The following is a 56,916-nucleotide window of genomic DNA, read 5'->3' as shown; positions in this document are numbered from 1 at the left end:
TCGGCCGTCACTTCCTTTTGCGCGGCAATGGCCTGCTGCCTCAGGAAACCATAGGCATCAGCCGTAGACGAAAACGACGAGAAGCGCTCGTCGAAGGCAGGCGATGGAGTCAGGCCGATTGCTTTCATCGCTTGGTGAGCCAATCGAAAACGCGTGAGAGGAACGGTTCCAGAACCTTGAGGAACTTGCCGTATCGGCCGGCCCGCATGCGTTCGGCGAACAGCCCGGCAACCTCACCGTCGCCCATTGCGCCGGAGCCCACCGGGCGAACCGGAGCGTTCTTCTCGCGGCGCTGTCCGCCAAGCCCCACTTCCAGGCGCAGCCGTTCGTATTCGGCATGGTCGGTCTTCAGAACGAAGGGGCGATAGGATCTGGACGTCGCCGCCTTGTCCGCCGACGCTGCCGGTGTGGCGCGCGCCATCAACTCTTCCCAGAGTTCCTCGCATTGTCGGCGCAAGGGGGGGCTGATAACCGGGGGGTGACGCATCGTCGCCTTGAAATGAGACTGGTCGAAGACACGACCGAATTCGATATCCTCCAGATCGAGTTCGAAGCGCTCGTTCACTTCGCGCACCGGCCGGCTTTCCTTGTTCAGCTGGTGCATGTCGACGACGAAGGACCGCTCGGGCGACTTCGATACGCATTCCAGGACGCGAGCCATGTGCAGCAGCCAGGAAGAGGCGCTGAGGTCGGGATTGTTGGCGATGCGCAGGTTGTGCTGACGGCCGACCTGTTTTGTGTCGGCATCGCGAAAGGCGCGCCGTTGCAGACTGTCGACGCAGAATTCGTAGTGGCGCAGCGGAACCACATAGACCGGGTTGCTGGCATGGGTGTCCCACAGATCCCAGAACAGGCAGGTGCGCGGATCCTTGAAGCCCCAGAGGCTGTTCTGCGCATCGCGATTGGCCAGGAGCCGCAGGACTTCCTTGTGATCCGGCGGCAGGTAGACCGGAAAGTACGGCGCGCTCGCCAGCCAGTTCACGCCCGCGCGCTGCAGCATCGAGGTGTGGAAGTTGACGATACCGCGATCCTCGAAATGCCCGCGATGGTTTGTCGGCGTCGCGCCCAGGAGATCGGAACCGACGAAAAGGCCGGCCTGGTTGAGGTAATCGGTGAATAGCGACGTGCCACTGCGATGAAAGCCGAGGATGATGATCTGCGTGTTCATTAAAATACGACCGATCCCAATGTTTCTTCCTCAACATGCAAATGTCTGACGTATTGGCAGACGATATGGGCCAGCATCTGGTGCGCATCCTCGACAAGGCCGTAGTTTTCCGCCGGAACGTGAAGCGAATGGGTCGCGAGCTCCTTCGCCTTGCCGCCGGAAAAACCGGTGAAGGCGATCGTCTCGAGGCCTTTCGCGCTCGCTGTCTCCAGCGCCTTCACGATGTTCGCAGAACTGCCGGAGGAGGAAATGGTCCAGAGGACGTCGCCCGGCCGTCCGCGCTGGGCGATGTGGAACGAAAACACCTCTTCGAACGCGATATCGTTGGCGATGGCGAAATTGAGCTCACCGTAGGAATTGAGCGAAGACAGCCGCACGGGCTTGCCGGTCGCAAGCCCCAGCAGCTTCACGTAATCGCAGGTCACGTGATTGGCGATCGCCGACGATCCGCCGTTCCCGCAGACAAAGATCTCGCGCCCCGCGTCGATGGCCGCCGTCAGACATGCGGCAACACCATCGATCTCGGCGCGATCCACGGCGGCGAGCGCCTCGGCGAACTGACGGGCATAGTCGCCCGCATAGTCGCCCGCGGACGCGTATCTTCTATCGGGGAAGCAATACCGCGTCATTCTCGACGACCTCCGCTCCGTCTGGCCAGAATCGGTATTCCAATGTGGGCAAGCCTACCTCTTTCAACCGTTCCTTGAAATTCTCATCGTGGAAGACGGCGACGAACCCGCCATTGCCGGCACCCAGAACCTTGCCGCCATAGGCGCCCATCGACAGGAGCTTGCTATAAAGCTCGTCGATCGAGTCCTCGCCGACATTGCTCGACAGCCGCTTTTTCAGTTCCCAATTGTGGTGAAGCAGCCGACCGCATTCCTTCGGGTCGCGCATGGTGACCGCCTCAAGCATGGCATCCACCATGGAGACGATCTCGCGTTGATTGTCCACGACGGCCTGATCGTCACGCAGGTTCCGGTTCTGCTCCTCCAAAGTGGAGTTCGCTCGCCGGGTGATCCCCGTGAAAACCAGCGATAGGTGCTTTTCGAGAAAGCGCCCGACCCGCACGCCGGAATGGCGTTTTGCGGAAACCGTGCCATCTGGATTGAAGTGGAGCGTGTTGTAGCCGCCAAGACAGACGGCATACTGGTCCTGCTTGCCGATCGGCTCGCCCAGTCGCTCGATCTCGATCCTGCAGCTGTAGTCAGCCAGATCCTCCGCGCCGATGGTCACCTCGTTGTAGGAGGCGAGGTTCAACGCGGTGGCCGCGGTGAAGGCGGATGACGAGCCGAGTCCGGTGCCGGCCGGAACGTCGGCAAAGGATGCGAAATCGATGAAGGGAACCGGATAGTCGCGCGCGATCTCGCGGATCAGCGGATGTTCGACCTGGTCAAGCGACGTCACTTCCTCCACGCGGCTGTAGACGAACCGATAGCGCTTGTGAAAGCTCGGATTGGTCGCCACGTAAACGAACTTGTTGATCGTGAAAGACAGGGTCTTGCCCGAAAAGCGTTCGTAGTAGGCAGGAAGGTCGCTTCCGCCGCCCATAAGGCTGATGCGGAACGGCGCTCGCGAAATGATCATGGTCGTCGCCCTTTCACGTCAGCGCGCAGATGTGGCGGGCGGCTGCCGGCAAATCGTCGAATAACGGAATATCCCCGACGGCACAGATGCCGTCGCGACCACCGAACCCGGTACGGACCATCAGCGGCGTGCAGCCCGCGGCGATCGCGGCAGCGGCATCAACGCTGCGGTCGCCCACCATAAAGGAGCGCTCAAGGTCGATATTGTAGTGGTCGCGCGCACGCAACAGCAGCCCCGGCAGGGGTTTGCGGCAATCGCATGCGACCTTCAGTTCCGCACGTTCCCCGGGGAACCCGGCATGAGGATGATGCGGACATACATATTTGTCTGTCAGGAACGCCCCTGAACGGGCGAGACGGTCGTCAATTTCTGCATGCACGGCGTTTACGTCGTCCCAATCGATGAAGCCTTTGGCGATACCCGGCTGATTTGTTGCCATGATCACCAGATAACCGGCCTGCTGAAGCAGCCTGACCGCCTCCCCCACGCCCGGCAAAAGAGCGAGATCGTGCGCGGTGAGCGCATCCCCCGCCTCCTCGATCAGCACCCCGTCACGGTCGATGAAAACCACAAGTTGGGCATTTTCACGATTTCGCGATCGAACTTCGCCGCTCACGATTTTCGCCTCGGTCTCCCTCAGGCGTTGCAGCGTGCCGACGTCCTTGATGAATTCCGCGGTCCGGTAGGCCTGGAGATGGCCGCCGCCGGCGATGATGCGCGGGAAAACGGCAAGTCCGAAATCTTCGGGTTCATCCGAAATATGGTCGAGGATATCGCGGCTGAGGCAGTAGGCCGCGGCGTTCACGTAATTCTCGTGCCGATCATCGGCGGGACGGTTCTTGGAATGAAACGCCGTTATCCGGTCCGCCTGATCAAAGGAGACAAGATCGCTGTCGAAGGGATGATCGTTGGGATGCACGGCCAGGGTACCGACCGCGCCGCCTTGCCGATGTACACGCGCGAAATGGTCGAGCTGCATGTCAAGCACGACATCGCCGTAAAACACCACAAACGTGTCGGCAAGCTCCGATGCGATGGCTTTCACCGCACCGGCGGTGCCAAGCGGGCGATCTTCCGCATGGTAGCGGATTTCCAGACCGTACCGGCTCCCGTCGCCCAGCGTTTCGGGGAACATGTGTCCGAGATAACCGGTGAGGATGTGCACGTCGCGAATGCCGTAGCGCGCCAACAGCTCGAGCTGATGGGCGATCATCGGCTTGCCCGCGATCTCGACCAATGGCTTTGGCCGGTCAAGCGTCAGCGGTGCCAGTCTAGTCCCCTTGCCGCCCGCAAGAATGATAGCCTGCATGCCCAAGTATGACCGCCTGTAAGATTTCGCGCGCTTCGTTCCCGAGCAAGATTACGGGCCGGAACGCATTTCGGCTGAATTCCCCAGACTTCCGGCACTTCCGATTTCACCGGAAATCTCCGGATCGCATCAGAAGAGCGCAGACATGCGGGACATTTAATCCAATTGATACGGGCACTTGAGCCACAAATTCCCGATCGGCATGGCGGATGTTCAATATCTTACACTATACGGGATGTAAACCCTGCCGGCGGCTTGCTCACCGGTTTCGCCCCAAAGCACCACAGGCGCCTGCCGCTCTGGCAAGGTCAGGAGATTTTAATTGTATTTTTCATAAACTTATATGGAAATACTAGGACATCCGGCGCGTCCGGTGACGCACCGAAGACCGCTGCGAAATTACTTAACGGCATATTGCAGCACACGGCCTGTCAGGCGACCAGGAACACGTCATCCTGGAGCTGGACCTGCGTTGCATTGGCGATGGTCACATAACCGTCCGCGCCGAAGTCGAAGATATAGCTGCCGCTGTCCTCATGACCGAAACTGGAGAACAAGTCCCCCACCGAGGCCACTCCAAGATCGGATGAAAACCAGATTTGATCCAGTCCATCAGCAAAATCGGTGACGATGTCGGTACCGAAGCCTGCGGCGAAGACGAAAGTGTCGGCGCCGGCATCGCCTTGCAGGACGTCATTGCCGCCCTTGCCTTCGAGCGTGTCGTTGCCGCCGTGACCGCGCAGATAGTTGTTGCCGGCATCGCCCGTCAGGGTGTCGGCGTGGTTCGAGCCATAAACGGCCTCGATGTTTACAAGCGTATCGCCTTCCGCCTCGCCGCCGCTTTCGGCAAGCCCGTCGGAAAGATCGACGATCACGCCAGAGGTGGAGGCCATGTAGAAGGCCCAGTCGAAGCCAACGCCGCCGTCCAGCGCGTCGGCGCCCTGACCGCCTCTCAGCATGTCATTTCCGTCACCGCCGAAAAGCTGGTCGTCGCCGAGATAGCCGCGCAGGTAGTTGTTGCCGGCGTCGCCGACGATCATGTCGTCATGGGCGGAGCCGAGCACGTATTCGATATCGGTGAGCCTGTCGCCCGCCGCATCGCCGCCGCTTTCCGCCAGACCGTCGGAAAGATCGACGTTCACCGCGGAAGCCGAGCCGGAGTAGTCGGCCCAGTCGATACCCGCACCGCCTTGCAGCTGATCCGCGCCAGCGCCGCCATTGAGGACGTCATTGCCCCCCTCGCCGCGCAGGATATCGTTGCCGCCATTGCCGAACAGGCGGTCGTTGCCGTCGTGGCCACGCAGATAGTTGGCCGTACTGTCGCCAGCGATGACGTCGTCGTGGGCGGAGCCGAGAACGTATTCTATGCCGGAAAGCCGGTCGCCCGCCGCATCGCCACCGCTCTCGGCAGTCCCATCCGCCAGTGTCACGATCACGCCGGAAGCGGAAGTGGAGTAGTCGACCCAGTCGATCCCGTCGCCACCATCGAGAATGTCGCCACCGGTTCCCCCGCGCAGTACGTCGTTGCCGCCTTCACCACGCAGGATATCGCTGCCGCCGTTGCCGAACAGGCGATCGCTGCCGTCGTAGCCCCGCAGGTAATTGTTGTTGCCGTCGCCGACGATCACGTCGTCGTGGGCGGAGCCCAGAATGTATTCGATGCCGGAGAGGACATCGCCTTGCGCGTCTCCCCCCGTCTCGGCCGCAGCGTCGGCGATGTTGACGTGAACGCCGGCAGCCGAACCGGAATAGTCGGCCCAGTCGATGCCGGCGCCGCCTTGCAGGTTGTCCGCACCGGCTCCGCCGCGCAGGACATCGTTGCCATCTTCGCCGCGCAGGGTATCGGAGCCACCATTGCCGACAAGCCGGTCGTTGCCGTCGTAGCCGCGCAGGATGTTGCCCGCGCCGTCGCCCACGATCACGTCCGCATGCGCTGAGCCGAGCACGTATTCGATATCGACGAGGGTGTCCCCCTGGGCCTCGCCGCCACTCTCGCTCGCACCGTCACCGAGATTGACCGTCACGCCCGATGACGACGTCGAATAGTCAACCCAGTCATTGCCGGCACCGCCGTCGAGAGTGTCCGCGCCAGTACCGCCACGAAGCACGTCATTGCCGGCCGCCCCGCGCAGGGTGTCGGCGCCCGCATTGCCGATGAGGCGGTTGTTCGCATCGTTGCCGGTCATGTCGTCGGAACCAGATCCGCCGGCGGCATTCTCGATGGTTACGTTGAAGGCGATCGCGAGATTGTCCGTCATGCCGAGCACGTCGGAGAACGTGCCCGCCGTCAGATTGATGACCTGGCTGTAGCCGGTGCCCGAGAGATCGAGCGTGTCGATGCCGCCGGCATCCCAGATCGCGACGACGGGAGCCGTGTTGATCGTGAAGTCGAAGGCATCGCGGCCGGCATTGGAATTGAAGCCGTAGGTGGTGTTGCCCGTGCGCGTCGTCATGTTCGCGCCGTAGACATCCTGGATGGCGGTAATGTCGTGCAGCAGGGGCGTGGCCGCGTAGGAGGTGCCCTGCCCCGGGGGCGAATGGTCGGCGCCGGTGTAGGAGGCGGAGAAATAGGACATGACCGTGTACTGGCGCGTGTCCTGCTGATAGTCGGCCGAGGTATAGTAGCTCGGCGAACCGCCGTTGTAGTCGCCGGGATGAGCCAGGCCGATGGCGTGGCCGATCTCGTGAACAAGCGTGTGATAGCCGTATTCGCCGTAGTTGAGACGACTGTTGTAGCTGTAGTCCGGATTGACCCAGACGTCACCGCCCGAACTGCTCGAGGACGGGTAGTAGGCCCAGGCGACCTGCGGCCCCGTCGTGGTGTTGGCGAACTGGATCTGGGCGCTGGAGGAGGCGCTTTCCACGAAATTCACGGCGATGAGATCGCCCCACGACTCGATGGCATCGCGCGCAGCCGCCTTCTGGGCGGCCGCGAAGACCGAATAACCGTAGCCTTCGTCGTTATTGCTGAAGGAATAGGACGGCGCGGAGGTCGAGAACCCGTAGGTAACGGTCGTGCCCGACCATTCGGCATTGAAGCGCGACAGTTGGTCCGAGATCTGCGACAGGGTCCAGACGTCGGTATAGCTCTCCTGCGGCGTTACCGCCTCTGCCTGAAACTGGCTTCCGCCCGCGCAGGCGGGACAGGCGCAAAGTCCGGAAAGGGTGTGATCGACAGTCATTCTCTCATGCCGCAGGCTGTTGATACTGGCGCCATCATGCGTCACCGCCCCTAGCGAAACATGAATACGGCATCGGAATTCATCGACGTCATCGGGAAATACTGGGACACATTTGTCATTTTGCCAAGTCCGCGGCGGCAGGCAATAGTGTCGCCCCACGGGCAACCGACGTCGCCTCCATCGTCAAGTCATTGCAGCGGTTCAAATTCCGGCACCACGCGCAAAGATTGCAAGGCGCGCCGGAAACCGGCGCAGCTGTGCCCGCACCCAACATGCGTTGTTGACTGACGTGGCAGCATTGCCGATACGAATCGTGACGGTTGCGCATGATTGCGGACACGATCAGGTCGCGCGGACGGGAAATCGCCCTTTTTGTCGGGCTCATGATGGGACGCGATTCCCAAAGGTATCGGTTCCATTCGCGAAATCGGGGGTATTCGGCGGTCGCCGGAGTAAAACGACATGAAGGGCATCATTCTCGCCGGCGGCCTGGGCACGCGCCTGCATCCCGTCACCCAGATCATCTCCAAGCAGCTTCTGCCGGTCTACGACAAGCCGATGATCTACTATCCGTTGTCGACGCTGATGCTGGCGGGCATCCGGGAGATCCTGATCATCTCCTCGCCGCAGGCGTTGCCGATGTATCGCGATCTGCTGGGCAGCGGCGCCTGCTGGGGCATCTCCATCGACTATGCCGAACAGCCGGAGCCTGACGGCCTCGCGCAGGCCTTCCTGATCGGCGAGGATTTCATCGACGGCTCGCCCTGCGCGCTGGCTCTGGGCGACAACATCTTCCACGCCGCCGGCTTCACCCAGGTGCTGCAACAGGCGGCCGGGCTGACGAAGGGTGCCAGCGTCTTCGCCTATCCGGTCGTCAACCCGCGCGCCTTCGGCGTGGTGGAGATGGATGCCTCCGGCAAGGCCGTGTCGCTTGAGGAGAAGCCAAAAAACCCGCGCTCGAACCTCGCCGTGACCGGGCTCTATTTCTACGATCGAGATGTGGTGGAGATCGCCCGCAACGTCACGCCCTCGCCGCGCGGCGAGTTGGAGATCACGTCCGTCAACGAGGCCTACATGCGGCGCGGCGACCTCAACGTCGTACGCCTTCAGCGCGGCACGGCGTGGCTCGACACCGGCACGGTGGACAGCCTGCTTGCGGCGGCCAACTACGTCCAGACGGTGGAGCTGCGCCAGGGCTACAAGATCGCGTGTCCCGAGGAGATCGCCTGGCGGCTCGGCTTCATCGGTCGCGAGCAGGTGCTCGCGCTTGCCGCCGGCTACAACAACAACTATGGCGACTATCTGACCACCGTGGTCGAGCAGAATTTTCCCTCGACCGACACAGGCCTTTGACAATACAAGAAAAACCGCGAGAAGAGAGCGAGGTACGGCGTGCAGGTCGAGACATTCGATATCATGGGACCGATGGTTCTGACCCCGAAGAAATTCGGCGACCAGCGCGGCTTCTTCTCCGAGGTCTACAACAAGGCGGCATTTGCCGAGGCCGGGCTTGAGGCCGATTTCGTGCAGGACAACCATTCCTTTTCCGCCACGCGCGGCGTCATCCGTGGCCTTCACTTCCAGACCCCGCCGCATGCGCAGGGAAAGCTCGTGCGGGTCACGCGCGGCGCGGTGCTCGATGTCATCGTCGATATCCGCCACGGCTCGCCGAGTTTCGGCCAGCACCTCGCGGTGGAGCTCAGCGCGGAAAACTGGCGCCAGTTCTGGGTGCCGCCGGGCTTTGCCCATGCCTTCTGCACCCTTACCGAGAACGTGGAGTTCCTTTACAAGGTGACGGACGTCTACGCGCCCGATTGCGACAAGGGGCTCGCCTTCGACGATCCCGATCTCGGCATTTCCTGGCCCGTGGATCCGGCCGAGGCAACGCTGTCGGACAAGGACCGCAAGCATCCGCGCCTGAAGGACCTGCCGGTCTGGTTCAGCTATTCCTGACGTTCATTGCCCGGAAAATCGATTAGAGCGCGAAGACAGCCATTTCACCCGGACCTTCGAAACACGCGGAGACGGCCTTTTGACAAGCACCATGAAGATACTGGTCACCGGCGGCGCGGGCTTTATCGGGTCTGCGGTGTGCCGGCATCTGGTCGGTGACCTCGGCGTTTCCGTCGTCAATGTCGACAAGCTCACCTACGCCGCCAATCTCGCCTCCCTTGCCTCCATAGCAGACAGCCCGCTCTATGCCTTCGAGAAGGCCGACATCTGTGACGCGGACGCGCTGAAGCGCATCTTCGCCGCCCACGCGCCCGACGCGGTGATGCACCTGGCGGCGGAAAGCCATGTCGACCGTTCCATCACGGGGGCGGCCGATTTCATCGACACCAACATCGTCGGCACCTTCCGCCTGCTGGAGGCCGCGCGCGATTACCGCGACAGCCTGCCCGCCGCGCGCCGCGACGCCTTCCGCTTCCTTCATGTCTCCACCGACGAGGTCTACGGCTCGCTTGGCGACGACGGGCTCTTTCGCGAGGAAACGCCCTACGATCCCTCATCGCCCTACTCGGCCTCCAAGGCAGCCTCCGACCATCTGGCGACGGCCTGGGGCCGCACCTATGGCCTGCCGGTGGTAATCTCCAACTGTTCCAACAACTACGGCCCCTACCATTTCCCGGAAAAGCTGATCCCGCTGGTGATCCTCAACGCGCTCGAAGGCAAACCCCTGCCCGTCTACGGCACGGGTGCCAATATCCGCGACTGGCTCTTTGTGGAGGACCACGCCCGCGCGCTGTTCGAGATCCTCACCAAGGGCCGGCTCGGCGAGAAATACAATGTCGGCGGGCGCAACGAGCGCACCAATCTCGACGTGGTGGAGCGCATCTGCAGCTGCCTCGATGACATGGCGCCGAAGAACCACCGCCACGGCGAGCTGATCACCTTCGTCGCCGACCGGCCGGGCCATGACGCGCGCTATGCGATCGACGCGACGAAGCTTGAGGGCGAACTCGGCTGGCGGGCACGCGAAACCTTCGAGACAGGACTGGAGAAGACGGTGCGCTGGTATCTGGATAACGAGGCCTGGTGGCGGCCCTTGCGCGAGAAGACCTATTCCGGCGAGCGGCTGGGGCTTTTGAAGGCATGATCGAGGGTCCGCGTCTTCTCGTCATCGGCCGCAACGGCCAGGTCGCCCGTGCGCTTGCAGAACGGGCGGGAGAACGCCGTGTGCCGCTGCTGGCGCTGGGGCGGGAGGAATGCGACCTCGCCGCCTTCACCGACCTGCCGGACGCGGCCGATGATTTTGAGCCGACCGCGATCATCAACGCCGCCGCCTACACCGCCGTCGACAAGGCGGAAGACGAGCGCGAGGCGGCCTTCGCGGTCAATGCGGCGGGGCCGGGAAAGCTCGCGGAAGCCGCCGCCCGGCGCGGCCTGCCGCTCCTGCATATCTCCACCGACTACGTTTATGACGGCGCCAAGCCCGCGCCTTACGTGGAAAGCGATGCGACCGCACCACTCGGCGTCTACGGCGCCTCCAAGCTTGCGGGCGAGCGGGCCGTGCGCGTCGCCCTGCCGGACGCGCTGATCTTCCGCACAGCCTGGGTCTACAGCCCGTTTGGCGGCAATTTCGTCAAGACCATGCTGCGGCTCGGCGCGGAGCGCGACGGCTTGAAGGTGGTGGACGACCAGATTGGCTCGCCGACCTCGGCGCTCGACATCGCGGATGCGCTGATCACGGTCGCCGCAGACCTTTATGAAAACGACCTCGGCAACCGGGGAGGCGTCTACCATCTGGCCGGTTCGGGCGAGACCTCGTGGTGCGGGTTTGCGCGAACGATCTTCGAGATCGCAGGCGCGCGCGGCGGGCCAAGCATTCCCATTGAGGCCATCCCGACCTCGGACTACCCGACGCAGGCCAAGCGCCCCGCCAATTCGCGGCTCGACTGCACGAAGCTGGAAAAGGCCTTCGGCATCCGCCTGCCCGGGTGGCAGGCAAGCCTGGAGACGGTGGTGACGCGGCTTCTCGCCAAAGGGTGAGGCGGAGGCGGGGAGCAAGCGGGAGCGGGAAGCAAGCGCCCCATCCTTCGAGACGCGCTCTTGCGAGCGCTCCTCAGTGTCTGGCCCGAAATGCGTGCGGCTTGCTCCTGACTGTCATCCCCGCGCAGGCGGGGATGACAATGGTGCCTGTGGCTCTCTACAGGGACAACCGCCGATATTGCAGCACGCATGTACCATAACACCATTTCCGGGCCAGACACTGAGGAGGCGCGTCAGCGCCGTCTCGAAGGATAGGCTGCACCCTGACCCCATGCCGTTTGCGGGCGAGCCTCCCCGGAAAAACCGAGAGGCCTCAGGCCTCAAACCTCCGCCATCCCTCCAGCCCCAGCCGCTCGCCCCAGAACAGACGCTGCGGCGTGGGATCGTTGAGCACTTGCGCCGCCGCGCGGGCCTTTGCCTGCATCGCCCTGAGCCCGGCCGGGTCGTCCATCGCGGAGAGGATCGCGGCCACCCATGCGCTTTCCTCGTTGGGTGCCAGGAATCCGGTCTCGCCGTCGCGGATCCGGTCGGCAAAAACCCAATCGGCGCTGTAGAGCCCGACCGCGCCCAGCACGGCATGCTCGATCACCTTGTTGATCGAGCGCCCCCGGTTGAAGGGCGTATCCAGCATCGGATAGAGCGCGAGATGAAAGCGCAAGCGGGCGTGACGGGCGCGGTGCAGCGCCCACGGAAGCGGCCGGCGCAGGCGCAGGCGCGGGTGCCCGTCGAGCGAACAGCCGAGCTTGCCGCGCGCGATCATCGTCACCGCCGCATCTGGACGGGCGGCCAGCACAGCCTCCAGCACCTTGATGACGAAGGCGCGGTCCGCGCCGTGGGTGACCGAGCCCAGATAGGCGATCTGGAAGGCCTTGCCGCGCGCCAGTCGATCGAAATGACTGTCGTCGGCGAGCGGACCCGCCCACACCGGGCCGAGTTGGCGAACGTCATGGGTCGCGGCGAACTTGGCCGCAAGGTGATCGGTGGGTACGACAATGGTCTGCGCGCGCTCGACCAGCGCCCGGTATTGCCCCTCGCGCAATCTGGCGAGACGGGAGCGGTAGTCGGCCGGCAGGCTCTCGTCGTCATGGGCGGCATCGAGATCGTCGTCGATCACGTAGGTGAGTTGCAGCGCGGGATCTGAGAGGATCGCATCGACCACGCCGGACGCATCGCGGCGGCAGACGACGGCCTGATCGCCAGCGAGGAAACTGTTGGCGCCGATGCGGCGGATGAGCGGCTCACGATGACGCCTGAGCTCCCCCGCGCCCGACCGGACCGCCGGTTTCAGCCAGTCGCGGCAGGCATTGGCGAAATAGAGATCCGTCGTCGGGATGGACCGGCTCGCCCGGGCGATCCGGCTCAGGTGCTGCCATGCGCTCAGCAAGCGGAAGCCCTCCTTGAGGCGCCGCGTCCATCCGGCGCGACCGCTGCCCGACAATGGAAAGACGCCAAAGCTCGCGGGCATCGGCCAGCCGCCGTCTCCAAACCCGCATCCGTCTGTAGAGGGTCGTACAATCGCCCGCAAGGCTTGAGCGGGGCGGGAGGCACGCAAAAGCCGGCCTAGACCACCACGATGCCCTGGTGCTTGGCCTTTTCCTCCGGCTCCACGTGGATGGTGATGATGGAGCCGGGAACCTCGGCGCGCAGGGCTTCCTCGATGCGGTCGCAGATCTCGTGGGAATCGGCCACCGTCATGGAGCCGGGCACGACGAGATGGAAATCGATGAAGGTCTTCTGCGCCGCGCGCCGCGTCCTCAGATCATGCGCCTCCAGCGCCCCTTCGGCGCGCTGGGAGATGATGGAGCGGATGTGGTCGCGGATGTGGGGTTCGGGGGCCTCGTCCATCAGCCCGCCGACGGACTGGCGCACCAGCCCCCAGCCGGACCACAGGACGTTGAGCGCGACGACGCCGGCAAGCAGCGGATCGAGGATCAGCCAGCCTGTCCAGGCAGCGAGCGCGACACCGCCGATGACGCCGACCGAGGACCAGACGTCGGTCATCAGATGCCGGCCGTCGGCATCGAGCGCGGGCGAGCGGAAGCGCTTGCCCGAGACGATCAGGTAGCGCGCCCAGACGAGATTGATGAGCCCGGCGACGCCGTTGACGGCAAGGCCCAGCGTCGGCTGATCCAGAAAGCGCGGCGTGCGGAAGGCTTCCCAGGCCTGATAGAAGATCGCGACCGCGGCCAGCACGATCATCACGCCTTCGAGCACGGCGGCCAGGTATTCGGCCTTGTGGTGGCCATAAGGGTGATTCTGATCGGCCGGCTTGGAGGCGTAGCGCGCCGCGATGAAGGCGGCGAACGCCGAGGCCACGTTGACGATCGACTCCATCGCGTCGGAATAGAGCGCGACCGAACCCGTCAGCCAGTAGGCGACGAATTTCAACGCCAGCACGGCGATGCCGACGAAGACGCTGCCGAGCGCAATTTTGGAGACCCTGTTCATGGCGCCATGCGATAGGCCCCCGGACACAGAAGGTCAATGCGGAGGATACACCATGGCAGTGGACGAGCCCGGCGATTTCCTCGAAAATCTCCTAATGCACTGTAATTTCGTACTTTTTTGTAACCACAGTTGTCCTGGCCGACCAGGGTTGCGGCATGTAGCGGAACTTGATGGAAAAGGTGTCGGCACCGTGGTAACCGCGTTTGGCCGTGTAGTGGACCTCGCTTCCGGTAACCGCGAGACCGGCGCAGCGGTGTCCGGTACCGACCCGCATACGGGCTTTGCGTATGGTAACCGTGCCGTGAGCAGGCTGGCGCGCAACCTTGAGGTTGGGTACGATGCTCGCTTGGCAATTGGTGATGTTGTAGACAAAATGGCCCCCGACCCGGGTCGTTCGGCCCGAGCGGGCATCGGCCTTGAGCGTTTCGGCGTTACCTGCCGCTACAGTAAGCGCGAGAGCCGACGCGACGAGTAAAATGCGACGAAACATATTGATTTTCCTAATTATTCAAAATGCCCTGAGCTTTTAAACCTATCAGAGCTGCGCATGCAACAGCTTCGTCTGGCGATCGGCAGAACGACGATTGCGTCACCTGCCGACTGACAGCCTGCTCATGTTGCGCGTATCCGGGACAGGCCATCCCACGGGGCCGCTCCCGGCACCATTGATCCCGGCCGCAAGAGGGCCGGCCGTTGGGAACCGAGGCAGAAAAACCATGCGCGAGGCTCGCACCGCGACCTTGCCGATGCCGCACGGCATTGGCCAACCGCTTTACGCGGCCGTCTGGATGTCATTGGCGATATTGTCTTTTTCGGCAATGGCCGTGGGCGGGCGCGAGTTGATCGGCCAGCTCGACACATTCTCGATCATGTTCTACCGATCGCTGATCGGCTTTGCCGTGGTCACCTCTATTCTGGTCGCCACGGGCCGTTTCGCGGTGATCCGGACGCGGCGTCCGGGGACGCATCTGGGGCGCAATCTGGCTCATTTTTCGGGCCAGAGCCTGTGGTTCTATGCGGTCGGGCAGACGACATTGGCGCAGGTCTTCGCGCTGGAGTTCACGGCCCCCATCTGGGTGGCGCTGCTGGCCCCGGTTTTCTTGAGCGAACGGTTCACCGGATGGCGGATCGCGACGACGGCGGCGGGCTTTGCGGGCGTGCTGGTGGTGGTCCGGCCGGGGGTGCTCGCGGTCGATACCGGCGAGGTCGCGGCACTCGCCGCCGCCATCTGTCTTTCCGCCAACATCATGATGACAAAGTCACTTTCGCGCACGGAGCCGACGCTTTGCATCATGTTCTGGATGACGGCGATCCAGCTCGTGCTGGGCGCGATCATGGTCGGCGGGCAACCGATGCTACTGGACTTTTCCCATCTGCCATGGGTGCTGGTCGTGGGCGTGAGCGGGCTTCTGGCGCAGGTCGGACTGGCGCGCGCATTCCGCCATGCGGACGCCTCGGTTGCGGCGCCGATGGACTTCCTGCGGCTGCCGCTGATCGCCGTCGTCGGCATGCTGGCCTATGCCGAACCGCTTGATCCGTATGTGTTTCTGGGCGGCGCGATCGTGTTCCTGGCGAACTATGTCAATGTCTGGCGGTCGCGACAGAAGGCGGGCTAGCCTTGCCCTTTCCGGTCCCTCCGGCGTCATTGCCCAGTACCCGCTTTCGCGGGCACAGGCTCCGTCCGGGCAATCCAACAAGGTCCGCGACGGGATCGAAGCGGCTGTGGATCACCCGGATTGCGCCGGGTGATGACGGCGGAGAGTTCAGAGGCCAACTAGTTGAAATATATACGTTTTTCGCCCCGTTTTATCGACGGTTAGAATTTCTTTCGCAGTCAATGAAACCAGCATTGATTTCATTGAACATTCTTTTGAATCCGAAGCAAACCGCGAACCGTCGCGACTAGCGTTTTGGGCCGCGCTTCATCGCCTCGGCGAGCGCGGCCGCAAGGGCGTTGTTGCCGGTGTCGCCCGAACCGCCCGAACCGCCGCGCGCGGACTTGTCCCCGCCCCCGTTGCGGCGTTTATCCCCGCCGTTCCCGTGCGGCTTATCCCCGCCGGCACGCCCCGGAGCCTCGCCGCGATCGGGGCGGGCGTCGCGGGCGTCGCGGGCGGCGCCGATGTCCTTTTTCATGGTGAGCGCGATGCGCTTTCGGGGAATGTCGACTTCGAGCACCGTGACGCGGACGATGTCGCCCGCCTTGACGATGGTGTGCGGGTCCTGGACGAACTTGTCGGCAAGCTGGGAGACATGGACGAGGCCGTCCTGATGGACGCCGACATCGACGAAGGCACCGAAATTCGTGACGTTGGTGACCGTGCCCTCCAGCGCCATGCCGGGCTTGAGGTCGGACAGCGTCTCGACGCCTTCCTGGAAGGTGGCGGTCTTGAACTCGGGACGCGGATCGCGGCCGGGCTTTTCCAGCTCCTTGAAGATGTCGCGAACCGTCGGCAGGCCGAACGTCTCGTCGGTGAATTCGGCCGGGTCGAGCTGCTTCAGGCTGCCTGGCTCGCGCATCAGGGTGCGGATATCGTGGCCGCACGCCTTCACGATGCGTTCGGCCACCGGATAGGCCTCGGGGTGCACCGAGGAGGCATCGAGCGGATTGTCGCCATCGGTGATGCGCAGGAAGCCCGCGCACTGTTCGAAGGCCTTGGGGCCGAGGCGGGAAACCTTCAGCAGTTGCTTGCGGTTCCTGAAGGCACCGGTGGCGTTGCGCTGGTCGACGATGGCGTTGGCGAGGCTCTCGGTCAGGCCCGAAATGCGTGACAGCAGCGCCGGCGAGGCGGTGTTGAGATCGACGCCGACGGCGTTCACCGCGTCTTCCACCACCGCATCGAGCATGCGGGCGAGCTTCGTCTGGTTGACGTCGTGCTGGTATTGGCCGACGCCGATGGCCTTGGGCTCGATCTTGACGAGTTCCGCCAGCGGATCCTGCAGGCGGCGCGCGATGGAGGCGGCACCGCGAAGCGAGACGTCGATGTCCGGCATTTCGCGCGCGGCGAGCGCGGAGGCGGAATAAACGGACGCGCCGGCCTCCGACACGGTGACCTTGGTCGGCTTCTTGCCCGGAAGCCGCTTGATCAGTTCGGCGGCCAGCTTGTCGGTCTCGCGGCTGGCGGTGCCGTTGCCGATGGCGATCAGATCGACCTTGTGGCGCATGCAGAGCGCGCCGAGCACGGCGAGTGCGCCCTCAACGTCGTTCCTCGGTTGAAAGGGATAGACGGTGGCGGTGTCGACCAGCTTGCCCGTCTCGTCGATGACCGCGACCTTGACGCCGGTGCGGATGCCGGGATCGAGGCCAAGCGTGGCGCGGGCGCCGGCGGGGGCCGCCAGCAACAGGTCCTTCAGGTTGCGGGCAAAGACGCGGATCGCCTCTTCCTCCGCACGCTCGCGCAAGCTCCCCATCAGGTCGAGATCAAGGTGCAGGGCTATCTTGACCCGCCAGGCCCAGCGCGCCGTCTCGATCAGCCATCCATCGCCCGGCCGGCCCTTGTCAGCGATGCCGAAGGCCGACGCCACCATGGTTTCGGCCGGCGAAAGCCCCTGCCCTTCCGCGGGTTCCGTATTGAGATCGAGCGAGAGGATGCCTTCGTTGCGGCCGCGGAACAGCGCCAGCGCGCGGTGGCTCGGGATATCGGCCCATTTTTCGGAATAATCGAAATAATCGGAAAACTTGGCGCCCTCCGCCTGCTTGCCGTCAACGACGCGGGAGGCGACGGTGCCGGTGCGGGCGACGTAGTCGCGAAGCTTGCCCACGAGGCTGGCGTCTTCGGAAAAACGCTCGGTCAGGATCTGGCGGGCGCCATCGAGCGCCGCCTTCACGTCCGCCACGCCCTTTTCGGCATCGACGAATTTCGCGGCCTCTGCCTGCGGATCGCGCATCGGATCGGCGAGCAGATCGTCGGCCAGCGGTTCCAGACCCGCCTCGCGGGCGATCTGCGCCTTGGTGCGGCGCTTGGGACGATAGGGCAGATAGAGATCTTCCAGCGTCGACTTGGTGTCGGCGGCGCGGATCTGGCCGGACAGTTCGGCGGTCAGCTTGCCCTGTTCATCGACCGATTTCAGGATCGCGGCGCGCCGGTCTTCCAGTTCGCGCAGGTAGACCAGCCGTTCCTCCAGCGTGCGCAACTGACCGTCATCGAGCCCGCCGGTCGCTTCCTTGCGGTAGCGCGCGACGAAGGGAACGGTGGCGCCGCCATCCAGAAGTTCCACGGAGGCCTGGACCTGTTCCGGTCTTGCTCCAATCTCGCCCGCGATACGCCGGGCGATGGTTGCGGCAATGGCGGCGGGAGCAAGGGCGGGAGCGGAATGGCTGGCGGGAGAAGCGTCGGTCATGGAGACAACAAGGACTTTCTTTCAGGGCCACGCGGAAGGCCGGCTTGAAACGGAGTGCGAAAATAGGCGCAACGGCCAGCGGTTTCCAGCGCCTCACGCGAAATGCACACAAGTGCGTGGCGATGCGATGGCAACGGCGGGGCCCGCTTCGGCGGGACGAAAGCCGCGGCGCGGCACGAGGGGTGAAGGAACGACCCTGACGCAGGGTTTTCAACTTTTTATCGTCTTCCCCCCCATTTGGGGGGTGGTCTGTTTTCACAGGAACAGTTTAGGCTCACTCATCTTCCTCCCGATTACGTGATCTGTGGCGGAAGACGACGGTCGGAAGAAAACGCGAGGCGGCCTGCACTGGCGGCCTTCGTTCATCGCTCTTCCGGCGCCTTTTGAATGGAGGTTCGACGGGTCCATCCAATCCACCCGTTATTTTCAGAACCTCTGTATCGAGAGTGTCTTCGTACTCACGCGACTTGCGACTTGAGGCCGCTGGGGGAAACCGCAGCGGCCTTCTTTACGAAAGCGCACACAACCTAGCGCAGCCGCAGGAAGCAGAAGCGTTCCACGAGCCGGACCAGCATCTTCTGGCTTCGACAGCCGGTCTTGAAGAGGACCGATTTCAGATGCTTGCGCGCGGTATCGAGGGCGATGCCGCGCCGGGCCGCATGTTCGGCGAGTTCGGTGCCTTCAATCACGGCGGCGACCACCGCCTGCTCGCTTGCCGACAGCGAGAAGAGCCCCGCGAACTGGGCGATCTCGGACTCGGCGAACGAGGGTTCGCGAGCCAGCGGCACGAAGACAACGACCAGAACGGACCCGCCCACCCCCGCGCCCTTGAGCACCGGCAGGAAGCGCACGCCGGTCTGCTCGCCATCGGGCAGGGTCAGGATGGCGGAATGATCGCCCATAAAGCCGGTCGCGTCGGGGATCTGCGGGGCGGGAGCACACAGCGCCTCCAGCGCGGAGGCAAGGCCGGCATTGAGGGCAGCGGTGGCAAAGACGAGCCGGCCGGCGACGAGCCGGAAGAGCCCCGCTCGGCTCATCGCTTCGGCCGCCTCGTTTCGGTGCACGACGCCACCGCCCGGCGAAAGAACCACAACCCCGCGACCTGAACGGCTCCACAGATCGGCGAGAGTGCGGGTCCTCAACTGTTCGTGATGAAAGGCGAGCGCGATGCGCAGGGCCTGGCGAATATTCGGGATAACGCGCCGGACAATGGCGACCTCATCCGCATCGAAAGGGTCCTCATGCCGCCGCCCGACCCCGAACCAGCTCAGGTGCCCCTCCATGCCCAATTGTGCGCCGGTGATTTCGAAGAGACGGTTGGGCTTCTGGAACTCGTTGTAGATGACACTCGACAGCCGCTCATCGTGCGTCCAGATATCCTGGTTTCTCAACAATTTGCCAACAGGAGCGGCGAGCAGGCGCGGGACGCGCAGATCATGGGGGAGAAAATCGTCCAGATATCCCTGATAGGCCTCGGGTTCGATGCCTTCGAGAAAGCCAATGGTCTCGGTACCGGCAGCCATATCGAAGGCCATCACATGGGTGGAATGGGCGCCGATCAGTTCCGCCAGGCGATTGACAGCCGGCCGCCAGAGATCCGGCTCGATCGCCGCCTCGTAAAAACCTGTCACGACCCTGTCGAGCCGCTCGGAATCAATGCCCATTTTGCCCCGCCCCGCCTCGCATTGTCCCAGCCCCAAGCCGTCCCAGCCCCAAGCCGTCCGGGCCACGAGTCGTCCGGGGCCACAAGGTGTTCCGGTCCGGAAATCGCTCACCCCTCGCGCGCATCGCCCGCCGAGCGAAACGGGAGAGAACCGCCGAAACGCCTTACGTAATCTTACCCGGGTCCGCACAAGAACGTAATCGTATTTGTCCGTAGAAGCGCCAGGCGCCTGCCCCGGAGAGGAACCGAACGCCGGCATCGCGCGTTGAAATCCCGCCGCATGCACAGCTATATCGGTTGCGCGTTGCCACTGTCTTCGGGGTCGGCGGACGTTTCCCGGGCGCACAGGTTGCGGCCTCAGGTTTCAGGCAAGCCTGGGCAGGCAAGGGTCATACGGAAAGACAATCGGAAAAGGACTGTCGCGATGATGCGGATGTCCATGAACAAAAACTGGACCATAGTGAGCGCGTAAGCAGGACACCGACATGATTCGCAAGACGTTTTTCTCCGGAACCGGCCCGAATGCCGGGGCGGACGCCTGCGAGGGCGCGCCGGATTCGCAGGGACACCCGGATTCGCAGGGACACGATGAACGCGCAACGGGCGCGGTTGTGATGAGCAGAAGGGCGCTCGTCGCCGGTCTGGCGCTGTCGCTGGCCGGCTGCGCGTCTTCGCAGCGCATTCGGCAGTCGCCGCCGCAGATCGGCGATCCCAGGTTCAATGCCGCGCATGACCCCGGCTACCGTCAGATGTACGGCGCCATGTACGATGAGGGCTTTCCCGTGCCCCCCATCGACTTGCGGGTGATCCCGTCGCAGTACCTGCGCCAGTTCGTGGACTATCCCGTGGCGCAGCACGCCGGCACGATCATCGTCGATCCGCAGGCGCGCTTTCTCTATCTGGTCTACGGCAACGGCAAGGCGATGCGCTATGGCGTGGGTGTCGGCCGGGAGGGCTTCGGCTGGGCTGGCACGGCCGAGATCAAGCGCAAGGAGAAGTGGCCGACCTGGACGCCGCCCAAGGAGATGGTGGAACGCGACCCGAAGGTGGCGCCCTACAAGAACGGCATGCCCGGCGGGCTCGGCAATCCGCTTGGTGCCCGCGCGCTCTATCTCTTCCAGGGCAACAAGGACACGCTCTATCGCATCCACGGCACGAACGAGCCCAGAAGCATCGGCAAGGCGGTGTCTTCGGGCTGCATCCGGCTGCTGAACCAGGACATCATCGATCTCTACGACCGGGTGCCGCTGGGCTCGCCCGTGGTGGTGCTGAACGACGCCAATGCGGCGATCGCGATGTAGGAACATGCGGGCGCGACGGCGGCCCCCCGCAGGCGGACGCCGTCATACCTTCTGTCATCCCGCGGATTCACCCAAGACAATTTTTATTTCTATTGAATAGTTTCATTTTATTCGGTCATTCAGACCACAGCACCGATAATACCCAAATAATTTTCACCCACTGGCATCGACTATCATTTCGGATATATTACTTCTATACAACGTAGCATCATGTGAGGCTGCGCGGTTCAAACCGAACGAAAACTGTGATATCAGCCTGCGAAGGCTTGCTACACGGAGCTTCACCTCGGCCGCCTTCGCGCCGGAGGATTGAAGTTCTTTGACCCTGCACGCGGATATCGCCGTGCGGGACTTCCCGTGCCGTCCTGAAAAGCCATGGATGCCCGGCGCGCCATTGCGGCCCGCACCGCCGGGTATCGGCCGCCTTCGCGCGCAACGATCGCCCGTGACCGGCACATGCGCAGACAGGCGCGAGAGAGGAAGTCCCTCGACGAGGAGGACATTCGGCGCGGGCTCGCCGGCCGCGCGCCATCGCAATGTCGTCAAACACAAGGCAAACAAACAACAAGGGATCCGATCATGCGCGACGTCGTCATCGAAGACATCAACGAGACCAGAGCCAATCTGGATCACATCAACAACCACGAGGACCCGCGGGAATTCTTCCGCGTGCTCCAGCCGCTGGGCTATCGCCTGCCCGATGCCGCCAAGCCCGTGTTCGACAAGGTGATCGACCGGCTGGCCGCGCGCCGGGGCACACCGGTGAACCTGCTGGACCTGGGCGCCTCCTACGGTATCGATGCCGCGATCCTGAAGTACGATCTCTCGGTGGGCGAGCTTTACAGCCACTGGTCGCAGAGCCATCTGGAACGCACCGAACCGGCCGAGATCATCAGTCTCGACCACCGCTTCTTCGCGGCGCTGCGCAAGAAGCGCGACATCACGGTGACCGGCATCGACATGGCGCCCAAGGCGATCGAGTTCGCGCTGAAGGCCGGCCTGCTGGATGCGGGCTTCGCGGCGAACCTGGAAGCCGAAGCCCTGCCGGCGGCGGGGCGCGAGGCGCTGGCCGATATCGATCTGGTGATCACCACGGGCTGCGTCGGCAAGGTGACGGCACGCAGCTTCGAGCGCCTGCTGCCGGCCATGACCAAGGCGGAAAAGCCCTGGTTCGCCAACTTCGTGCTGCGCACCGTCGCCTTCGACGATGTGGCCGCGAAGCTCGCCGAGCACGGCTATGTGACGGAAAAGCTGGAGGACACCTCGTTCATCCAGCGCCGCTTCGCCGATCGCGGCGAACGCGAAGAGGTGATGGCCGCGCTGGAGGCCCGCGCCCTGAATCCGCTGCCGCTTGAGGAAAAGGGGCTGATGGTGGCCGAGTTCTTCCTTTCCCGCCCGCGCGATGAGGCAGAGGCGATGCCGCTCGAAACGCTCATGGCCCGCTGAGGCCCGTCGGCGTCATACAGGCCGAACAGACAAGGGCCGCGCCCCGGTGTCGGGACGCGGCCCTCTTGTTGCGCCGGCAGAACTTGCCGCAAGGGGAACAAGCGCCGCGCGGCCGCGTTGGCTTTTCGTGAAAGCGCGAAAAGGAGGAACGACATGGCCGAGCGCAACGACGACCGGCAGATCGACAAACGTCCGCAGGATGCCCGGCAGGGTGAAAAGGGCCGCCCGATGCTGCTGGTGCTGACCATCGGCATCGTCGGACTGGTCATCGCCTACGCCCTCGTCGGCTGGATCAACAGCGACAACGACACCGTTTCGCTTTCCGTGATCGACGAGAAGGCGCAGAGCACCCCACAGCCCGCTCCGGCGGATCAGACGTCCGACCAGACCACCGGCACGGCGGGCGGGAAACGGGACGAATGACGCAGGGTCCTTGCCGGGATCCGTCCAAGGCGGACGCCCGCCGGCCGAGATCATTCGCGCAACGTCGCGACCTTGCCCGGCCGACTGGCGTTTGCAGACCAGGATGCACCAAACGCGCGGGCGCCCAGCGTGCGCGACAAGAGCTTTCAGCAATTTGGCCTTCGTGGAAGAACCGTACGATCAGGAACGGACCGGGCGCTCCGCGCGTTGACGACACATAGCCAGAACAGCACAAGGGAGACGCCGGCATGGCCACGAAACCGCAACGCGCCCGGGACATTACCGAGGACGACCTCGCCCAGGACCGCATGGGTCGCAACAGTCTTCAGGGCAACGATCAGCAGAATGTGCGCAACCAGCGCCAGGACCAGCCCGACGCCCGGCAGGAAACGGATGGCGTGGTGGAGAGCTTTGAAAAGCTGGACAAGGACGTGCGCGCCCGGCGCGACCTGAACAAGGGCATCAAGGACGGCAAGTCGTAACGCCTCGCGCGGGGCGCGACCGCCTCTGCCGCACTCATGTCAGCTTGAGGCAACAACCCGCCAGCATTGAGGCGGGTTGTTGCGTTTCACGGCGTGCTATTTCGGATTGCCGGGCAGGGTCTTCGGCTTGATGACGGGCGTGCGTCCGACCTTGGGAGCCGGCTGGACGAGACCATCCGCAGTGCGCGGCGCCGGTTTCAGCACGCCGTCGCAATCGTCCAGGGTCGTGGAAAGCGAGCGATCGTTCGCCGCGCCCTTGTCGGCGTGCGGGCTGACCGTGCAGGGGCTCTCGGCGTTCGGCTTTTCCGTCTTTTGCGGCCGCTCGGTCGGCGTGGGCTGCGCTGAGGCGGCAAAGACGGCGACCACAAGCGGCATCGCGAGGAGAAAAACGGCGCCCGCACGCTTTCCTCTCTCCCCTCGCCTTTCAACCATGCCGTTTCGACTGGAGCACAAGCGTTGCATCGTTCCTCCTTTTCGCCGCCCGCAGGGTCCGCGAGCCGGGTCGCACCCGTGCGGATCGGCTCAGGCAGTGGCGGCAATCGCACTAATGACGATGGCGAGAGTCATCACGATCAAGGCCCCGACGAGGCTCACTGTTTTCCACTCGTCCCAATGGCGGGCCTTGCGGTGCCACGCCCGCCCGCGCCTATCGGGGCCGTTGCGGGTGGCGAACTTTTCAAGGCACGGCTCCTCGCCAACGGACCCGGTGTTTTCTGCTCCGGCCGGCTGCGAACCGCGACCATGCGGCTTGTGTGTCCTCTCACCTGCCATCAAGGTAGAACGCGACATCCGGACATACGTTCCGTGCAACGACAGAAGGAACCGGCGCGCAGGCTTCGGTTCGCCTGAACGTTCGGACAACATGTCTGCTTTTCAAGGGATAAACGAAGCAGCCGCGCGTTGCGTCCGCCCGGGCGCGAGGTGCCCGGGCCCGCCTGCATCCGGCGTTAATCAGCGTCGGCGCCGGGGCGCCGGGGCCACCGTCACATCGAGCAGACGGCTGCAACGCCCATATCGGTGATGGCGATGCTGCCATCCTTCATTTCCAGGAATTGCAACGAGCACAGATCCTCGACCGCGCTCTTGAGCGAATCCTCGTCATAAGCGGGAAGCGCCGCCTTCAGCGCGGCCATCGGCACGAATTCGCAGCCAGAAGGCAGTTCGTGACGCGAAATCTTCTCCAGAAGTTCAAATTCGCAATCGGTCATCATCATCGGCACACTCCATATGCTCATCATGATCAATGGCGACCGCGGGACGCGGGCCACAGGTCCGCTCGTCCGCCTTGCCAAGGTTTTCCGGCTCCGGCTTCGTCGCCCACAATTCAGGACGGCCAGTCAGCCTGTGCGCCAACATCTTGCGGTCAGGACCGTTCGGTCCCGGCCTTTTCGTCCTCCGCCTTTTTCCAGGAAGTGCCGCAGAACGGGACCCCTGGCGGGAAGGCTGCGTTGGTCGCGGTTAACACAATGGCAAGAATGAGGCGCGTGGCGAAGAGGCCATCCGGCCACGGTGTCCTTTTGTCGCGGATCGCAGGATTGCGCGCCTTTTGCGCATATGGGCGGACGCACAACAGAGCTCAGAGGGTGCTGCGCAGACCGGGAGCGGGATGCGATGCGGGGGCCGGCGGAGCACGCAGAGGACGAACGGGGAGAACGGTCGCGGCCATGAGATCGCGTCGCACGAAACCGGACGCGAGCTGGCGGCTGGCGACATCCACGCTGCCGGCGAAGCACTGGTAGCGAATTTTTCCCATCGGATAGAAGATCGCGCCGCAATCGACACCCACAGGCCCCACCAGGCGCTGGAGAGCGGTCCGTGCCATCTGCGTGCAGCGCCCCCGATTGAGGAAGCTGTCGAGGCAGAAATCACCGCGCGGCCTCGGCCGGATGAAGGCAAGGGCCAGCGCCCCCCCGGCACCGCGCAGGGTGTCGCCATCGTCCGCTTCCACCGGCGCGGCGAGCGTGACGTTCGCCACGAAGCGCGAAAAGGGCGGCGTGGCCGGCGCGAACGCAGACGCCGTGCCCCACCCCGTGCCCTGCCCCGCAACATCGGCCCGCCGGCCGGCACTCCGCGCCACGGGGGGAGAACTGGCGGACGCTCGCACGGCGGCAGGCGCCGTCTCTCCTTCCCCGCCAAGAAACGCCGAGACCTTGTCGTGAAACAGCAGCGACCCGCCGACGAACACGCCCATGGTCACGACCAGCAGCGCATAGACGACGATCGCCCGATCCACGCCCCCGGCCCGGGCGCGGGAAACAGCCCGGCCGATGGCACGATGTGCGAGAAGGCGAACGCGGCGCGGGTTGAAATCGAAGCGGAGTGGGGGCACGAACAGGGTACTTCGGGCGCGATGGATCGAGCGCGGCGGCGCTGGCTGGTTGCGGAGAGACGGACGAGCCTCTACAGCATCAAGGCTGCGAGGGCGTCCGCACACGACGATTTCGAATCGGTTCCTTCCGGCACGACCGACAGACACATGCGTAGAGGGTTTTTCGAGCCATGATCCATCCTTGCATCCTGTCCGGCGGATCCGGGTCGCGACTGTGGCCGCTTTCGCGCAAGGCGTACCCGAAACAGTTCCTGAAAATCTTCGGCGACGAAAGCCTCTTTCAAAAGACCTGCCGCCGGGTGGCGGCGGAGGGTTTTTCCGCGCCGCTCGTCATTTCCAACCAGGACCATCGGTTTCTTTGCGGCGAACAGATGGCGGAGGCCGGCCTTGCCGGTGGCCGTATCGTGCTCGAGCCGCAGGGCCGCAATACCGCGGCACCGGCGGCCGTCGCAACGCTTCTGGTGGAGGAGAACGACCCGGACGGGCTGATCCTGATGCTGCCGTCGGACCATCTCATCACCGACGAGGCGGCTTTTCTGGCCGCGGTGAAGGCGGGCGAGACCGCCGCCGCGCAAGGGCGGATCGTCACCTTCGGCATTCGCCCCAGCGAGCCCAATACCGGTTACGGCTATATCCATCTGGGCGAGGCCGGCGCGGAGGCGGTGCGCGACGTGCGGGCATTCGTGGAAAAGCCCGACCTGGACCGCGCGCAAGGCTATCTCGCCGATGGTGGCTATGTCTGGAACGCGGGGATATTCCTGTTTTCCGCGCGAACCATGAAGGCCGCCTTCGAGGCGCACGCGCCGGACATCCTCAAGGGCGCACGCGCCGCGCTTGACGGGGCCGCCGCCGATCTCGATTTCCTGCGGCTGGAGGCTACGGCCTTTGCCGAGATCGAGAACATCTCCTTCGACTACGCGATCATGGAGCGGGCGGCGAACGTCGCCTGCGTGCCGATGGATCCGGGCTGGAGCGATCTGGGCTCGTGGTCGGCGGTGCGCGAGGTGTTTCCCGCCGATGAGAACGGCAACGCGGCTCTGGGCGATGCGCTGTTTTTCGACACACGCGACAGCTTCGTCTATTCGGCCGACGCGAGCGTGGCCGTGCTCGGGCTTTCCGACGTGCTCGTCGTCAACACCCGCGATGCGCTGCTGGTCGCGCACAAGGACAAGGCGCAGGACGTCAAGAAGATCGTGGAACGGCTGGAGGCGGAAAACCGCAGAGAGGCGATCGAGCACAAGCGGGTCTACCGGCCGTGGGGCTGGTATGAGGGCCTGAGCGACGGCGCGCGCTTCCAGGTCAAGTGCATCATGGTGAAGCCGGGCGCGCAGCTTTCGCTGCAAAGCCATGTGCACAGGGCCGAGCACTGGGTGGTGGTTTCAGGCACGGCGGAGGTGACCATCGACGGCGAGGTGCGGCTCGTTTCGGAAAACCAGTCCGCCTACATCCCGCTCGCCGCCCGCCACCGGCTCGCCAACCCCGGCAAGATCCCGACCACGCTGATCGAAGTGCAGTCCGGCTCCTATCTCGGAGAGGACGACATCATCCGCTACGAGGACATCTACGGCCGCGAGGGCACGAACTAGGGCGCTTCCCCGAGGGCACGAACCAGGGCACGGCCCGACCTGAAATTCTCCAGGCCGGGACGGCAGGGAACGCGGGCCGGGTCGCCTTCAGGCCCACGCCGAGCGGTGACGCCCTTTCGCACAGGCGCGAACGGCGAACGCCGCCGTTCTCCGGCACGTTCGCGCATCGTGCGAGCGGACGCCGCGACGAGGGTCACGCAACGGAGGCGGAGGCCTCGCGCACTTTCCGCGTCGCGTCGTCGATCTCGGCGGTGGCGTTCGAAATCGCGCGCATGTTGCTCGTCAGCGTCTCCACGCCTTCGGAGGCGCTTTGCATGTTTCGCGAGATCTCGCTGGTCACGGCGGACTGTTCTTCCACTCCGGAGGAGATCGCGGTCGAGATGTCGCTGATCTGAGCGATGATCGACATGATCGCCTCGATGGCGAGAACCGCCTCCTCGGTGGTCGACTGGACCGACTCAATCTGCTTGGAAATATCCTCCGTCGCCTTGCTGGTCTGCGAGGCGAGGCTCTTCACCTCGGAGGCGACGACGGCGAAGCCCTTGCCGGCCTCGCCCGCGCGCGCCGCCTCGATGGTCGCGTTCAGCGCCAGAAGGTTGGTCTGGTTGGCGATGTTGTCGATCAGCTCGATGACATTTCCGATCGTCTTGGCATCCTCGGAAAGGCCGGACATGATCCGGCTCGACTTGCCAGCCTCATCGACCGCGCGCTGCGAGATATCCAGAGCGGTTTTCACCTGGCGGCTGATTTCCTGGATGGAGGCGACCAGTTCCTCGGTGGCGGCCGCCACGGTCTGGACGTTGTCGGCCGTCTGCGAGGAGGTTTCGGCCGAACTCGTCGCCTGGTCCGCCGTACGCGATACGGCCCCGGCGATCTCGTTCAGATCCACGTCGATGCCGCGCTGGACGTCGAGCCGCCGGTGGCGCTCGGTCACCCGCACGGTGATGTCGGTGGCGAATTTCACAACCTTGTAGGGGTGCCCGTCGGCATCGAAGATCGGGTTGTAGGATGCCTGGATCCAGACATCGTTGCCGGCCTTGCCGATGCGGCGATATTCGGCGGTCTGGAACTTGCCCTGGCGCAAGTCGTTCCAGAAGCGGCGATATTCCTCGCTTGCGCGGTATTCCGCGTCCACGAACATGCTGTGATCGCGGCCCTTCACCTCTTCCAGGGTGTAGCCGAGTGCCTTGAGGAAGTTCTCGTTCGCCGTGATGATGGTGCCGTCGGTCTCGAACTCGATCATCGCCTGCGAGCGGTCGAGCGCATCGAGCTTCGCCTTGTATTCGTGATTGAGCAGCCGGGTGGTCGCGTCCTGCCATTCGACGACGGTGCCCAGGCGCTTTCCGTTCCGGACAAGGGGATTGAGGGTCAGATCGTACGCATGCTGCTCGATCCTGATCGTCACGCGTTGCGTCTGGTTCAGCTTGGCCAGCATGTCGCCCTTGAGCGCCGGATCGGCGTGCAGACAATCGAGTGAACGACCGACAAGCTTGTCCGCATTGAACCCCGGATCGGTCGCGCGGATTTCGTCCTGCACCGCGTGCAGGAGCTTTCTCGCCGACGGATTGAGATGCGCAATCTTGTGACTGGTATCGGTTATCATGACCGGTGCGGACAACATATCGACCGCGCAGGTCAGCAGGCTTTCATTCGACGGTTTCAAGAAGTTCGCCATTCAGCTCACCTAAACTCCAAGCTGCGATTCCGACTTTCTGTCTATATGGGCTAAATATTAATATTTCTCTTAATACGTACTAATATATACGACTACATGTTCGTTATTACATAGCAACATACATGAATAACTTCTTATTTTTACTTATATATTAAGATCTGTTATGCAAATTACATATTCTATTTACGATATCGGCCATCCAGAAGCACAAATTCATATTTGAATTCGTCTTGCACGCCGATGGAAATGGGGGGGGCGTTCCTGGAACGGATCAATCCGGCCCCTGGAGCGACGATAGCGCCCGGCGTCTTGCGGGCCGGTTTCGGAGGGCGCGTCAGGGAAGAGGGAACTGTTGAAAAAGAAGGATGGCTGGGGCGGCAGGATTCGAACCTGCGAATGGCGGCACCAAAAGCCGCTGCCTTACCACTTGGCGACGCCCCAACATGCGGCCGCCGGCCGCGGCCCTTCGTATAGCGACTCGCCGTGCCCCCCGCAAGCCGATGAAGCCGCCCCGGTACGCACGACGCAACTTGTCCCCCGTTGCATCCGGCAAGACCGCCGTCGTGAGGGCACAAACCGCAGCCACGCCGGCCCCGGTGCGCACAGGGCGCGCGAAGCGCGGCGCCGAACGGCGCAAAGCCATTCTGCCGACGGCATTTTTCGCGGTTGCGCGAGGGTACGAAGGAAACAGTGGAAAAAGGCATAACTCGTCGCTTGCGGGGGCGGTACGAGGACGCTATAAGACCGCGTCTGACAGGGGACGTGGCCGCGCCGGTTTCTACCGCAAGTGGTCGATCTCTCTGGAACAAGGCATGTCGGAGTGTAGCGCAGCCTGGTAGCGCACCTCGTTCGGGACGAGGGGGTCGCAGGTTCAAATCCTGCCACTCCGACCAATATTTTCAATGGCTTACCAGGGCCATTTCGGGCGACGACCAGAACGTCCGACAGTTTACCCGACAGATAACAGAAAGCGCTGGGAACCGCTGGTTTACGGTCGCGAGGTGACTTTGGGACCAACGTCTCGGACATCAGTCGGGCCATCCCCTTGTTTTTGACCAAATGCCTTTGGCACCTTCTTTTCGCCCCGTCATATCCGACAGGGCGTTGCAGGCCTGTCGGTCCCGACGGGTAGGCGGGCAACGCATCTTGGTTAGACTACGCGATCTTTGCGATACATCACGTAGCCGGTCGCGCCTTTCGCGTCGGCAAGCGGGTGAAAACCAGGCTGCGGACTCAACTTGGCATCCACCTTTCGACAACTGTCGCATAGACATTCCACGCTCATGATCGGGCTACCGTGAACCCTCGGGCGAGCATGTCCACAAGCAAGTGTTCGCCAGTTCCGCAAATGACATAGAAGCGTTCGGAAGCGGTCATGGAGAACGGCGCGCTCAATGGCAGCGGTTTCATCATAGCCCTCCAAAACCGGACAGTCCGCTTGCGACGGCCATTACGGACGCTTGAAGGTTATTCAAATGTGCCATAAAGCGGTCGCGCTACGAGCGTGTCAGAGAAACGCGCGATGACACCGTTGGTTTCCGATCAGTCTGGAACGCAGGAAATTGAGCAGTTGAAAACGATCCAAACTGACCGTCTGGCTATCAGGAATTTCCGTGCAGGTGATGCGGAGGCCTTGTTCGCTTATCTGCGGGAGCCTACCGCGAGTTGCTTCTTCTCGCTAAAACTCGCCGATCTGGCGGCAGCCGAAAGTGAGGTCTTGAAACGCGCTGGCGACGACGAGTATGTCGCCGTCTGTCTGCAAGAATCAGGTCAGCTCATAGGCGACCTGTTCATCCATCCGGATGCCGCTTGGCCAGATGATCCAGAAAAACCTCAACAGCCTGACACGGTTTCTGTGGGCTGGAATTTCAATCCACTGTTCAGTGGCAAGGGCTATGCGTTCGAAGCGGCACAGGCCTTGTGTTCCGAGTTATTCACTCATCAAAGTAAAAGGCGCATCTACGCGTATGTTGAGGACCACAACGCCTCGTCGCGCCGGCTTTGCGAAAAGCTTGGCATGCGAGTGGAAGGCCTATTCCTGGAATATGTGGCGTTCCAAAACGACAGCGCCGGGAATCCAATCTACGAAAACACCATGCAGTACGCCATTCTGCAGCATGAATGGAATCGACGTTAAACCACCCGCGGCGGCTGTTTCAGCGTGATCGCAGGCAAAAGCCGGCAGTCCGCTTTCCACCCCGGACCGGACATCCTATCTGATTTGGGAGGGTGACAGCTTCTGGAGAATTCATGCGCAGCCCGAACGACCGAAATGAGGGCGCGAAGCGGTCATTACCTCAATGCCTTGTGAATGACCGCTCCGGGCCGAAACCTACCACCGCCCGGATCTGCATGAATGTCCGCTTCGGCGATATGTTGCTTGAAAGCCGACAGCCCCCTCCCTGCCCCGAAGCATAACGGCAGCTCAGCGCCGCCATTTCAGCCATATAGCGGCTCGTGCCCAGATTTCGGAACCGGACATCTGCTCGTTGCCGGACAAACGACCGAGGTGCGGACAAAGCCGGATTTCGTCGCGCCCGCGTTCCGCTGTCGCGACGCCGGATCGAGGGCCCCGAGCTCATGGCGCGCTCAATCCTGGGCCGTGGGCCGGATGACGATGCTGCCGACCTCCACGTCCGAAGGTTGCTCGATCGCATAGAGGATGCCGCGCGCGACCGCCTCGGGCGAAATCGCGATATCCCCCAGCCGCTCCGCGATCGACTGCCTCGTCGACGGCTCGGTGATACTGTCTGCGAAATTGGTGGAGATCATCCCCGGCGATATTTCGGTCACCCGCAGGTTCGCTCCCGCTTCCTGCCTCAGTGCCTCCGTCGCCGTTCGGACCGCGTTCTTGGTGGCGGCGTAGACCCCCATCGTCGGCACGATCTTGATGCCGGCCGTCGAGACGACGTTGATGACGTGTCCATGTTTCTGGCGCGCAAAGACCGGCAGCGCGGCGGCGATGCCGTAGAGCGTGCCACGCAGATTGACGTCGATCATCGCATCCCAATCCTCGACGCGCAGCGCATCGAAGCGGGAGATCGGACCGATCCCCGCATTGTTGATGATGACGTCGAGACGGTCGAAGCGTTCGGTGGCGGTGGACACAAGCGCCTCCAGATCGCCCCGCCGGCGTACGTCCGTGGCCTTGAAGGCGGCTCGGCCGCCGGCGGCGGCAATTTCCTCCGCCAGCGCTTCGAGCACCGGCTCTCTGCGGGCGCCGAGCACGACAAGCGCCCCGCGTTCGGCAAGCAGTTTCGCCGTCGCCCGGCCGATGCCGCTGCTTGCGCCGGTTATGGCGACAACCTTTCCTTCGATCGTCATGAAACCTCTCCCTCATCGATGGTTGTTTCCCGTGAGACGGACATATACGAGGAAGGGGAGATGAACGACGCTAGGGAGTCTCTAAAATTGTCGCGATCGTCCAGCTCCCCACTCGACCCCCTGTCGAATGTGCTCGATGTCCTTGGCGCGCGGGTAACGCGGCAAACCCGGATAGAGGCGGCAGGCCAATGGGCACTGTCCTTTCCCGGTATTGACCGCCTCAAGTTCGTGGCACTGTTGCGGGGTGAATCGTGGTTGCTGATCCCGGGACATGCGCCGCAGCCGATGCAGGCGGGGGATGTCTGTCTGATCGGGCGCACGGAATACGCCGTAGCGAGCGACCCGGCGCTGACCCCCATCGATGGTCGCAGCCTCTATGACGGCCCCGGCCGCGATGTCGCCCGTATAAACGGGGATGAAACGATCGGGATCGGCGGGACCGTCTCCTTCTCAGGGGCGAACGCCGATTTTCTTCTGGGCATGCTGCCGGATTGCATGATCGTGCCGCGGCGCTCCTCGACATCCGGCGCGATTGCGACGGTACTCACGCTCATGTCGAACGAGATCGAGCGTGACACGATAGGGCATGAAATCGTGAGCGCTCGCCTTGCCGATGTTCTGCTGGTGGAGGCAATCCGCGCCTATGTCAGCCATGTCGGGCCCACCGAGATGGGGTGGCTCGGCGCGCTGCTCGACCCTCGGATCGGACGCGCCCTGCGCGCCCTGCACGGAGACGTCGCCCATCCGTGGACCGTGGCCGAGCTGGCAGGCGTCGCCGGTATGTCGCGGGCAGCCTTTGCAGCGGAATTCACTCACCGCATCGGCCTGCCCCCCCTTTCGTATCTGCGCTCGTGGCGTCTCACCATCGCGCGAACGGCTCTCATGCACGGAGATGCGACCGTGGCCGACATCGCAAACACGGTCGGCTACCGATCGCAAAGCGCTTTCAGCCAAGCGTTCCGTCGCACTTTCGGGACATCTCCGAAAGACGATGCAGGATCGAAGACCGGTGTCACATCATCATGGCAATTTGAGGCGCGATAGGCTCCGTTCACCTGGAGAGCGGCTGCCAAGGGCCCGGAGCCGACCGTCGCCGCCATTTCTCACCAAAGCCTGCGGTGTGCGCCCGCGGCCCGCTCAACCGGAAAGCCGTGTGCAGATGAGAGACAGCCGCGCGCTCCAAAGCAAAAAACCCCGGCGCCATCAGCACCGGGGTTCCTTGTCTGCTTCAGGAATCACTCGAATAGATGATATGTCAGCCGACTTTTATTAAATAATATTATAAATCTCGTCAAAATGACGCACGCTTCTCAAGATATATATATATCTTGTTATCGTTATTTGTGGAAGGTGCAGAATTTATATTTATGAAATCGCTAATATCATTTAGATAATTGGTATAATCATTTGTTCATGTCTAAATTTATCTCTCTTTTCTGAATATTTCCGAATGCGATGATCTGATTTTTACTATTTCTTGCGCGACCACCGGAAGCACGACCATTCACTGATCGGTAGATCGACGAATGACAGCCTCAAACAACTTTCATGATCACCCGGTGCCATGATCGGAAATCGCTCATTTCAATTCCCGATACGGTTTCCGCCCCTTGCAGCAAGCGAGTACAGGACAACGCCGGAAAAAACAGGCGCATTGTCTCATTTTTTCCGCCAACCGTGGCTTTTCCGCACCACGCGGCATTCGCGTCCGCCTCCAAATTCGCGATGCCTCAATGTTCCTATCCTCGTGCCACGTGCGCCGGTCATCCGCGCGCCTGGCTCTGTCACGCGCGTGGCAAAGAGGCCTGCACCGCTGCCAGCAGGAATTCGTCCTGATAGTGTCCGGCAGCAAAGGAGAGGCCGACCGGGCATTCCTCGACTGTCAGCAAGGGGGCCGAGATTTCCGGCAGGCGCCCGACCCCGGAGAACGCGGTGAGGGTCATTGTGGGATCGTAGAACGCCATCACCGCTTCGAGCGTGTTCAGCGAACCTTTCAGCGGTGCGATGACCGGGGTGGTCGGGAAGCAAATGACCGTGCCGGGCGGCAGCGCCGCGTTGATCCGCTCGAAAAGCCGTTCGCAGCGCACCACGCTCTCAAGTGCCGCGATCCGGTCGAAATCGCGCACGTTGCCGTAGGCCATGGAGAAGGTGAAGCCGAGTTCGGGCTGGACGGTCTCGATCCAGTTGCCGACCGTGCTCTGGAATTCCGCCGTTTGCAGATCGCGAAGCGCCTTCAGGTTGCAATCGCTCAGCGGTATGTCCTCCCCGATGAGCTGCGCGAAGCGGATCGGTTCCGGCACGAGGCCCGATCGCGACGCAATGGCTTTCAGCGCCGCGTGAACCTGCTCCTGTACCGCCATATCGGAGATCTCCACCGCGTCGCTCAGCACCAGCAGTCGCTGCAACGCTACGGCCGGTCTGGGGCCGCTGCGCAGCAACACGCGCGCCGCCGCATCGAGATGCTCAAACCGCGCCGCCAGAACGCCGACTGTGCTGACACCGGGCATGAAGGGCAGCACTCCGGCTTCGGAGATCCGGTGCAGGGACGGGCGCATCCCCCAGATCCCGCACAGGCTCGCAGGAACGCGCACGGAGCCGCCTGAATCGGTACCGATCGAGAAATCCGCCAACCCGTTGGCAACGGAGGCAGCGGAACCACTCGACGAGCCGCCGGGGATGCGGTCCGGTGCCCTGGCGTTGCAGGGCGTGCCGAAAAACTGGCTTTCGCCGTCGAGGCTGTAAGTGAACTCGTCCGCGATGGCCTTGCCCACGCAGCGTGCCCCTGCCGCGAGCAACTGATCGACACAAAGCGCATTGTGTGTGGGGGCGGGGTGAGCATCCCGCCACGCGGGGCTGCCGTAGGAGGTACGGTGGCCGGCGATGTCGATGTTGTCCTTGACCGTGAACCGCGTCCCGTCGAGCGGGCCGTTCTTCACAGGGGGAATGTCAAGGTATTCAACGAGCGCGCCGAAAGGATCGGGAGAAGAGCTTTGGGTCATGACGCACTGGGATACTCCCGCAGATCCAACGTGCCAAGCCGCGGCGGTTGTGCGGCGCACCCAGCCGGACAGACAGGCCACTTCCTGTCATTTATGACAGGGCACGGAAATCGCGTGACCAATCCCGGTGAAGCCCGCGCTGTCGCGTTGGCCGCGGCTCTGGCGGTCGATGAAATGCTGGTCGTCGAGCTGCACGCTTGGAAGACCGGATCTAAGACGAAGAGCGGCATCCGAAAATTGATGATCTTTCGCATACGGCAGCCCCCTCACCCCGCTCTCGGTGGCAGCCCCCCTGCCCCGGTCTTTTGGTCGGGACCCGAAGCGCGACAACCTGGTCAGCAGGTGCAAAGAGCAGCTTTAATTGCGCAGATTCTGTCCAACGGACACAAGAGCACCTCAGCGCTTTGTGCTCTGCCGGTAGCGAGCGGGAGACGTGCCGACAAGCTTTGAAAAGACCCTTGTGAAATGGCTTTGGTCCGAAAAACCGCAAGCCAGGGCGATTTCGGAAATCGGCATGCTCATCTGAAGCAGTTCACGCGCACGCTTGACCCGATACTCGGTCAGCCATTGATGCGGCGTGCGGCCGAAACTGCGCTGAAAGGCCTTGATGAAATAGCTGCGGGACAAGCCACATGCCTCCGCCAGCGATGAAATGGAAAAGGGCTCGTCGAGGTGTTCGACGATATAGTCGATGACGCGCTTTTCCTGCCAGCCCGCAAGAGACCCCTTCGCCTGCGAACTGAAGCTCAGTTCCCCGTATTCCTGAACGAGGTGCGTGAAGATCGCCAGCTTCATCTGCTCGAGAAACAGGGGATGGGCGTCTTGCGGGTTTTCCAGGGCGGGCAGCAATGCCTGGCACAGGCCCAGCATGACCTGGTCGCACGTGCCTTGCTGAGGCAACAGGCCGTTGAAATCCCGCCGGCCGACGCCATCGACGAAACGCCGCAAGCTTGCAAACGGAACAAGGAAGCGGACGTTGTCAAAGGTGGAGAGATGGTGGCACTGCCACCTCAGGCGCATGTCCGTTATCGACAGAGTGGCCGCATCGTGGCCGCCCTCGAAGTACAGCTGTCGCTCACGCCAAAGCTTGTGATGATCGAAACGACGGAGCTGCACGATGATGCCGAACGCATCGCAAACCGGCGTTTCCGGTGCCTTTTCGGTCGACGATCCATCGTGGCGGGTCCGTTGAACCGCGATGCCCGCAAGGTCGAGCGAGGCGATATCCGGCCTGGGCAGGCTATCACGCGGGACAGGTTCACTCGGGAGCCGTGGATCCATCGTTCAATCCCTAGCCTCACCGCGGGCCTCGAGGCACCGCATGTTCCAAAGATGCAATTCATAATGCCAAACGTCAGATCCACCTAGTGGATAGACTTATCGAAACGAAACGTTCCCTTCCGTTTCGATAAGTCTATCCATGGAACTCAGTGCATTAGTGGTGCGCCTCCAGCCACACAAGCGAGCCGTGCCGATCGCCGATGCCCCGCATCGGGTCACGCCTCACCAATCACCGTCGTCACCATTCACCGTCATCGCCGCCGGACGCCCTTTCGCGGCTTTCTCCGCAACGCCTCCTCCAGCTTCCCGGGCTGAGGCTGAAGGCACGCGAAAAGGCGCGCGTGAAATGGCTCTGATCCGAAAAGCCGCATTCGACCGCGATTTCCCGCAGGGGCTTGACCGTGTGGCGCAGCAGATCGCAGGCCTTGTCGATCCGGTGCTGCTGGAGCCACTGATGCGGCGTCTTGCCCGTGCTGTCGCGAAATGCCGTGATGAAAAGACCGGTCGGCACGTTGCAGGCTTGCGCGAGCTCCGCGATGGAGAGCGCGCCTGAAGGCGCCGCGGCGATCATGTCCTTGGCGCGCTGGACACGGGCGGCGGAAAGCCTCTCGGACCGGAACTGCGGCGTCGCCGGGCTGTCCGAATAGTATTGCAGCAGGTGAATGCTGATGGCCGTCGCGATCTGATCGACAAACAGGGCGTTGCTCTTTTTTCCCTCCTCATGCGCGCAGAACAATGCCTTCATCAAGGAAGCGACCACGGGGTCATTGTCCTTCAGGCCGATCCGGAGACTGCCTCCGGTGCTGAACCCGGTCAGTTCGGCGGCACGCGCCAATCCCTGGTCCGGCATTTCCAGGAGACTGAAGTCGAAGGCACCGGAAAAATCCGCCTTGTAGTCTTCACAGAAGCTGCGCGTGTAGACGGTGTTGGCGCAATAGTGCTGCTCCGTCCGCCGCTTGCCGTCAAACACGGTTCTCTTGTGGCCGCCGGAACCGGAAACGCCGATCAGGAAGCCACGGTTGCTGGCCGGCGAAACGACCTGGCTCAGGTCCGGCGAGGCGGACATCTTGCGATGGAACTTCATGTGACCGGAGGTGATGAGCAAGTCCGCATCAAGCCTAGACAGGGAGCAGCCCAGATTATCGTGTGTTTTGGTGGAGTTCATCAGCTGAGCATCCATACTTCGCCACCCCCAGGAACTCACGTCGGACAGTGATTTTCGCGCCTTAGCGATAACGGGCAATTCAACTCGGTAATGCGAAACCTGAATGACGGCGTTGCCGCCGTCTTGTCGAATAGTCGCATTTTTTGTCTCGCACGCGTCAAAATCGCGCGGCCGGAGCACACTCTATCTTGAGTGGCGTTCAGGATCTGAATCGGCAAAAAAGGAACAAAACAAACAAGAATGTGCGGCCGGTTCGGCTAAACTCTACCGCAGCCTCGCGGCATTGCGATGCCTGCTCGGGTTTCTTGAAACCCGTATGGGCGGCCCCACTCTGGCAAGGGAAATTCCGGGTGCACTTTGAAAATGACCAGTCCGGCCGCATGGGAACATGCTTCGGGCTTCAGGATTCCCCTTGCATCAGCCTTGCCCCCGCGGGAAATCATCTGTTCACGGCCACCTTGCTGAAGGCCTTTGCGACCAATGCCAACAGTCGCCTGGTGGTCATTCCCCCCCAGGATGCGTACCTGCTGACGCTTTATCTGGAGGACACGCGCCATTGCGACGTCTCCGCCGCGAATGGCGAAGGCGAGCGCCGGACATATCGCAAGGGGACGATCTGCCTGATCGACCTTCAGGAGGGGGCTTCCATCCGGCTTTTCAAGCCGCTCGATGCCATCTGCATCCATCTGCCCTATGGCCTGATTGCGGACCTCTCCTGCGCCCATGCCAGCCTGAAACCCGGCAAGCTCAGATGTCTGCGCGGATTTCCCGACAAGGTGGTCTGGAACATCGGCCAAGCGCTGCGATCCCAGCTTGAGCCCGATATCGTCAGCAATCCGGAAATGCTGAACCATGTTGCCGTGGCCCTGTGCAGCCATCTTCTTCATGCCTACCGCGCCCCGGCCGAAACCGGCGGCGCGTCCTTCTCGCCGTTCGAGGTGAAGGAAGTTCTCGAGTACCTGACCGACCATTTCAGCAAGCATATGGATGAACGTTCCCTCGGGCGCCGTTTCGGCCTGTCCGCCGCGGAATTTTCGGTACGCTTCAAGGCGTTGATGGGCTGCTCTCTCGCGATCTGGCTGACCCATTACCGTCTCGACAGGGCCAAGGAGTTGCTCAAGGATCTGAGCCTGCCGGTCTCCGACGTGATCAGGATGTGCGGTCTGCACGACGATGAACGGTTCCGGCGGGAGCTGCAGGAATTCTCGCTGGGAAGAGACACCCGGACGATCCACTAGATGACGCCCTCATAAATGAGACTGGAATGTTCAAAACGCCCGACTTCCCTACAAGAAGTGAGGTTCCCCGGCTGCCATAGGTGATGGGTCGTTTTCGCTTTACCCGAAAGGCCACCCCATGACCTTGAATGCCACGCCAACCCCTGGCGGACAGCTCGTCTCTCCGGCGGATCACACCCTGATCATGATCGATTTCCAGTCGCAGATGTCCTTTGCGACGAAGTCGATCGACACGACGCTTCTGCGCAACAACGCGGCGCTCGTGGCCAATGCGGCTGCCGGGTTCAACGTTTCCGCAATCCTCACGACGGTCGCCGAGAAGTCCTTCTCCGGACCGATGTATGACGAGATCACCGATGCCTTCCCGGGCAAGGCGCTGCTTGACCGCACCTCGATGAACACCTGGGAAGACGCTGCGGTCATCGACGAGGTCAACCGCATCGGCAAGAAGCGCCTTGTCCTGTGCGGGCTGTGGACCAGCGTCTGCCTCGTCGGCCCGGCGCTGTCGGCTCTCGACCAGGGCTTCGAGGTCTACGTGATCGCCGATGCCTGCGGCGACATCTCCGGCGAGGCCCATGACCGCGCCATGGACCGCATGGTTCAGGCCGGAGCAAGGCCCATGACGTCGCTGCAGTACCTTCTCGAACTGCAGCGCGATTGGGCGCGGGTCGAGACCTATGACATGACCACCGGGATCGCTCGGAAATTCGGCGGAGCCTATGGGCTTGGCATCACCTACGCAAAGCGGATGTTCGCGGCGTCCGAAGGACACTGACACGCCTGAAGCTCTCCCCGCTTCGCATCTTCGCGAAGCGGGGAGACGCATTGTGATCCCCGCTTTGTGATCAAGGATGCAGAGATGAAAATCTACCTCTTCTCGCTGCTTGCCGGTGTGCTGGTCGGCGTCATTTACAGCCTGCTGCATGTCCGCTCCCCCGCCCCTCCCGTGATCGCCCTCATCGGCCTGTTCGGTATCCTTCTGGGAGAACAGGCGGTTCCGCTGGTCAAGCGGCTGGCTGCGGGCGCTCCGGTCACCGTCTCCTGGGTCCACGGGCAATGCGGATCCCACATTTTCGGCCAGCTTCCCGGCTCGCCGGCACCGATGCCCCGCGGCAATCCGCCGGCAGCCTCTCCCCCGGCGAACGGGGACTGCTCCTGATCTTCCTCCGCCCGACACCGGAAACCGGATGGTCCGCGCCTGCGGGCCTGCGCAAAGACTTCGAGGAAAGGACGCCCCCACATGAATGCCGATCTGATACTCCACACCGGTCTCGTCACCACTCTGGACCGCAGCAACCCTGTCGCGAGCGCAATCGCGGTCAAGGACGGGAAGTTCCTGGCGGTTGGCCATGACAAGGAGGTCCTGGCGCTTGCGGGACCGCACACCCGGATCGTGGATCTGAAGGGCAGGAGGGTTCTGCCCGGCCTGATCGACAATCACACCCACGTCGTGCGCGGCGGCCTGAACTTCAACATGGAGCTGCGCTGGGACGGTGTGCGCTCCCTCGCCGATGCCATGGACATGCTGAAGCGTCAGGTCGCGGTGACGCCCCCGCCCCAGTGGGTGCGCGTCATCGGCGGCTTCACGGAGCATCAGTTTGCGGAAAAGCGGCTGCCGACGCTCGACGAGATCAATGCGGTCGCGCCGGACACGCCCGTATTCCTTCTGCATCTGTATGACCGGGCGCTGCTGAACGGGGCGGCATTGCGGGCGGTGGGATACACGAGGGACACGCCCAATCCGCCGGGCGGCGAAATCCTGCGGGACGGCAACGGCAATCCGACCGGCCTGCTTCTTGCCAAGCCGAACGCGGGCATTCTCTACGCGACACTCGCCAGGGGGCCGAAGCTTCCGTTCGACTATCAGGTCAACTCCACCCGCCACTTCATGCGCGAGTTGAACCGGCTCGGCGTCACCAGCGTGATCGACGCCGGCGGCGGTTTCCAGAACTATCCGGACGACTATGCCGTCATCCAGAAGCTGGCGGACGAGGACCAGATGACGGTCCGCCTCGCCTATAACCTCTTCACCCAGAAGCCGAAGGAAGAGAAGGACGACTTCCTCAACTGGACGGCTTCGGTGAAGTACAAGCAGGGAAACGACTATTTCCGCCACAACGGCGCGGGCGAGATGCTGGTCTTTTCCGCCGCCGACTTCGAGGATTTCCGCCAGCCCCGGCCCGACATGGAGCCGGAAATGGAGGGGGAACTGGAGGAGGTCGTGCGCGTGCTGGCCGAGAACCGCTGGCCCTGGCGGCTTCACGCCACCTATGACGAGACCATCTCGCGGGCCCTGGACGTTTTCGAGAAGGTCAATCAGGACATCCCGCTGGAAGGGCTGAACTGGTTCTTCGACCATGCGGAGACCATTTCGGAGCGTTCGATCGACCGCATTTCGGCTCTTGGAGGCGGCGTGGCGGTCCAGCACCGCATGGCCTATCAGGGCGAATATTTCGTTGAGCGTTATGGCCTCGGTGCCGCCGAGGCCACCCCGCCAATCGCCAGGATGCTGGACATGGGCGTGAAGGTTTCCGCCGGGACCGATGCCACCCGGGTGGCGTCCTATAACCCTTGGGTTTCCCTTGCCTGGATGATCACCGGAAGGACGGTGGGCGGTCTGCGCATCTATCCGCAGCACAACTGCCTCGACCGGGAAACGGCGCTGCGCATGTGGACCGAGAACGGAACCTGGTTCTCCAACGAGGAAGGCCTCAAGGGACGGATCGAGGCCGGGCAGCTCGCCGATCTCGTGGTTACGAGCAAGGATTTCTTCGCCTGCGCGGAAGACGAGATTTCGCATCTCACGTCCGACCTCACGATGGTTGGAGGCAAGATCGTCTATGGCGCAGGCGACTTCGGCTCCCTGGACGAGAACCCGGTTCCGCCTGCCATGCCCGACTGGTCTCCCGTGCGGACTTTCAAGGGATATGCTGCCTGGGGCGAGCCGGAAGGAGTGGGGCGAAACCCCCTGCAACGGCAGGCGACGGCCGGGTGCGGGTGCGCGAACTCATGCGGCATTCACGGCCACAACCATCTCGGCGCCTGGGGCACCGATGCCCCGGTTTCGGACCTGAAGAGCTTCTGGGGAGCGCTCGGATGCGCGTGCTGGGCGGTCTAGAGCATATTCTTGTCGATCAAACGGGTCCGTTTGATCGGAAAGCGCTCTAGACCGCCCGGCCGCAATTCTCTCTTCCCGGGCATGACAAGACGCCCTTTCGAACTGGAGACGGCGATGGCTGCAAGCGCATCTACCGGACCCTCCGACGGTCCTTTCGCCCCGTTGCGGCACAAGGTCTTCCTCGTGCTCTGGATGGCAACGGTCATCGGCAATACCGGATCCTTTGTCCGCGACGTGGCAAGCGCCTGGCTTGTCACGTCGCTGTCGCCCTCCCCTCTTTCCGTGGCCCTGATCCAGGCGGCGGCAACCCTGCCGCTGTTCCTGTTCTCGCTGCCTGCGGGGGTGCTCACCGACATTCTGGACCGGCGCAAGTTCCTGATCGCCATCCAGGTGCTTCTCGCGTGTGTCAGCCTCGGGCTTCTGGCCCTGTCCGCGACGGGAACCTTGAGCGTTGCGACGCTCATCGGCCTGACGTTCATGGGCGGGCTCGGGGCCGCCCTGATGATCCCGACCTGGCAGGTGATCGTTCCGGAACTGGTTTCCAAAGAGACGCTGCGCAGCGCGATTGCGCTGAACTCGCTCGGCATCAACATCGCCCGTGCCGTGGGGCCGGCTGTCGGCGGCCTGCTTCTGTCGGTCGCCGGTGCCGCCGTCACCTACGGGGTCGATGTCGCAAGCTACGTCGTGGTGATCGGGGCGCTGCTCTGGTGGCCGCGCGGGAAGACAGCCGAAGATCCCCTCGCAGAGCGGTTTTCCGGCGCCTTCCGGGCCGGGCTTCGTTACGCGCTGGCAAGCCGCCAGCTGCATCTGGTGCTGATCAGGGCCGGGGTCTACTTCGCCGCGGCCAGTGCGATCTGGGCTCTGCTTCCGCTTGTCGCCCGCAACCTTTTGCACGGAGGTTCCGGTTTCTACGGCCTGTTGCTTGGCAGCACCGGCGCCGGGGCCATCGCCGGTGCGCTGCTCCTTCCCGTCTTGCGCCGCCATGCGGGTCCGGACGGGCTGATGCTCGCATCGGCCATCACCATCGCCGCCTCCATGGCCGTTCTGGTGCTGTTTCCGATCCAGGCCCTGTCCTATGTGCTGTTCCTTCTCATCGGCGCGGCATGGATCACCGCCCTGACCACGCTGAACGGGACCGCGCAGGCCATTCTGCCCAACTGGGTCAGAGGCCGGTCCCTGGCGGTCTATCTCACCGTCTTCAACGCCGCGTTGACGGGCGGAAGCGTCGGCTGGGGGCTGGTCGCGGAATTTTCCGGCATTTCCGGCGCACTGCTGATCGCGGCCGCCCTGCTCGCTTCAAGTGCCGCCGTCTTTCACAGGATCAGGCTGCCCAAGGGAGACCTCGACCTCACGCCCGCAAATCACTGGCCCGAGCCGCTGACACAGCAGGTGGTGGAGCATGACCGGGGGCCGGTGCTGGTGACGATCGAGTACCGCGTGGCCGCCGAAGATCAGCCTGCCTTCCTGCGGCGCATGAGGCACCTGTCGAGGGAGCGGCGGCGCGATGGTGCCTATTCCTGGGGGATCAGCGAAGACGCAAGCGACAAGGGGCTGATGCTGGAATGGTTTTTCGTCGAGTCCTGGGCGGAGCACCTCAGGCAGCACAAGCGGGTTTCCAAAGCGGACGCGGACATCCAGTCGGAGCTTCTGAAATACCACGCGGGTTCCGAGCCGCCGGTCGTCCGTCATCTTCTGGCCGCCGATCTGCCCCGGGACTGAGATCTGCCGCCGAACAGGAAATCTCTCCATATCGATAACCTGCGCATGGTCCGATCAGAGCGGGCAAATCCGGTCGAACCGTACTGCGCCAACAAGGGGCCGGTGATGAACACGCATGCCTTGAAACCGATCTTGCGCGGCGGCCGGGGGGGACGGGTCGTCAGGGCGGTCGCGCTTCTCGCGCTCTGCTCGGCCTATCTGCAGGGGGCGCTGACCAAGAGTTTCGACCTTGCCGGGGCCGCCGCCGAGATGGCGCATTTCGGTCTCCATCCGCCGGGGCCCATCGCCATTGCAGTCATCGGGTTCGAGCTGAGCATGTGCGTTCTGGTTCTGAGCGGCGTCTTCCGCTGGTTGGGCGCACTGGCGCTCGGCGCCTTCACGCTTGCCGCGACTTTCCTCGCCTTCCGCTTCTGGATGCTGCCGCCGGGAATGGACAGGGCGATGGCCACGAACGGATTCTTCGAGCATCTCGGCCTGGTCGGCGCCTTCCTTCTGGTGGCGCTCCAAGATCTTCGGAGAGGAAAAACCTCTCCGGACTGACGTCTCGACGAGAGACTTTGCGGTATTCGACCTCCAATCGTTCAAAACAGCAGACGAAGCAACAAGAGCCGCGGCGCAATCACGTCTAGTCTCCGCCTCGTTTGCTGAGGCGGCATGAACGGCTCCGTCTCGGTTCTTGTAGGGAGCTGACCATGACCAGCACGACCCGCTTTCTCCCAACCCGCCGCGAGGCGTTGATTGCCGGTGCCGGCCTTGCGGCGGCCCTGTCATTTCCCGCGTTCGCGGCAGGCGGAAGCAATCAGACCCAAACAGAAGGAGGCATTGATATGACCCGGAGTTTCATCACGACGCCCGATGGCGTGGACATCTTCTACAAGGACTGGGGCCCCAGGGACGCACAGCCCATCGTCTTCCATCACGGATGGCCGCTGTCCTCCGACGACTGGGATCCGCAGCTGCTGTTCTTCGTCCACAAGGGGTTCCGCGTCATCGCGCACGACCGCCGCGGCCACGGCCGCTCCGCGCAGGTGAGCGACGGTCACGACATGGATCATTACGTGGCCGATGTCGCGGCACTGATGGACCAGCTCGACGTGAAGAACTCCGTCCATATCGGACATTCGACGGGTGGCGGCGAAGCGGCGGCCTATGTTGCGCGCAAGGGCAAGGACCGGGCGGCGAAGCTGATCACGCTCGGCGCGGTCCCGCCGATCATGCTGAAGAGCGAAGCCAACCCGGGCGGGCTGCCCATGGAGGTGTTCGACGGTTTCCGGGCCGCGCTTGCCGAGAACCGGGCGCAGTTCTACCACGATGTGCCGGCCGGCCCGTTCTACGGCTTCAACCGCGAAGGCGCCAAGGTCACCGAAGCCAATATCACCAACTGGTGGCGGCAGGGCATGATGGGCAGTGCCAAGGCCCATTACGACGGCATCAAGGCATTCTCCGAGACCGACTTCACCGACGATCTCAAGGCAATCGAAATCCCGACCCTCGTCATGCATGGCGCTGACGACCAGATCGTTCCGATCGCAGACAGCGCGCTGCTGGCCGTCAAGCTGCTGAAGAACGGCACCCTCAAGGTCTACGAGGGCTATCCGCATGGCTTCATGACCGTTCACCCCGATGTGGTGAATGCCGACATGCTGGCCTTCATCCGGGGCTGAGTGTCGAGAGCGATCCCGGTTCTTGCGTTCCGGGGACCTTCGAGCCGGAACCGGGACAGAAACCGGGATCGCTCACCTCACTCCTCACCTCCCCTCCCCGGCCCGCCCCGATCAGCGCGGGCCGGGACATTCCCGCAAACGGGAGACCTCGGCCTGAGCCCGGGAAGGCTGGGTCGCGGTGAGTGTCCTTGGAGGTGGACTGGCCCTGGCCGCGATCGGCATCCGTGTCGCGGCACGCGGCGGCAAGGCGCGAGACACTCAGATCAGGGCATGACGAACGGGCGCCCGCCGTCCCTTCCAGAGAGGACGGCGGGCGCCTTTTTCGTGTCGATCATGATGGCCGGCGATCATTCCATGTCGAAAAGCAGAGCCTGCCCGTCGGTGATCCAGGTCAGATCCGGCAAGGCCTCGTCGCCGGCCTGAAGTCCGTCACCGGCGGCAAGGCGCTCTCCGCCGATGGTCGCCAGACCCTCGACGATATGGAGGAAAGCCCTGCGGCCCTTGCCCGTGGGCACTGGCGTGGTCGTGCCGGCAAGCGGATAGGCGATGGACACCTTGGTATCGGACAGAAGGCTCAAGGGAGCCTCGCCGGCCGTGCCGCTGGCAATCAGGGACCAGTTCCGTGCGCTTTCGCGATCCGGCAAGGCCGCCTGCTGATAGTCCGGAGCGCCACCCTGACTGTCCGGGATGATCCAGATCTGCAGGAAATGCGCAGGAGAAGTATCCGAGGCGTTCATTTCCGAATGACGGATGCCGCTTCCCGCCGACATGAGCTGGACCTCGCCCGGCGCGATCTCCGTTTCATTGCCAAGCGTATCCCTGTGCCGCAGCTTGCCGGACAGGACCAGGGTCAGGATATCCATGTCCGCATGGCCGTGCTCGGCAAAACCGGAGCCGGGAATAATCCGGTCCTCGTTGATGACGCGCAGGGCGGCATGGCCCATCCGGGCCGGATCGCGGAAACCGCCGAAGGAAAACGTATGGAAGCTATCGAGCCAGCCGGTGGTGGTGTGGCCCCGGTTCATGTTCTCGTGGATCAGGTTCATGTGTTTCACTCCGTCGGTGTCGCCCTCAACAGGCCCTTGATTTGCGTGAGCATGATGGCTGTTCCTTTCAGGCTGCGGCTATGTGCGCCGTTGAAAGGAAGATGGGCCCGGACCGGAAAAAAGATAATCGCAATAATACCGTGAATATTATTCCATTTTATGCAACAATCGACCCATGATCGATCTCGACCACATCCGGATATTCCTGGCCGTCGCGGAACAGCGCAGCTTCGTTGCCGCCGCCCGCCAGCTGTCGATGACGGCACCGACCGTCACCCGTGCGGTCAGCAGTCTTGAGGATCAGCTCGGCATTCAATTGTTGCTCAGGACCACGCGGCACGTCTCGCTGACGTCGGCGGGCGCGGTTTATGCGGCCCGCATCGCGCCGCTTCTGGACACTTTCCAGCAGGTGAACGACGAATTGCGCGAACAGCATGGCGACGTCGCGGGACTGATCCGCATCAATGCGCCGATGTCGCTCGGCCAGCAGATCCTGCCGGATGTCGCCTCGGGGTTTCGTGTGGACTACCCGCGGACGGTCCTGTCGCTGACCCTGACCGACAGGTTCATCGATATCGTGTCGGACGATTACGATCTGGCCATACGGATTTCGGAAGCGCCGCGGGACAAGTCGACGATCTGGCGCAAGATCTGTCCGGTCCGGCGCATCATTGTGGCCTCGCCGGGCTATATCGCCGCCTATGGCCTGCCGGAGACGCCGGATGACCTGGAGCGGCACAGCTGCCTTGCCTATGACGAACGCTCCACCGGCGAGAGCTGGGAACTGCGCTGCGAGGGCAAAAGCCGGAAGATTCGCGCCGGGCAAACCATCGCGGGCAACAACGGCGAGCTGATGGCCCGACTTGCGGCCAATGGCGAGGGCATTGCGCTGCTGCCGCATTTCATCGTCGAGGAGGCCTTGCGGGGTGGCCAGTTGCAGCGGCTTCTGCCGGACTGGAGCCCGCCGGAACTCTGGCTGACGCTGTATTATCCGCCCTACGAGCGCCTGCCGATGCGGGTCGCGAAATTCTCCGACTTTTTCGAGACCTACGTCACCCGGACCCGGCCTCTTTGAGAGCTTCCATCCAACTCGCCTGACGCCTCATCTGGCTGCGGGATCATGAAGCGGTTACCCAGGGCGCGGCCCGGAACATGCGTGGTTCCCCTCCATTTGGGGGGCGCGTTCATCCCGGGCCGGGGCTAAGCCTACCAAATCAGGCGCATCAAACGGATTTGGAGCAAAGATGTTCAGTTTCAGTGTCGGGCTGTCCCTGCGTCTGATGGCGCAGACGGCTCCCTTTGTCATTTTCAGAATGGTCATCTATTTCGCGATCGCGGTCGCCTATGTGCTGGTCACTGGCGTTGGAGCCGGGATCGGCTTTGGCATCGGCGGTATCGGCGACAGCGACTTCCAGGCCTCCAGCACCCTCTGGGGCGGCGGCATCGGGTTCGCACTCACTGCCGGTGTCATTTACATCTTGCGCGAATACATTCTCTACATCGTCAAGGCCGGACACATCGCGGTGATGGTCGAGGCGCTCGACGGGCGCGAACTGCCGGCTGGCCAAGGCCAGATCGCCTATGCGCGCGACATCGTCACCAATCATTTCGGCGAGGCGTCGGTCCTGTTTGGCATCGACCAGCTGGTCAAGGGCGTGCTCAACGCCATCACTGGCCTGCTGCAGGGGCTTATGAGCCTCCTCCCGATACCGGGCCTCAACAATGTGATGGGGATCGTCCGCGGGTATCTCCGGGTCGCCGTCGGGCTTCTGGACGAGATCATTCTCGCCCATATCCTGCGCCATCGCTCGACCAACCCCTGGGCGAGCGCCCGCGAGGCGCTGGTGCTTTATGGACAGAACGCCAAACCGATGCTGCTCAACGCCGCCTGGGTGACGCTGTTCGTCTACGGGCTGTCGTTCGTGGTCTTCATTCTCATGCTCGCCCCCGCCTCTGCGCTGGTCTATCTGATCCCGGGGGCATGGTCGGCGGGCGGTTTCGTGTTCGCGCTTCTTTTTGCATGGGCCGTCAAGGCGGCGCTGATCGAACCCTTCGCCATTGCCTGCCTGCTGCAAAGTTTCTTCAAGGCAACCGACGGCCAGGCGCCGAACCCGGAATGGGAGGCGCGTCTCGAAGCAGCTTCGAACAAGTTCAAGAAAATGGGGCAGCGTGCCGCCGAATGGATGGGTGGCAAGACCAAGGCGTCCGGGACGCCCGCCGGCGTGGGAAATTCCTGATGGCACATCGGGACGAGCGATCGCGCCCCGGTCCCGTTCGATGCTTGTGTCGGTCTGCCACGATTGCGCATGAACATCAGCGACTGGGAATGAAGGGGTTTGGCGCGGTTCTGGCGATCGCCTTGCTGGGGTTCGCGACCCCTCTTGCGGCGCAGGAGGCCAGCGGGCACATCACCCGCCAGTTTGAACGGCGTTCCCGTGGAATGGGCCATCGTCGCGTCACCCGCACCGGGCCTGATCACCCCCGGCGACGACGGCATGACGTCCGGGCTGTCCACGACGTCGATTTTCGTCCCGCAAGAGGCTCCTTTCGACAACGTCGTGACCATAGCCATGTGGGGAGCTGCATCAACCGGCGATGCGGCGCCCTTGTTGACCCTGCAATTTCTCCATCCGCTGACTGACGACACGCCGCTCGGCGAGCGCGTGATTGGCGCCTTGTACTATTTTGAGGGCGGCGCCGATTGGGGATGGGGTGCGGATTTTGAGGGACCCGATGCCGAAATCACGGTCGACAGCTATACCCGTGGGAAAAATCAGCTGGCGATACGTGGCCATTTCAGCGCGCGCCTACTACCAGAGCTCGGACCGGGACGAACCGGATCTCTCACGCAGCATCGCCATTTCGGGGACCTTTGAAGCGCACCTGCCACGACGGGACACAAAATGAAACGGACGCTCGCCACACTCGCCATTCTGGGCCTCAGCCTCGGCACCGCTTGCGCAGACACGCTGGGCACGATCAAAGCCACATGGAACGGCAGCAAACGGACATGGTTCATCACCTCGTTCAATGGTCAGAGCCAATCCTCGCACACTGATGCCGCGCGGGTTGTCGACAGCTTCAATCTCTGGGGCAATCCGCAAGAAGGAGACGTGGCGGCGACCAAGAATGTCGTGTCTCTCGGATTTTCAGTCATGACCGGGCCCAAGGGGAAACAGGCCATAGACGCGTCCGTGTACTATCTGGACTCCGGGCTTTCCGACATGTGGGACGCCAGCGAAGACGGCCAGACCAAAGTGACACTCGATGTGTTCGACAAGACCGAAACCACCGTGCATGTCACCGGATCATTCCACGCAACCCCGACAAAGGCAGGTAAATTCCGCCAGATCGACGGCATCTTCGACGTGACCTTTCCGCTGAACTGAGAATGCTCTCCTTGCAACCGGGATGCGCCCCGTCGGATCAGGACAAGCGGAGCGATGCGATCATCGCTTCGATGGCGCTCTGGATATCGGCCTGACCTTCAAGAGCATAGCCCTTGAGTTCGAGGCGGTATCCTTCTCCCTCGAGCCACATCTGATGCATCATTGCGGGCGCCGACAGGGCTGCGTTGCTGCGGATCTGCGCGCCGCCGGGCAGGGTGCGCACGACCCCGAAGCCCGAGAACGGCCCGATCCTCAGTTCGGGCTCCATCCTTGCGACCGGCGCATTGGCGAGCTTGGCCCAGGGATCGTTCAAAACCCCGTCGAGCGTGATCGCCTGCGGGGCGTTGTGGAGGATCACCTCGAGCCCGGCTTCCGGAGCCGCTTGTACCAGAAGGCAGTTCCAGTCGGCATCCGGCGTGTAGGAGCGCTTGTCGGTCTCACGCACCCACCGCGAAAAAACGGTGACGCCGAAGAGCTGGAGGGGGCCGTCGGTTCTGGTGCTGACCAGAGCCTGCCAGGTCGCCGGCATATCCATGGTCAATCCGGTTAGCGGATGCCGTATGCGACAAACGCCATCGAGCGAATCCTGTCCCTCGTCCGATCGGTCGGCGGCAGCCATCGTCAGGGAGAAGGACGCAGCCGTGCCTGCGGCGCGTCGTGAAATCGCCAGACGCCACGCTTCGATCATCGCCTTGACCGCCTGTGCGTCGGACTGGCCGTGAAAGCCGATGAACTGGCCGTCAGGGCCGCGCAACAGGCCCCTGTCATGGGGCATGGTCTGGTTGGCGTGGATGCGAAACCAGTAGACGGTATCGCCGCGAACGTTAAGGGTCAGCCGGTCGAGCTGTGCGGGCGTGACAGAGCGGATCAGCTTGTCGCCGAGCACCGACAGAAGGCGTTTGTCGGTTACGCCATAGACCCACAAGGGTGCACGCCGGCACCACCCCGTGCCAAGGATCACCAGTCCCGCGAGTGCGCACGCCGCAGCCAGCGGAAAGCGTGCACCGGCGGGAAGCACGCCGACGGACAGACCCAGCGACAGGAGTGTCCCGACCAACACCAGACTTATGCCCGTGGCGACGGCACCCGGACCGAAGAAGCTGCCCTGTTTGGGGCGCCCCTGCCACAGGACCCGTTCGTCCGGGTCCAGATGGCGCCGAAGGCGGATATCGATTTCGGCGGATGGAATGGGGGTCAGCATGACGCCTCTTCCGGCCCGGTGATGACCGGCGTCGAACGAAACCTCTCCGATCTCAGCGCCATGGCATGACTTCCCGGGCGCCCTGCGCATTGTTCCACATCATGCCGAGTGCGACGTGATCGGCGAGGAAGCCGTCGATCCCACCCGACGCCCGCGCGTGCCGGCCGTATGTCCAGGTGAATTGGGCGTCGACACCCCGATTGCAGTCGGTTACCGGCGCGGTGTCATCGAGCGTCTGTTTGGCAGCAAGGGCGCTGTCTGGAAGCGGCGCCTGCCTGATCGGTTCACGGCGCAGTGCCACGCGCCAGGTCGAACCGCACCTCATTTGCAGCGCTCGTAATGGTCGCCCCAACTGGAAGTAAGCAGCGCGATCCCGCCATCGCGGGTCTGCATCAGCACCGTGTTTTCGCTCCATTTGCCGCCCTCGCCATCGCAATCGGCGGCGAAAAGCACGGCTCCCTCAAAGCCGTCCAGGGCGCGAGGGTTGGAAAGCCGGCACTCGTAGCCGTGGAAACTGGCGGCACCGTCACGGAGCTCGACCCGCTGATCGCTTTCTTCGGCGGCGCAGCTATAGGCATCATAAAGCCCGTTCTCTATGGCGGCGGTTCCGGCCAGAGCCTGAGCCGTCGAGAGCGTCAGGCACAGGCCCATCGCGCCGATCGGGCCTCGCCCGCACCTTTTGGGATAATCGCGCATCCGGCTTCTCCGATCATCGGTCGGGTGAATTGGACCCAAGTGATAAACGCCGGTCGAGCGTCCCGCGCCCTCCATTCAGGGGGGGCACAATCGCAAGGTTTTCCGATAGCGATCAGGACAAGGACAGACGCGAGAGAGGGACGACGCCCGCGCGCGCAAGCGGTGAAAACCACGCCGAAAGTCGTCAGTAATATTGTATTTTAAATAACCATTTCTCGACCATTAAAGATTTTCAAGAGTATACCTATTCCACGAAATTCGTTTAGTCTGGCACCCTGCACTTAGAGGATGCTGGCCATGGATCTTCTCTTTTCTCCCCCGCGGCGAGCGCGAGCGATTGCAGACGGATTCTCTTTCTTATTTGCCGTAGCGTTTCTTCTGGCCCTATGTTCCCCATCTCTGGCGCAGGAGGGGGTCCTCCTGACGGTTCTCGACACCGCCAGCGGCGAACCCGTGACCTTCGATCGCGATGCTCTCGAAGCCCTGCCTCGGCATACGGTCGATACCCATACATCTGTCACCGACGGGGTGCGTCATTTCGAGGGCCCACTGATGCGAGACGTGCTCGCTGCGGCGCATTTTTCCGGCAAGGAAGTGCTGGCGATCGCCCTCAACGATTACGAAGTCACCATCCCTGTGTCCGATTTCGAGCGGTTCGACGTCATCGCCGCACTCGAGATGGACGGCGAAATCCTAACCGCCCGCGACCGGGGGCCGGTGTGGATCGTCTACCCCCGCGACGCCCATGCCGAATTGCAGGATATCCGCTTCGATTATCGCTGGGTCTGGCAACTGACCCGCATCCAGGCGCCATGAGCACCGAAGATTTCTCCATTGGCCGGAAGCCTGCCCAGGTGCGGCTGTGGCACTACGGCATGCCACTCGCCATCGTGGTCACCTGTATCGGCCTTCTCGCCCTCGCCCTGGTGCAATTGACCGACATCGCACGCACCATGCGAGTGGACGCGCCCAGCAATATGCTGTGGGTCATCAGTCAGGCCGAGGTCGAGGCACTGAGAACGCAGAACGCCCTGACCACGGCGCGGCTCGCGGGCTGGGATGCGGCGTCGCGCGAGGCTCTCGGTGTACGCTACGACCTGCTGATGAGCCGGCTGGACCTGCTGTCCAACGGACCGCAACTGCGAAGCCTCGCCGAACTCGGCATCGCCGACACCATCGTCTCGTATCAGGATAAGGCCAAGAGCTTCGACCCCCGTCTCAAGCCCCTCGCCGAAGAAAGGGCCCCGCAATTCGCGGATCTGCTTTCGGGCCTGCGAGGTGAACTCAACCGATCGGCCAACCGACAGATGGTGGCGGGATGGGAAAACCTGTCAAGCCAGTTCGACCGCTACCGCGAAACGGTGTCCCAGGTGATCGCGTCGGTGATCGGCGTGCTTCTTGGCGCCATGCTGCTCGGCTGGCAGATCGTCTCGGGCAAGCAGTCGCTGCTGCGCGCCGAGGAGGCGCGTCTCCGCACCATCCGGCTCGAGCATGAACTCAAGGGCGTTCGTGCCACGGCTCGCTATTATCGCGATTTCGCCTCGGTCGTTTCACACCAGTTCCGTACCCGGCTCGCCATCATCGACAGCGCCGCGCAAAGGCTGATCATTGGCGGCAAGTTGCCGAACCTGCCCGCGCTCGAGGAGCGGCGCTCGCTCATCCGGCAGACCGTTACCCGGCTCACAGGCCTCGTCGACGCGGCGCTGATGGCGGGACGCCTCGACCACGGAGCGGTCAATCTCCATGCGACTGTTTGCGACCTGAGCGAACTGGCGCTCGACATTCGCGACGAGTTCCAGCGCGGCGTGCCCGAACGTACCATCGCGTTCGACAAACCTGACGGCCCGCTTCCGGTGTGTTGCGATCCCTCGCTGGTGTCCCACATCATCATGAACCTCATCGACAATGCTCTCAAGTACAGCCCCCCCGACCGGCCGATCTCGGTGCGCTTCGAAACAGCGGACGATCGGTGCGGCTGCACCATCAGCGATTTCGGATCCGGTATTTCAGATGCGGATCTGCCTCACATTTTCGACAGGTTCCGGCGCGGCCAGGATCGGAAGGACGCGCAGGGCGCAGGCATCGGCCTGTGGATCGCGCGGCAACTCGCGGAGCTGCAGGGCGGCACCGTGACGGTTTCCAACAAGGCAGGCGGCGGCGCCGCCTTCACGATCTGGCTTCCCGCCTCGGCTCGAGGCGAAGCCGGCATCGAAGATACAGCCCGACCCGAGGGGATGCGCCCATGAACACCGAGGACGCCGGCCCCCCCATCCGCATTCTGGTGTGCGAAGACGAACCGTCTCTGCGTGCCGATCTCACCGCCGTATTGCGCGAAACCGGTTATTCGGTCATGGAGGCCGCCGACGGCCTGGCGGCACGGGACCTGCTCGACGCGCAGGCGCCTGATCTCATTTTGTGCGATGTGTCCATGCCTCACTTCGATGGCCTTGAGCTTCTGGCGCATCTGCGCGCCTTGCGCCCCGATCTGGCCGAGGTGCCCTTTCTGTTTCTGACTGCGCTTGCCGATCGCGAGCAGGTCATCGCCGGTAAAAGAGCCGGGGCCGACGACTATCTCGTGAAGCCGATCGACTACGAAATCATGCTGGCGACAATATCGGCACAGCTCAGGCAGGTGGCCAGGGTTCGTGCCCGCCTCGCCGCCAGGGCGGCGGAAACACGCGAGGCGCTCGGAACCGCGGGAAGTCTCAGCACCTTTTCGGCGATCGATTCTCTGGCGCCGGCCATTGCGCTGCTCGATGCCGAGGGCGTTGTCGTACATGCCAACGGCGCAGCCGAGGAGCTGATAGACGCTTCGGACGGCCTCTTGCGCCAACGCATGGCCATCGAGGTGCCCGGTGCGATCCAACGCGCAGGGACGAAGCCCGACTGCGAGAAAGAGGCGGTCTTCCTGCGCCTGCCCCAGCACGAGGACGAGCAGGACGTCATCGTCCTGCTCAGCCTGCTGCCCCCCGCGCCTGCTGCCGGAGGGCCTGCGGTCATGGCGCTGATCGTGGATCCCTCCCGCCGCGCCGCGCCAACGGATGCGCTCTTGCGTAATCTGTTCGGGCTGACCCCGACAGAGGCGCGCGTGAGCAGCCTGCTCGTGCAAGGCGACCGGCTCGAAGACATCGCCCGGGGGCTCGGCATTCAACAGTCGACCGTGGTGTTTCACCTCAGGAACATCTTTGCCAAGACCGACACCAATCGCCAGACCGATCTGGTCGCGCTGCTCCTCAGCCTGACCGTGACCCAATAGGACCGCGGCCTTGATGAGGCCTTCTTCCGGCCCGTGTCGACGCCCCTTTTCACGCCAAACGCAGCCCTCCCCCGTCAAACAGGGGGGGCGTCGAAGATATGTGGCGGATAGATTTCAGCGCGCATCGCGCCGGAACGGTTTCAAGGCACATGCGCCGCAATTGCGTTGGAAGGGCGATCCTCGCCCTCACGACGGTCTGGCGACATGATCGTATGGATTTGCGCAAACGCCCGGTCACGGGGCACCGCACGGTGATGATCGACAAGGTTTCATGATGTGAAGGCCAGCGCCGAAACGCCCCGGCCGAAGCGCACAGGCGGTGTCGAAAGACAGCCGCACCTTTTCGGAGATTTTTCATGCCCAAGCACCCTTTTTCCTGGCTCATCGTTCTTCTCGCACTGACGTGCGGAGCGAGTGTCGCGCAGGCACAGACGGGTTCCGATACGGATAAGATAATCCTCGTGCTCGACGCGTCGGGTTCGATGTGGGGACAGATCGACGGCGAGGCCAAGATCACGATCGCGCGTCGTGTCATTGGCGATCTTCTCGACACGCTGCCGGCGAAGGTGGAGCTCGGACTGACCGTCTACGGCCATCGGGAAAAGGGCAATTGCGACGATATCGAAACGCTGGTGGTTCCCGGCGCCCAGCCGCGCGGGGCCATCCGCCAGGCCATCGCCATGATCAAGCCCAAGGGCAAGACGCCGCTTTCCAAAGCTGTCGAGTTGGCGGCCGAGGCGCTGAAATACGAAGAGAACAAGGCGACCGTCATTCTCGTGTCCGACGGCATTGAAACCTGCAACTACGATCCCTGCGACGTGGGCAAGCATCTTGAGGCCAACGGCATCGATTTCACGGCCCATGTCATCGGCTTCGACCTCGCCGACGACGAGACCCGCGCTCAATTGCAATGCCTGGCCGAGAATACCGGCGGTCGTTTTCTGACCGCCGACAATGCCGAGGAGCTCGCCGACGCGCTCCAACAGGTCAGCGCGGCGGCGCCACCAGCGGCCAGGATCGATGCCGTCTTTGAAGCGACGGACGGAAAAGGCGGACCGGTGATCAAGAACGGTCTTGCCTGGACATTGAGCGACCTCGAAACGGGCGCCGCAACGGTCGACGGGCTCGAGATCGGGGTGTTGCGCATGCCGGTCGAGGCAGGCGCCTACAAGGTCGTCGTCAAGCGCACAGACGGCGTGTCGGCCGAACGCGAAGTCGAGATCGGTGCAGATGCCGACAACAGCTTCGTGCTGCCGCTCATCGTCGAATTGCCCGACGCCAGCATCTCGGCATCGGCCGAGGCAGCCCAGGGATCCGCCCTGCCGGTGACATGGGCCGGACCAAACGAAGACAGGGACTATATCTCGGTTGCTGAAGCCGGTTCGGACGGCGGCGTCTACATCAATTACACCTACACCGAGAAGGGCAGCCCGCTGCAATTACGGATGCCGCCCAAACCGGGCGAGTATGAAATCCGCTACATCCGCAGCCAGGACAACGAAGTCCTCGCTTCCGCCACTGTCACGGTTGTCCCGGTCGAGGTCAGCGTATCGGCGGCGTCCGAAGCCCCGCAGGGCTCGGCGATCCCGGTGACATGGGTCGGACCCGACGAGCAGCGCGACTATATCTCGGTGGCCGAGGCAGGTTCGGATGGCGGCGCCTATATCAATTACACCTACACCGAGAAGGGCAGCCCGTTGCAGTTGCGGATGCCGGCCAAACCCGGCGACTATGAAATCCGCTACATCCTGAGCCAGGACAACAAGATCCTGGCCTCCACCACCGTCAAGGTCACACAGGTCGAGGTCAGCGTATCGGCGGCGTCCGAAGCCCCGCAGGGCTCGGCGATCCCGGTGACATGGGTCGGACCCGACGAGCAGCGCGACTATATCT

At 63.0% G+C, this 56,916-nt stretch carries 51 protein-coding genes and 2 tRNA genes (1 of these 53 only partly in view); 28 read left to right on the top strand and 25 right to left on the bottom strand.

Annotated features, from left to right (window positions below; genetic code table 11):
• The 6 genes from C8N35_RS21325 to C8N35_RS21300 form a co-directional block, all read right to left on the bottom strand.
• Positions 1-128, bottom strand: partial view of a hypothetical protein gene (locus C8N35_RS21325; RefSeq protein ID WP_107991760.1) — the beginning only. Its footprint begins 649 nt before the window's first position; 128 of the gene's 777 nt are visible here — the first part of the coding sequence; its start codon is at positions 126-128; the stop codon falls past the left edge of the window.
• Positions 125-1,168 carry a hypothetical protein gene (locus C8N35_RS21320; RefSeq protein ID WP_107991759.1) on the bottom strand — a complete coding sequence of 348 codons (1,044 nt, stop codon included), beginning with the start codon at positions 1,166-1,168 and terminating at the stop codon, positions 125-127. Before C8N35_RS21320 ends, C8N35_RS21325 begins: the two co-directional genes overlap by 4 nt.
• On the bottom strand, positions 1,168-1,797 hold the full coding sequence (locus C8N35_RS21315) for an SIS domain-containing protein (RefSeq protein ID WP_107991758.1): 630 nt from the start codon (positions 1,795-1,797) through the stop codon (positions 1,168-1,170). The genes C8N35_RS21320 and C8N35_RS21315 overlap by 1 nt, the downstream gene beginning before the upstream one ends.
• Positions 1,772-2,755: a GHMP family kinase ATP-binding protein gene (locus C8N35_RS21310; RefSeq protein WP_107991757.1), complete on the bottom strand. Its 984-nt coding sequence runs from the start codon at positions 2,753-2,755 to the stop codon at positions 1,772-1,774. The genes C8N35_RS21315 and C8N35_RS21310 overlap by 26 nt, the downstream gene beginning before the upstream one ends.
• 13 nt (positions 2,756-2,768) lie before the next feature.
• Positions 2,769-4,064 (bottom strand): HAD-IIIA family hydrolase, encoded by a 1,296-nt coding sequence (locus C8N35_RS21305; protein WP_107991756.1) that lies wholly within the window; start codon positions 4,062-4,064, stop codon positions 2,769-2,771.
• A 431-nt stretch (positions 4,065-4,495) separates the two neighbouring features.
• On the bottom strand, positions 4,496-7,246 hold the full coding sequence (locus C8N35_RS21300) for a M10 family metallopeptidase C-terminal domain-containing protein (RefSeq protein WP_107991755.1): 2,751 nt from the start codon (positions 7,244-7,246) through the stop codon (positions 4,496-4,498).
• A gap of 462 nt (positions 7,247-7,708) precedes the next feature.
• Here C8N35_RS21300 and rfbA point away from each other — a divergent pair, with 462 nt between their 5' ends.
• The 4 genes from rfbA (at position 7,709) to rfbD (ending at position 11,236) form a co-directional block, all read left to right on the top strand.
• Positions 7,709-8,599 carry a glucose-1-phosphate thymidylyltransferase RfbA gene (gene rfbA / locus C8N35_RS21295; RefSeq protein ID WP_107991754.1) on the top strand — a complete coding sequence of 297 codons (891 nt, stop codon included), beginning with the start codon at positions 7,709-7,711 and terminating at the stop codon, positions 8,597-8,599.
• Positions 8,600-8,638: 39 nt separating this feature from the next.
• Positions 8,639-9,199, top strand: a complete 561-nt coding sequence (gene rfbC / locus C8N35_RS21290) for a dTDP-4-dehydrorhamnose 3,5-epimerase (RefSeq protein ID WP_245926904.1) — start codon at positions 8,639-8,641, stop codon at positions 9,197-9,199.
• A 91-nt stretch (positions 9,200-9,290) separates the two neighbouring features.
• A complete protein-coding gene (gene rfbB / locus C8N35_RS21285; RefSeq protein WP_107991753.1) occupies positions 9,291-10,343 on the top strand; it encodes a dTDP-glucose 4,6-dehydratase in 1,053 nt (350 codons plus the stop codon).
• Entirely contained in the window at positions 10,340-11,236 is an 897-nt protein-coding gene (gene rfbD / locus C8N35_RS21280; RefSeq protein WP_107991752.1) for a dTDP-4-dehydrorhamnose reductase, read from the top strand. The genes rfbB and rfbD overlap by 4 nt, the downstream gene beginning before the upstream one ends.
• Before the next feature lie 313 nt (positions 11,237-11,549).
• Here rfbD and C8N35_RS21275 read toward each other — a convergent pair whose 3' ends face one another.
• From C8N35_RS21275 to C8N35_RS21265, 3 genes are all read right to left on the bottom strand, one after another.
• A complete protein-coding gene (locus C8N35_RS21275; protein WP_146177455.1) occupies positions 11,550-12,620 on the bottom strand; it encodes a hypothetical protein in 1,071 nt (356 codons plus the stop codon).
• 176 nt (positions 12,621-12,796) lie between these two features.
• Positions 12,797-13,684, bottom strand: a complete 888-nt coding sequence (locus C8N35_RS21270; protein ID WP_107991750.1) for a cation diffusion facilitator family transporter — start codon at positions 13,682-13,684, stop codon at positions 12,797-12,799.
• 91 nt (positions 13,685-13,775) lie between these two features.
• Positions 13,776-14,174, bottom strand: a complete 399-nt coding sequence (locus C8N35_RS21265) for a hypothetical protein (protein ID WP_107991749.1) — start codon at positions 14,172-14,174, stop codon at positions 13,776-13,778.
• A gap of 226 nt (positions 14,175-14,400) precedes the next feature.
• On the opposite strand from C8N35_RS21265, the gene C8N35_RS21260 reads away from it, so the two are divergent.
• Positions 14,401-15,300: a DMT family transporter gene (locus C8N35_RS21260; RefSeq protein ID WP_210203637.1), complete on the top strand. Its 900-nt coding sequence runs from the start codon at positions 14,401-14,403 to the stop codon at positions 15,298-15,300.
• A gap of 286 nt (positions 15,301-15,586) precedes the next feature.
• Here the strand turns inward: C8N35_RS21260 and C8N35_RS21255 are convergent, their stop codons facing one another.
• Together C8N35_RS21255 and C8N35_RS21250 are read right to left on the bottom strand one after the other, a co-directional pair.
• Positions 15,587-18,022, bottom strand: coding sequence for a Tex family protein (locus C8N35_RS21255; protein ID WP_107991748.1), 2,436 nt, complete (start codon positions 18,020-18,022; stop codon positions 15,587-15,589).
• Between the two features lie 527 nt (positions 18,023-18,549).
• Positions 18,550-19,686: a helix-turn-helix transcriptional regulator gene (locus C8N35_RS21250; protein WP_107991747.1), complete on the bottom strand. Its 1,137-nt coding sequence runs from the start codon at positions 19,684-19,686 to the stop codon at positions 18,550-18,552.
• 613 nt (positions 19,687-20,299) lie between these two features.
• Here C8N35_RS21250 and C8N35_RS21245 point away from each other — a divergent pair.
• The 4 genes from C8N35_RS21245 to C8N35_RS21230 all read left to right on the top strand — a co-directional run bounded on the left by C8N35_RS21245 (position 20,300) and on the right by C8N35_RS21230 (position 23,337).
• Positions 20,300-20,986 carry a L,D-transpeptidase gene (locus tag C8N35_RS21245; RefSeq protein ID WP_107991827.1) on the top strand — a complete coding sequence of 229 codons (687 nt, stop codon included), beginning with the start codon at positions 20,300-20,302 and terminating at the stop codon, positions 20,984-20,986.
• A gap of 579 nt (positions 20,987-21,565) precedes the next feature.
• Positions 21,566-22,432 carry a hypothetical protein gene (locus tag C8N35_RS21240; protein WP_146177454.1) on the top strand — a complete coding sequence of 289 codons (867 nt, stop codon included), beginning with the start codon at positions 21,566-21,568 and terminating at the stop codon, positions 22,430-22,432.
• A gap of 153 nt (positions 22,433-22,585) precedes the next feature.
• Positions 22,586-22,855, top strand: coding sequence for a hypothetical protein (locus tag C8N35_RS21235; RefSeq protein WP_107991745.1), 270 nt, complete (start codon positions 22,586-22,588; stop codon positions 22,853-22,855).
• A 248-nt stretch (positions 22,856-23,103) separates the two neighbouring features.
• Positions 23,104-23,337 (top strand): hypothetical protein, encoded by a 234-nt coding sequence (locus tag C8N35_RS21230; RefSeq protein ID WP_107991744.1) that lies wholly within the window; start codon positions 23,104-23,106, stop codon positions 23,335-23,337.
• Positions 23,338-23,433: 96 nt separating this feature from the next.
• Here the strand turns inward: C8N35_RS21230 and C8N35_RS21225 are convergent, their stop codons facing one another.
• From C8N35_RS21225 to C8N35_RS21210, 4 genes are all read right to left on the bottom strand, one after another.
• Positions 23,434-23,769 carry a hypothetical protein gene (locus C8N35_RS21225; protein ID WP_146177453.1) on the bottom strand — a complete coding sequence of 112 codons (336 nt, stop codon included), beginning with the start codon at positions 23,767-23,769 and terminating at the stop codon, positions 23,434-23,436.
• 90 nt (positions 23,770-23,859) lie between these two features.
• Positions 23,860-24,126, bottom strand: coding sequence for a hypothetical protein (locus tag C8N35_RS21220; RefSeq protein ID WP_146177452.1), 267 nt, complete (start codon positions 24,124-24,126; stop codon positions 23,860-23,862).
• Positions 24,127-24,320: 194 nt separating this feature from the next.
• A complete protein-coding gene (locus C8N35_RS21215) occupies positions 24,321-24,551 on the bottom strand; it encodes a hypothetical protein (RefSeq protein WP_107991741.1) in 231 nt (76 codons plus the stop codon).
• A 362-nt stretch (positions 24,552-24,913) separates the two neighbouring features.
• The gene (locus C8N35_RS21210; protein WP_146177451.1) at positions 24,914-25,666 is read right to left on the bottom strand and encodes a hypothetical protein; all 753 of its coding nucleotides are present in this window, start codon (positions 25,664-25,666) and stop codon (positions 24,914-24,916) included.
• Positions 25,667-25,836: 170 nt separating this feature from the next.
• Here C8N35_RS21210 and C8N35_RS21200 point away from each other — a divergent pair, with 170 nt between their 5' ends.
• On the top strand, positions 25,837-27,252 hold the full coding sequence (locus C8N35_RS21200; RefSeq protein ID WP_107991738.1) for a mannose-1-phosphate guanylyltransferase/mannose-6-phosphate isomerase: 1,416 nt from the start codon (positions 25,837-25,839) through the stop codon (positions 27,250-27,252).
• Between the two features lie 193 nt (positions 27,253-27,445).
• On the opposite strand, the gene C8N35_RS21195 is transcribed toward C8N35_RS21200, so the two are convergent.
• Positions 27,446-28,927, bottom strand: a complete 1,482-nt coding sequence (locus C8N35_RS21195) for a methyl-accepting chemotaxis protein (protein WP_210203636.1) — start codon at positions 28,925-28,927, stop codon at positions 27,446-27,448.
• 366 nt (positions 28,928-29,293) lie between these two features.
• Positions 29,294-29,368: transfer RNA gene (locus C8N35_RS21190), tRNA-Gln, on the bottom strand.
• Between the two features lie 375 nt (positions 29,369-29,743).
• On the opposite strand from C8N35_RS21190, the gene C8N35_RS21185 reads away from it, so the two are divergent.
• Positions 29,744-29,820: transfer RNA gene (locus tag C8N35_RS21185), tRNA-Pro, on the top strand.
• Between the two features lie 629 nt (positions 29,821-30,449).
• The gene (locus C8N35_RS21180; protein ID WP_342753518.1) at positions 30,450-31,064 is read left to right on the top strand and encodes a GNAT family N-acetyltransferase; all 615 of its coding nucleotides are present in this window, start codon (positions 30,450-30,452) and stop codon (positions 31,062-31,064) included.
• Positions 31,065-31,516: 452 nt separating this feature from the next.
• Here the strand turns inward: C8N35_RS21180 and C8N35_RS21175 are convergent, their stop codons facing one another.
• A complete protein-coding gene (locus tag C8N35_RS21175; protein ID WP_107991737.1) occupies positions 31,517-32,251 on the bottom strand; it encodes an SDR family oxidoreductase in 735 nt (244 codons plus the stop codon).
• 87 nt (positions 32,252-32,338) lie between these two features.
• Between C8N35_RS21175 and C8N35_RS21170 the strand changes: the two genes are divergently transcribed.
• Positions 32,339-33,295, top strand: a complete 957-nt coding sequence (locus tag C8N35_RS21170) for an AraC family transcriptional regulator (RefSeq protein WP_107991824.1) — start codon at positions 32,339-32,341, stop codon at positions 33,293-33,295.
• 740 nt (positions 33,296-34,035) lie between these two features.
• Here C8N35_RS21170 and C8N35_RS21165 read toward each other — a convergent pair.
• From C8N35_RS21165 to C8N35_RS21155, 3 genes are all read right to left on the bottom strand, one after another.
• The gene (locus C8N35_RS21165; RefSeq protein ID WP_107991736.1) at positions 34,036-35,250 is read right to left on the bottom strand and encodes an amidase family protein; all 1,215 of its coding nucleotides are present in this window, start codon (positions 35,248-35,250) and stop codon (positions 34,036-34,038) included.
• A 396-nt stretch (positions 35,251-35,646) separates the two neighbouring features.
• Positions 35,647-36,531 carry an AraC family transcriptional regulator gene (locus tag C8N35_RS21160; protein ID WP_107991735.1) on the bottom strand — a complete coding sequence of 295 codons (885 nt, stop codon included), beginning with the start codon at positions 36,529-36,531 and terminating at the stop codon, positions 35,647-35,649.
• A 238-nt stretch (positions 36,532-36,769) separates the two neighbouring features.
• A complete protein-coding gene (locus C8N35_RS21155; RefSeq protein WP_170122206.1) occupies positions 36,770-37,696 on the bottom strand; it encodes a helix-turn-helix domain-containing protein in 927 nt (308 codons plus the stop codon).
• 350 nt (positions 37,697-38,046) lie between these two features.
• On the opposite strand from C8N35_RS21155, the gene C8N35_RS21150 reads away from it, so the two are divergent.
• The 7 genes from C8N35_RS21150 (at position 38,047) to C8N35_RS21120 (ending at position 45,435) form a co-directional block, all read left to right on the top strand.
• Positions 38,047-38,934, top strand: coding sequence for a helix-turn-helix domain-containing protein (locus tag C8N35_RS21150; RefSeq protein WP_107991733.1), 888 nt, complete (start codon positions 38,047-38,049; stop codon positions 38,932-38,934).
• 124 nt (positions 38,935-39,058) lie between these two features.
• Complete coding sequence (locus C8N35_RS21145; protein ID WP_210203639.1) at positions 39,059-39,709, top strand: hydrolase; 651 nt, start codon at positions 39,059-39,061, stop codon at positions 39,707-39,709.
• Between the two features lie 84 nt (positions 39,710-39,793).
• Complete coding sequence (locus C8N35_RS21140) at positions 39,794-40,093, top strand: XapX domain-containing protein (protein WP_107991823.1); 300 nt, start codon at positions 39,794-39,796, stop codon at positions 40,091-40,093.
• An 81-nt stretch (positions 40,094-40,174) separates the two neighbouring features.
• On the top strand, positions 40,175-42,052 hold the full coding sequence (locus tag C8N35_RS21135) for an amidohydrolase (RefSeq protein WP_107991731.1): 1,878 nt from the start codon (positions 40,175-40,177) through the stop codon (positions 42,050-42,052).
• 114 nt (positions 42,053-42,166) lie between these two features.
• A complete protein-coding gene (locus C8N35_RS21130; RefSeq protein ID WP_107991730.1) occupies positions 42,167-43,771 on the top strand; it encodes an MFS transporter in 1,605 nt (534 codons plus the stop codon).
• A 105-nt stretch (positions 43,772-43,876) separates the two neighbouring features.
• The gene (locus C8N35_RS21125; RefSeq protein WP_107991822.1) at positions 43,877-44,311 is read left to right on the top strand and encodes a DoxX family protein; all 435 of its coding nucleotides are present in this window, start codon (positions 43,877-43,879) and stop codon (positions 44,309-44,311) included.
• 287 nt (positions 44,312-44,598) lie between these two features.
• On the top strand, positions 44,599-45,435 hold the full coding sequence (locus tag C8N35_RS21120) for an alpha/beta fold hydrolase (RefSeq protein ID WP_428977132.1): 837 nt from the start codon (positions 44,599-44,601) through the stop codon (positions 45,433-45,435).
• 347 nt (positions 45,436-45,782) lie between these two features.
• On the opposite strand, the gene C8N35_RS21115 is transcribed toward C8N35_RS21120, so the two are convergent.
• Entirely contained in the window at positions 45,783-46,481 is a 699-nt protein-coding gene (locus tag C8N35_RS21115) for a pirin family protein (protein WP_107991728.1), read from the bottom strand.
• Positions 46,482-46,656: 175 nt separating this feature from the next.
• On the opposite strand from C8N35_RS21115, the gene C8N35_RS21110 reads away from it, so the two are divergent.
• From C8N35_RS21110 to C8N35_RS21095, 4 genes are all read left to right on the top strand, one after another.
• A complete protein-coding gene (locus C8N35_RS21110) occupies positions 46,657-47,556 on the top strand; it encodes a LysR family transcriptional regulator (RefSeq protein WP_107991727.1) in 900 nt (299 codons plus the stop codon).
• Between the two features lie 169 nt (positions 47,557-47,725).
• A complete protein-coding gene (locus C8N35_RS21105; RefSeq protein WP_107991726.1) occupies positions 47,726-48,718 on the top strand; it encodes a hypothetical protein in 993 nt (330 codons plus the stop codon).
• Positions 48,719-48,916: 198 nt separating this feature from the next.
• Positions 48,917-49,357 carry a hypothetical protein gene (locus C8N35_RS21100; RefSeq protein ID WP_146177450.1) on the top strand — a complete coding sequence of 147 codons (441 nt, stop codon included), beginning with the start codon at positions 48,917-48,919 and terminating at the stop codon, positions 49,355-49,357.
• 27 nt (positions 49,358-49,384) lie between these two features.
• Entirely contained in the window at positions 49,385-49,870 is a 486-nt protein-coding gene (locus C8N35_RS21095; RefSeq protein WP_107991724.1) for a hypothetical protein, read from the top strand.
• Positions 49,871-49,907: 37 nt separating this feature from the next.
• On the opposite strand, the gene C8N35_RS21090 is transcribed toward C8N35_RS21095, so the two are convergent.
• Genes C8N35_RS21090 through C8N35_RS21080 form a run of 3 tightly spaced genes read right to left on the bottom strand, consistent with a single transcriptional unit; the run spans position 49,908 to position 51,767 of the window.
• Positions 49,908-51,071 carry a hypothetical protein gene (locus C8N35_RS21090; protein ID WP_107991723.1) on the bottom strand — a complete coding sequence of 388 codons (1,164 nt, stop codon included), beginning with the start codon at positions 51,069-51,071 and terminating at the stop codon, positions 49,908-49,910.
• 52 nt (positions 51,072-51,123) lie between these two features.
• Complete coding sequence (locus tag C8N35_RS21085; RefSeq protein WP_107991722.1) at positions 51,124-51,396, bottom strand: hypothetical protein; 273 nt, start codon at positions 51,394-51,396, stop codon at positions 51,124-51,126.
• Positions 51,393-51,767: a hypothetical protein gene (locus tag C8N35_RS21080; RefSeq protein WP_107991721.1), complete on the bottom strand. Its 375-nt coding sequence runs from the start codon at positions 51,765-51,767 to the stop codon at positions 51,393-51,395. The genes C8N35_RS21085 and C8N35_RS21080 overlap by 4 nt, the downstream gene beginning before the upstream one ends.
• Before the next feature lie 297 nt (positions 51,768-52,064).
• Here C8N35_RS21080 and C8N35_RS21075 point away from each other — a divergent pair, with 297 nt between their 5' ends.
• From C8N35_RS21075 to C8N35_RS21060, 4 genes are all read left to right on the top strand, one after another.
• The gene (locus tag C8N35_RS21075) at positions 52,065-52,583 is read left to right on the top strand and encodes a putative pterin-binding protein (protein WP_107991821.1); all 519 of its coding nucleotides are present in this window, start codon (positions 52,065-52,067) and stop codon (positions 52,581-52,583) included.
• Positions 52,580-54,013 carry a sensor histidine kinase gene (locus C8N35_RS21070; protein ID WP_107991720.1) on the top strand — a complete coding sequence of 478 codons (1,434 nt, stop codon included), beginning with the start codon at positions 52,580-52,582 and terminating at the stop codon, positions 54,011-54,013. Before C8N35_RS21075 ends, C8N35_RS21070 begins: the two co-directional genes overlap by 4 nt.
• On the top strand, positions 54,010-55,023 hold the full coding sequence (locus C8N35_RS21065) for a response regulator (RefSeq protein WP_107991719.1): 1,014 nt from the start codon (positions 54,010-54,012) through the stop codon (positions 55,021-55,023). The genes C8N35_RS21070 and C8N35_RS21065 overlap by 4 nt, the downstream gene beginning before the upstream one ends.
• 356 nt (positions 55,024-55,379) lie before the next feature.
• A partial coding sequence (locus tag C8N35_RS21060; protein ID WP_107991718.1) for a vWA domain-containing protein occupies positions 55,380-56,916 on the top strand: 1,537 nt, incomplete at its 3' end.

The sequence above is a fragment of the Breoghania corrubedonensis genome, from assembly GCF_003053845.1.
Taxonomy (GTDB): domain Bacteria; phylum Pseudomonadota; class Alphaproteobacteria; order Rhizobiales; family Stappiaceae; genus Breoghania; species Breoghania corrubedonensis.
This window is presented reverse-complemented; position numbering and strand designations above follow the sequence as displayed.

Excerpts from the sequence above, each read along its gene's own strand:
- C8N35_RS21305 (WP_107991756.1), bottom strand. The coding sequence starts at position 4,064 with ATGCAGGCTATCATTCTTGCGGGCGGCAAGGGGACTAGACTGGCACCG.
- C8N35_RS21075 (WP_107991821.1), top strand. The coding sequence starts at position 52,065 with ATGGATCTTCTCTTTTCTCCCCCGCGGCGAGCGCGAGCGATTGCAGAC.
- rfbB (WP_107991753.1), top strand. The coding sequence starts at position 9,291 with ATGAAGATACTGGTCACCGGCGGCGCGGGCTTTATCGGGTCTGCGGTG.
- rfbA (WP_107991754.1), top strand. The coding sequence starts at position 7,709 with ATGAAGGGCATCATTCTCGCCGGCGGCCTGGGCACGCGCCTGCATCCC.
- C8N35_RS21225 (WP_146177453.1), bottom strand. The coding sequence starts at position 23,769 with ATGGTTGAAAGGCGAGGGGAGAGAGGAAAGCGTGCGGGCGCCGTTTTT.
- rfbD (WP_107991752.1), top strand. The coding sequence starts at position 10,340 with ATGATCGAGGGTCCGCGTCTTCTCGTCATCGGCCGCAACGGCCAGGTC.
- C8N35_RS21310 (WP_107991757.1), bottom strand. The coding sequence starts at position 2,755 with ATGATCATTTCGCGAGCGCCGTTCCGCATCAGCCTTATGGGCGGCGGA.
- C8N35_RS21180 (WP_342753518.1), top strand. The coding sequence starts at position 30,450 with ATGACACCGTTGGTTTCCGATCAGTCTGGAACGCAGGAAATTGAGCAG.
- C8N35_RS21080 (WP_107991721.1), bottom strand. The coding sequence starts at position 51,767 with ATGCGCGATTATCCCAAAAGGTGCGGGCGAGGCCCGATCGGCGCGATG.
- C8N35_RS21065 (WP_107991719.1), top strand. The coding sequence starts at position 54,010 with ATGAACACCGAGGACGCCGGCCCCCCCATCCGCATTCTGGTGTGCGAA.
- C8N35_RS21320 (WP_107991759.1), bottom strand. The coding sequence starts at position 1,168 with ATGAACACGCAGATCATCATCCTCGGCTTTCATCGCAGTGGCACGTCG.
- C8N35_RS21265 (WP_107991749.1), bottom strand. The coding sequence starts at position 14,174 with ATGTTTCGTCGCATTTTACTCGTCGCGTCGGCTCTCGCGCTTACTGTA.
- C8N35_RS21130 (WP_107991730.1), top strand. The coding sequence starts at position 42,167 with ATGGCTGCAAGCGCATCTACCGGACCCTCCGACGGTCCTTTCGCCCCG.
- C8N35_RS21085 (WP_107991722.1), bottom strand. The coding sequence starts at position 51,396 with ATGAGGTGCGGTTCGACCTGGCGCGTGGCACTGCGCCGTGAACCGATC.
- C8N35_RS21200 (WP_107991738.1), top strand. The coding sequence starts at position 25,837 with ATGATCCATCCTTGCATCCTGTCCGGCGGATCCGGGTCGCGACTGTGG.
- C8N35_RS21255 (WP_107991748.1), bottom strand. The coding sequence starts at position 18,022 with ATGACCGACGCTTCTCCCGCCAGCCATTCCGCTCCCGCCCTTGCTCCC.
- C8N35_RS21095 (WP_107991724.1), top strand. The coding sequence starts at position 49,385 with ATGAAACGGACGCTCGCCACACTCGCCATTCTGGGCCTCAGCCTCGGC.
- C8N35_RS21195 (WP_210203636.1), bottom strand. The coding sequence starts at position 28,927 with ATGGCGAACTTCTTGAAACCGTCGAATGAAAGCCTGCTGACCTGCGCG.
- C8N35_RS21215 (WP_107991741.1), bottom strand. The coding sequence starts at position 24,551 with ATGATGATGACCGATTGCGAATTTGAACTTCTGGAGAAGATTTCGCGT.
- C8N35_RS21245 (WP_107991827.1), top strand. The coding sequence starts at position 20,300 with ATGAGCAGAAGGGCGCTCGTCGCCGGTCTGGCGCTGTCGCTGGCCGGC.
- C8N35_RS21165 (WP_107991736.1), bottom strand. The coding sequence starts at position 35,250 with ATGACCCAAAGCTCTTCTCCCGATCCTTTCGGCGCGCTCGTTGAATAC.
- C8N35_RS21105 (WP_107991726.1), top strand. The coding sequence starts at position 47,726 with ATGTTCAGTTTCAGTGTCGGGCTGTCCCTGCGTCTGATGGCGCAGACG.
- C8N35_RS21315 (WP_107991758.1), bottom strand. The coding sequence starts at position 1,797 with ATGACGCGGTATTGCTTCCCCGATAGAAGATACGCGTCCGCGGGCGAC.
- C8N35_RS21135 (WP_107991731.1), top strand. The coding sequence starts at position 40,175 with ATGAATGCCGATCTGATACTCCACACCGGTCTCGTCACCACTCTGGAC.
- C8N35_RS21270 (WP_107991750.1), bottom strand. The coding sequence starts at position 13,684 with ATGAACAGGGTCTCCAAAATTGCGCTCGGCAGCGTCTTCGTCGGCATC.
- C8N35_RS21250 (WP_107991747.1), bottom strand. The coding sequence starts at position 19,686 with ATGGGCATTGATTCCGAGCGGCTCGACAGGGTCGTGACAGGTTTTTAC.
- C8N35_RS21120 (WP_428977132.1), top strand. The coding sequence starts at position 44,599 with ATGACCCGGAGTTTCATCACGACGCCCGATGGCGTGGACATCTTCTAC.
- C8N35_RS21115 (WP_107991728.1), bottom strand. The coding sequence starts at position 46,481 with ATGAACCTGATCCACGAGAACATGAACCGGGGCCACACCACCACCGGC.
- C8N35_RS21230 (WP_107991744.1), top strand. The coding sequence starts at position 23,104 with ATGGCCACGAAACCGCAACGCGCCCGGGACATTACCGAGGACGACCTC.
- C8N35_RS21140 (WP_107991823.1), top strand. The coding sequence starts at position 39,794 with ATGAAAATCTACCTCTTCTCGCTGCTTGCCGGTGTGCTGGTCGGCGTC.
- C8N35_RS21110 (WP_107991727.1), top strand. The coding sequence starts at position 46,657 with ATGATCGATCTCGACCACATCCGGATATTCCTGGCCGTCGCGGAACAG.
- C8N35_RS21235 (WP_107991745.1), top strand. The coding sequence starts at position 22,586 with ATGGCCGAGCGCAACGACGACCGGCAGATCGACAAACGTCCGCAGGAT.
- C8N35_RS21155 (WP_170122206.1), bottom strand. The coding sequence starts at position 37,696 with ATGAACTCCACCAAAACACACGATAATCTGGGCTGCTCCCTGTCTAGG.
- C8N35_RS21260 (WP_210203637.1), top strand. The coding sequence starts at position 14,401 with ATGCGCGAGGCTCGCACCGCGACCTTGCCGATGCCGCACGGCATTGGC.
- C8N35_RS21240 (WP_146177454.1), top strand. The coding sequence starts at position 21,566 with ATGCGCGACGTCGTCATCGAAGACATCAACGAGACCAGAGCCAATCTG.
- C8N35_RS21220 (WP_146177452.1), bottom strand. The coding sequence starts at position 24,126 with ATGTCGCGTTCTACCTTGATGGCAGGTGAGAGGACACACAAGCCGCAT.
- C8N35_RS21175 (WP_107991737.1), bottom strand. The coding sequence starts at position 32,251 with ATGACGATCGAAGGAAAGGTTGTCGCCATAACCGGCGCAAGCAGCGGC.
- C8N35_RS21070 (WP_107991720.1), top strand. The coding sequence starts at position 52,580 with ATGAGCACCGAAGATTTCTCCATTGGCCGGAAGCCTGCCCAGGTGCGG.
- C8N35_RS21160 (WP_107991735.1), bottom strand. The coding sequence starts at position 36,531 with ATGGATCCACGGCTCCCGAGTGAACCTGTCCCGCGTGATAGCCTGCCC.
- C8N35_RS21125 (WP_107991822.1), top strand. The coding sequence starts at position 43,877 with ATGAACACGCATGCCTTGAAACCGATCTTGCGCGGCGGCCGGGGGGGA.
- C8N35_RS21300 (WP_107991755.1), bottom strand. The coding sequence starts at position 7,246 with ATGACTGTCGATCACACCCTTTCCGGACTTTGCGCCTGTCCCGCCTGC.
- C8N35_RS21090 (WP_107991723.1), bottom strand. The coding sequence starts at position 51,071 with ATGCTGACCCCCATTCCATCCGCCGAAATCGATATCCGCCTTCGGCGC.